Source organism: Methanothrix soehngenii GP6, assembly GCF_000204415.1.
Taxonomy (GTDB): domain Archaea; phylum Halobacteriota; class Methanosarcinia; order Methanotrichales; family Methanotrichaceae; genus Methanothrix; species Methanothrix soehngenii.
The window spans coordinates 1,711,682-1,768,157 of record NC_015416.1 but is presented as its reverse complement, the minus strand read 5'-3'; the positions used below and the strand labels follow the sequence as shown (position 1 = coordinate 1,768,157).

Annotated in this window: 58 protein-coding genes, 3 tRNA genes and 1 pseudogene (2 of these 62 cut by a window edge); 37 read left to right on the top strand and 25 right to left on the bottom strand. The window is 52.6% G+C overall.

All coding sequences use genetic code 11. The annotated features are described in order from the left end of the window. The 4 genes from MCON_RS08915 to MCON_RS08900 all read left to right on the top strand — a co-directional run. Positions 1-364, top strand: partial view of a methyltransferase family protein gene (locus tag MCON_RS08915; RefSeq protein ID WP_013719663.1) — the 3' portion only. 233 nt of this gene lie to the left of the window's left edge; the window shows 364 of its 597 coding nt (coding positions 234-597); the start codon falls outside the window, past its left edge; the stop codon is at positions 362-364. Between the two features lie 99 nt (positions 365-463). Continuing rightward, the gene (locus MCON_RS08910) at positions 464-1,579 is read left to right on the top strand and encodes a COG1361 S-layer family protein (RefSeq protein WP_013719662.1); all 1,116 of its coding nucleotides are present in this window, start codon (positions 464-466) and stop codon (positions 1,577-1,579) included. Positions 1,580-1,584: 5 nt separating this feature from the next. Beyond that, positions 1,585-2,493 carry an ABC transporter ATP-binding protein gene (locus tag MCON_RS08905; RefSeq protein ID WP_013719661.1) on the top strand — a complete coding sequence of 303 codons (909 nt, stop codon included), beginning with the start codon at positions 1,585-1,587 and terminating at the stop codon, positions 2,491-2,493. Continuing rightward, positions 2,490-3,548 (top strand): ABC transporter permease, encoded by a 1,059-nt coding sequence (locus MCON_RS08900; protein WP_013719660.1) that lies wholly within the window; start codon positions 2,490-2,492, stop codon positions 3,546-3,548. The genes MCON_RS08905 and MCON_RS08900 overlap by 4 nt, the downstream gene beginning before the upstream one ends. 58 nt (positions 3,549-3,606) lie before the next feature. Here MCON_RS08900 and MCON_RS08895 read toward each other — a convergent pair whose 3' ends face one another. From MCON_RS08895 to MCON_RS08880, 4 genes are all read right to left on the bottom strand, one after another. Continuing rightward, a complete protein-coding gene (locus MCON_RS08895; RefSeq protein ID WP_013719659.1) occupies positions 3,607-4,440 on the bottom strand; it encodes an NAD(+)/NADH kinase in 834 nt (277 codons plus the stop codon). Continuing rightward, positions 4,427-5,245, bottom strand: a complete 819-nt coding sequence (locus MCON_RS08890; RefSeq protein WP_013719658.1) for a bifunctional fructose-bisphosphatase/inositol-phosphate phosphatase — start codon at positions 5,243-5,245, stop codon at positions 4,427-4,429. The genes MCON_RS08895 and MCON_RS08890 overlap by 14 nt, the downstream gene beginning before the upstream one ends. A 73-nt stretch (positions 5,246-5,318) precedes the next feature. Continuing rightward, complete coding sequence (locus MCON_RS08885) at positions 5,319-6,506, bottom strand: RNA-guided endonuclease InsQ/TnpB family protein (protein ID WP_013719657.1); 1,188 nt, start codon at positions 6,504-6,506, stop codon at positions 5,319-5,321. Between the two features lie 40 nt (positions 6,507-6,546). Then, positions 6,547-7,764, bottom strand: coding sequence for an IS110 family RNA-guided transposase (locus MCON_RS08880; RefSeq protein WP_232844383.1), 1,218 nt, complete (start codon positions 7,762-7,764; stop codon positions 6,547-6,549). 549 nt (positions 7,765-8,313) lie between these two features. On the opposite strand from MCON_RS08880, the gene MCON_RS08875 reads away from it, so the two are divergent. Further along, a complete protein-coding gene (locus MCON_RS08875; RefSeq protein ID WP_048133104.1) occupies positions 8,314-9,864 on the top strand; it encodes a sodium:solute symporter family protein in 1,551 nt (516 codons plus the stop codon). Positions 9,865-9,986: 122 nt separating this feature from the next. Continuing rightward, a tRNA-Val gene (locus tag MCON_RS08870) sits at positions 9,987-10,060 on the top strand. Between the two features lie 34 nt (positions 10,061-10,094). Here the strand turns inward: MCON_RS08870 and MCON_RS08865 are convergent. Beyond that, positions 10,095-11,339 carry an MgtC/SapB family protein gene (locus MCON_RS08865; RefSeq protein WP_013719655.1) on the bottom strand — a complete coding sequence of 415 codons (1,245 nt, stop codon included), beginning with the start codon at positions 11,337-11,339 and terminating at the stop codon, positions 10,095-10,097. A gap of 91 nt (positions 11,340-11,430) precedes the next feature. On the opposite strand from MCON_RS08865, the gene MCON_RS08860 reads away from it, so the two are divergent. The 3 genes from MCON_RS08860 (at position 11,431) to MCON_RS08850 (ending at position 14,105) form a co-directional block, all read left to right on the top strand. After that, positions 11,431-12,105, top strand: a complete 675-nt coding sequence (locus tag MCON_RS08860; protein ID WP_013719654.1) for an endonuclease III domain-containing protein — start codon at positions 11,431-11,433, stop codon at positions 12,103-12,105. Positions 12,106-12,133: 28 nt separating this feature from the next. Beyond that, a tRNA-Glu gene (locus MCON_RS08855) sits at positions 12,134-12,208 on the top strand. 298 nt (positions 12,209-12,506) lie between these two features. Next, positions 12,507-14,105 (top strand): IS1634 family transposase, encoded by a 1,599-nt coding sequence (locus MCON_RS08850; RefSeq protein ID WP_083804763.1) that lies wholly within the window; start codon positions 12,507-12,509, stop codon positions 14,103-14,105. Here the strand turns inward: MCON_RS08850 and MCON_RS08845 are convergent. Then, positions 14,076-14,330 (bottom strand): type II toxin-antitoxin system HicB family antitoxin, encoded by a 255-nt coding sequence (locus tag MCON_RS08845; protein ID WP_013719653.1) that lies wholly within the window; start codon positions 14,328-14,330, stop codon positions 14,076-14,078. The two genes, MCON_RS08850 and MCON_RS08845, sit on opposite strands and share 30 nt — an antisense overlap. A gap of 110 nt (positions 14,331-14,440) precedes the next feature. Between MCON_RS08845 and MCON_RS16205 the strand changes: the two genes are divergently transcribed. Further along, complete coding sequence (locus tag MCON_RS16205) at positions 14,441-14,584, top strand: hypothetical protein (RefSeq protein ID WP_157863752.1); 144 nt, start codon at positions 14,441-14,443, stop codon at positions 14,582-14,584. Here the strand turns inward: MCON_RS16205 and MCON_RS08840 are convergent. Beyond that, positions 14,570-14,956 carry a type II toxin-antitoxin system death-on-curing family toxin gene (locus MCON_RS08840; protein WP_052297555.1) on the bottom strand — a complete coding sequence of 129 codons (387 nt, stop codon included), beginning with the start codon at positions 14,954-14,956 and terminating at the stop codon, positions 14,570-14,572. The genes MCON_RS16205 and MCON_RS08840 overlap by 15 nt on opposite strands. Beyond that, the gene (locus MCON_RS16200; protein ID WP_157863751.1) at positions 14,956-15,105 is read right to left on the bottom strand and encodes a hypothetical protein; all 150 of its coding nucleotides are present in this window, start codon (positions 15,103-15,105) and stop codon (positions 14,956-14,958) included. Before MCON_RS16200 ends, MCON_RS08840 begins: the two co-directional genes overlap by 1 nt. 26 nt (positions 15,106-15,131) lie before the next feature. Between MCON_RS16200 and MCON_RS08835 the strand changes: the two genes are divergently transcribed. The 10 genes and pseudogenes from MCON_RS08835 to MCON_RS08790 all read left to right on the top strand — a co-directional run bounded on the left by MCON_RS08835 (position 15,132) and on the right by MCON_RS08790 (position 26,838). Further along, positions 15,132-15,374: a hypothetical protein gene (locus MCON_RS08835; RefSeq protein ID WP_013719651.1), complete on the top strand. Its 243-nt coding sequence runs from the start codon at positions 15,132-15,134 to the stop codon at positions 15,372-15,374. 81 nt (positions 15,375-15,455) lie between these two features. Beyond that, entirely contained in the window at positions 15,456-16,082 is a 627-nt protein-coding gene (locus MCON_RS08830) for a DUF3800 domain-containing protein (protein WP_013719650.1), read from the top strand. Between the two features lie 239 nt (positions 16,083-16,321). Continuing rightward, positions 16,322-18,385, top strand: a complete 2,064-nt coding sequence (locus tag MCON_RS08825; RefSeq protein ID WP_013719649.1) for a site-specific DNA-methyltransferase — start codon at positions 16,322-16,324, stop codon at positions 18,383-18,385. Continuing rightward, a complete protein-coding gene (locus tag MCON_RS08820) occupies positions 18,378-21,812 on the top strand; it encodes a DEAD/DEAH box helicase family protein (protein WP_013719648.1) in 3,435 nt (1,144 codons plus the stop codon). The genes MCON_RS08825 and MCON_RS08820 overlap by 8 nt, the downstream gene beginning before the upstream one ends. Positions 21,813-21,846: 34 nt before the next feature. After that, entirely contained in the window at positions 21,847-22,536 is a 690-nt protein-coding gene (locus MCON_RS08815; protein WP_013719647.1) for an EVE domain-containing protein, read from the top strand. Continuing rightward, entirely contained in the window at positions 22,533-23,642 is a 1,110-nt protein-coding gene (locus MCON_RS08810) for a tetratricopeptide repeat protein (RefSeq protein WP_157863750.1), read from the top strand. Before MCON_RS08815 ends, MCON_RS08810 begins: the two co-directional genes overlap by 4 nt. Before the next feature lie 112 nt (positions 23,643-23,754). After that, the gene (locus MCON_RS08805; protein WP_013719645.1) at positions 23,755-24,387 is read left to right on the top strand and encodes a hypothetical protein; all 633 of its coding nucleotides are present in this window, start codon (positions 23,755-23,757) and stop codon (positions 24,385-24,387) included. Positions 24,388-24,664: 277 nt separating this feature from the next. After that, on the top strand, positions 24,665-25,390 hold the full coding sequence (locus MCON_RS08800) for an SAM-dependent methyltransferase (protein WP_083804699.1): 726 nt from the start codon (positions 24,665-24,667) through the stop codon (positions 25,388-25,390). 9 nt (positions 25,391-25,399) lie between these two features. Continuing rightward, positions 25,400-25,618 carry a hypothetical protein gene (locus tag MCON_RS08795; protein WP_013719643.1) on the top strand — a complete coding sequence of 73 codons (219 nt, stop codon included), beginning with the start codon at positions 25,400-25,402 and terminating at the stop codon, positions 25,616-25,618. Positions 25,619-25,666: 48 nt separating this feature from the next. Further along, a pseudogene (locus MCON_RS08790) lies at positions 25,667-26,838 on the top strand (RNA-guided endonuclease InsQ/TnpB family protein). 1 nt (position 26,839) lies between these two features. Here the strand turns inward: MCON_RS08790 and MCON_RS08785 are convergent. Continuing rightward, positions 26,840-27,199, bottom strand: coding sequence for a winged helix-turn-helix transcriptional regulator (locus tag MCON_RS08785; protein WP_013719641.1), 360 nt, complete (start codon positions 27,197-27,199; stop codon positions 26,840-26,842). Between the two features lie 72 nt (positions 27,200-27,271). Here MCON_RS08785 and hcp point away from each other — a divergent pair, with 72 nt between their 5' ends. From hcp to MCON_RS08770, 3 genes are read left to right on the top strand one after another with little or no spacing between them, the layout of a single operon-like run. After that, entirely contained in the window at positions 27,272-28,582 is a 1,311-nt protein-coding gene (gene hcp, locus MCON_RS08780; protein WP_013719640.1) for a hydroxylamine reductase, read from the top strand. A gap of 16 nt (positions 28,583-28,598) precedes the next feature. Then, positions 28,599-29,381 (top strand): 4Fe-4S binding protein, encoded by a 783-nt coding sequence (locus MCON_RS08775; RefSeq protein ID WP_013719639.1) that lies wholly within the window; start codon positions 28,599-28,601, stop codon positions 29,379-29,381. Further along, positions 29,378-30,202, top strand: a complete 825-nt coding sequence (locus MCON_RS08770) for a DUF166 domain-containing protein (protein ID WP_013719638.1) — start codon at positions 29,378-29,380, stop codon at positions 30,200-30,202. Before MCON_RS08775 ends, MCON_RS08770 begins: the two co-directional genes overlap by 4 nt. Here MCON_RS08770 and MCON_RS08765 read toward each other — a convergent pair. The 10 genes from MCON_RS08765 to MCON_RS08720 all read right to left on the bottom strand — a co-directional run bounded on the left by MCON_RS08765 (position 30,199) and on the right by MCON_RS08720 (position 39,184). Next, on the bottom strand, positions 30,199-30,522 hold the full coding sequence (locus MCON_RS08765; protein WP_013719637.1) for a hypothetical protein: 324 nt from the start codon (positions 30,520-30,522) through the stop codon (positions 30,199-30,201). The two genes, MCON_RS08770 and MCON_RS08765, sit on opposite strands and share 4 nt — an antisense overlap. A gap of 35 nt (positions 30,523-30,557) precedes the next feature. Then, positions 30,558-31,787 (bottom strand): ABC transporter permease, encoded by a 1,230-nt coding sequence (locus MCON_RS08760; protein ID WP_048132234.1) that lies wholly within the window; start codon positions 31,785-31,787, stop codon positions 30,558-30,560. Between the two features lie 39 nt (positions 31,788-31,826). Next, on the bottom strand, positions 31,827-32,744 hold the full coding sequence (locus MCON_RS08755) for an LPXTG cell wall anchor domain-containing protein (RefSeq protein ID WP_013719635.1): 918 nt from the start codon (positions 32,742-32,744) through the stop codon (positions 31,827-31,829). Further along, on the bottom strand, positions 32,745-33,353 hold the full coding sequence (locus tag MCON_RS08750; RefSeq protein ID WP_013719634.1) for an ABC transporter ATP-binding protein: 609 nt from the start codon (positions 33,351-33,353) through the stop codon (positions 32,745-32,747). It abuts the gene before it with no gap. 114 nt (positions 33,354-33,467) lie between these two features. Next, the gene (locus MCON_RS08745) at positions 33,468-33,731 is read right to left on the bottom strand and encodes a hypothetical protein (RefSeq protein WP_048132229.1); all 264 of its coding nucleotides are present in this window, start codon (positions 33,729-33,731) and stop codon (positions 33,468-33,470) included. 816 nt (positions 33,732-34,547) lie between these two features. Continuing rightward, positions 34,548-34,907 (bottom strand): DUF5615 family PIN-like protein, encoded by a 360-nt coding sequence (locus tag MCON_RS08740; protein WP_013719633.1) that lies wholly within the window; start codon positions 34,905-34,907, stop codon positions 34,548-34,550. Then, positions 34,908-35,156, bottom strand: coding sequence for a DUF433 domain-containing protein (locus MCON_RS08735; RefSeq protein WP_048133096.1), 249 nt, complete (start codon positions 35,154-35,156; stop codon positions 34,908-34,910). Positions 35,157-35,281: 125 nt separating this feature from the next. After that, on the bottom strand, positions 35,282-38,011 hold the full coding sequence (gene alaS / locus MCON_RS08730; RefSeq protein WP_013719631.1) for an alanine--tRNA ligase: 2,730 nt from the start codon (positions 38,009-38,011) through the stop codon (positions 35,282-35,284). Between the two features lie 100 nt (positions 38,012-38,111). Continuing rightward, entirely contained in the window at positions 38,112-38,729 is a 618-nt protein-coding gene (locus tag MCON_RS08725; RefSeq protein WP_013719630.1) for an orotate phosphoribosyltransferase-like protein, read from the bottom strand. Then, positions 38,726-39,184, bottom strand: a complete 459-nt coding sequence (locus tag MCON_RS08720; RefSeq protein WP_048132226.1) for an NOB1 family endonuclease — start codon at positions 39,182-39,184, stop codon at positions 38,726-38,728. The genes MCON_RS08725 and MCON_RS08720 overlap by 4 nt, the downstream gene beginning before the upstream one ends. A gap of 81 nt (positions 39,185-39,265) precedes the next feature. On the opposite strand from MCON_RS08720, the gene MCON_RS08715 reads away from it, so the two are divergent. The 3 genes from MCON_RS08715 to MCON_RS15240 are packed head-to-tail and all read left to right on the top strand — an operon-like array spanning position 39,266 to position 42,552. Then, positions 39,266-39,700, top strand: a complete 435-nt coding sequence (locus tag MCON_RS08715; protein WP_013719628.1) for an EMC6-like membrane protein — start codon at positions 39,266-39,268, stop codon at positions 39,698-39,700. 8 nt (positions 39,701-39,708) lie between these two features. Continuing rightward, positions 39,709-41,469, top strand: coding sequence for a ribosome biogenesis/translation initiation ATPase RLI (locus tag MCON_RS08710; RefSeq protein ID WP_013719627.1), 1,761 nt, complete (start codon positions 39,709-39,711; stop codon positions 41,467-41,469). A gap of 12 nt (positions 41,470-41,481) precedes the next feature. After that, entirely contained in the window at positions 41,482-42,552 is a 1,071-nt protein-coding gene (locus MCON_RS15240; protein WP_013719626.1) for a hypothetical protein, read from the top strand. Between the two features lie 16 nt (positions 42,553-42,568). Here MCON_RS15240 and MCON_RS08700 read toward each other — a convergent pair whose 3' ends face one another. From MCON_RS08700 to MCON_RS08675, 6 genes are all read right to left on the bottom strand, one after another. Next, on the bottom strand, positions 42,569-43,489 hold the full coding sequence (locus MCON_RS08700) for a hypothetical protein (protein ID WP_013719625.1): 921 nt from the start codon (positions 43,487-43,489) through the stop codon (positions 42,569-42,571). A 160-nt stretch (positions 43,490-43,649) separates the two neighbouring features. Further along, the gene (locus MCON_RS08695) at positions 43,650-44,135 is read right to left on the bottom strand and encodes an HIT family protein (protein WP_048132224.1); all 486 of its coding nucleotides are present in this window, start codon (positions 44,133-44,135) and stop codon (positions 43,650-43,652) included. 1 nt (position 44,136) lies between these two features. Next, positions 44,137-44,751 carry a phosphoribosylglycinamide formyltransferase gene (gene purN / locus MCON_RS08690; protein WP_013719623.1) on the bottom strand — a complete coding sequence of 205 codons (615 nt, stop codon included), beginning with the start codon at positions 44,749-44,751 and terminating at the stop codon, positions 44,137-44,139. A 9-nt stretch (positions 44,752-44,760) separates the two neighbouring features. After that, on the bottom strand, positions 44,761-45,030 hold the full coding sequence (albA, locus tag MCON_RS08685; RefSeq protein WP_013719622.1) for a DNA-binding protein Alba: 270 nt from the start codon (positions 45,028-45,030) through the stop codon (positions 44,761-44,763). Positions 45,031-45,098: 68 nt separating this feature from the next. Further along, on the bottom strand, positions 45,099-45,671 hold the full coding sequence (locus MCON_RS08680; protein ID WP_013719621.1) for a Kae1-associated kinase Bud32: 573 nt from the start codon (positions 45,669-45,671) through the stop codon (positions 45,099-45,101). A gap of 111 nt (positions 45,672-45,782) precedes the next feature. After that, the gene (locus MCON_RS08675; protein WP_013719620.1) at positions 45,783-46,820 is read right to left on the bottom strand and encodes a DUF1786 domain-containing protein; all 1,038 of its coding nucleotides are present in this window, start codon (positions 46,818-46,820) and stop codon (positions 45,783-45,785) included. 83 nt (positions 46,821-46,903) lie between these two features. On the opposite strand from MCON_RS08675, the gene MCON_RS08670 reads away from it, so the two are divergent. From MCON_RS08670 to MCON_RS08620, 11 genes are all read left to right on the top strand, one after another. Beyond that, a complete protein-coding gene (locus MCON_RS08670) occupies positions 46,904-47,386 on the top strand; it encodes a MogA/MoaB family molybdenum cofactor biosynthesis protein (RefSeq protein ID WP_232844268.1) in 483 nt (160 codons plus the stop codon). Between the two features lie 104 nt (positions 47,387-47,490). Then, positions 47,491-48,045 carry a CBS domain-containing protein gene (locus MCON_RS08665; RefSeq protein ID WP_013719618.1) on the top strand — a complete coding sequence of 185 codons (555 nt, stop codon included), beginning with the start codon at positions 47,491-47,493 and terminating at the stop codon, positions 48,043-48,045. 64 nt (positions 48,046-48,109) lie between these two features. After that, positions 48,110-48,889, top strand: a complete 780-nt coding sequence (locus MCON_RS08660) for a CBS domain-containing protein (RefSeq protein WP_013719617.1) — start codon at positions 48,110-48,112, stop codon at positions 48,887-48,889. A 2-nt stretch (positions 48,890-48,891) separates the two neighbouring features. Then, positions 48,892-49,869 (top strand): CBS domain-containing protein, encoded by a 978-nt coding sequence (locus MCON_RS08655; RefSeq protein WP_157863748.1) that lies wholly within the window; start codon positions 48,892-48,894, stop codon positions 49,867-49,869. Continuing rightward, positions 49,866-50,726 (top strand): CBS domain-containing protein, encoded by an 861-nt coding sequence (locus tag MCON_RS08650; RefSeq protein ID WP_013719615.1) that lies wholly within the window; start codon positions 49,866-49,868, stop codon positions 50,724-50,726. The genes MCON_RS08655 and MCON_RS08650 overlap by 4 nt, the downstream gene beginning before the upstream one ends. Continuing rightward, entirely contained in the window at positions 50,726-51,505 is a 780-nt protein-coding gene (locus MCON_RS08645) for a CBS domain-containing protein (protein WP_013719614.1), read from the top strand. The genes MCON_RS08650 and MCON_RS08645 overlap by 1 nt, the downstream gene beginning before the upstream one ends. Further along, positions 51,502-52,623, top strand: a complete 1,122-nt coding sequence (locus MCON_RS08640; RefSeq protein WP_013719613.1) for an RNA ligase — start codon at positions 51,502-51,504, stop codon at positions 52,621-52,623. Before MCON_RS08645 ends, MCON_RS08640 begins: the two co-directional genes overlap by 4 nt. 11 nt (positions 52,624-52,634) lie before the next feature. Further along, a complete protein-coding gene (locus MCON_RS08635; protein ID WP_048133091.1) occupies positions 52,635-53,870 on the top strand; it encodes an ornithine cyclodeaminase, nickel-pincer nucleotide-dependent in 1,236 nt (411 codons plus the stop codon). A gap of 53 nt (positions 53,871-53,923) precedes the next feature. Beyond that, positions 53,924-54,012: transfer RNA gene (locus MCON_RS08630), tRNA-Thr, on the top strand. Between the two features lie 142 nt (positions 54,013-54,154). Further along, the gene (locus MCON_RS08625; RefSeq protein ID WP_013719611.1) at positions 54,155-54,706 is read left to right on the top strand and encodes a TATA-box-binding protein; all 552 of its coding nucleotides are present in this window, start codon (positions 54,155-54,157) and stop codon (positions 54,704-54,706) included. A gap of 145 nt (positions 54,707-54,851) precedes the next feature. Continuing rightward, on the top strand, positions 54,852-56,476 hold the 5' portion of the coding sequence (locus tag MCON_RS08620) for a DNA-directed DNA polymerase (protein WP_013719610.1). The gene runs 1,051 nt beyond the window's last position; 1,625 of the gene's 2,676 nt are visible here — the first part of the coding sequence; it begins with the start codon at positions 54,852-54,854; its stop codon lies off the right edge, out of view.

The following is a 56,476-nucleotide window of genomic DNA, read 5'->3' as shown; positions in this document are numbered from 1 at the left end:
TGGGCTGATGGCCGCCGCCCAGCTCCTGGCGGCTGCCATGCTGCTGATCACCCTTTTCCAGACAGGCGTTCTGGACTTCCTGGGGCTAGAGGGGCGGCCCCGTCCGGGCCGGGAGCGAGCTCTAGTGACCGGCGGCCTTTACTGCCACCTGAGAAACCCACTCTTCCTGTTTGCCATTCTCTTCCTCTGGACCAGCCCGATCATGACCATGAATCTTCTGACCTTCAATATCATGGCCACATTCTACTTTTATCTCGGTGCCCTCCATGAGGAGCGATCCCTGAAAGAGGAGTTCGGAAAGGCATACGAGGAGTATCGGCTGAGGGTGCCCATGTTCCTGCCACGACTTGGCTGCAAGGATTGAGGGGCCAGTAGAAATGGGAATCTCTAAATAGCAAAAGCACCATATTCTTATTCGGATTTTTGTCATGCCCGGTCACGCCGGCTGAAGGAGGATTGGTCCATGATTGACAAATGGTCAAAAAACAAAAGATCAATTGACGACTCAGAGAAGTACGCCGCCCTGCACCTTGCCAGGTTCGTATTCGTTGCATCTCTGATTCTATCCTTATCCTCGGTCCTCCTCGGGCTGGCCGCCGAGAGCGGAGCCCCCATCCCGCCGGAGAGGTTCTCAGCCGACTACTACAAGGTCTACGGCACCCCCAATCTGACCGCATCCCTGGACAGGTCTCGCATCTATCAGGGGGAGGAGACCGCCCTCACCATGACCCTGACCAACCGGGGGCGCATAACCTCCTTTCAGATAAACGAGGAGCCGGCAGCCAACAAAAGAGAGGAGATCCTGGCAGCCCAAAGGGAACTGGAGTTGGAAAAGCAGAGGACTGTGGCCCAGGATGTCTCCGTCCTCCTCCGGGCGGAGAACCAGAGCGCAATAGATATCAAGCGCTCGGTGGCCTTTCCCGGCAACATCCGCGAGGGCCAGACCTCATCCCGGCTGGAGTTCCCCCTGGAGGCCTATGAGAACGCCCTCCCCGGCAGCTACCGCTTGCTGGCCCAGGTCAACTACACCTATCAGAAGGACGTGGCGGCGAAAGAGGATGAAGACCGGCCGGAGAACCCGGATGTCTATTACTGGTACGATTCCCTCAGCCAGACCATTCCCATCGAACTGATTGTGGAGAGGAGAAGCGGGGCTCAGTTTCAGGTCCTCAATGTCACACCCACCTCTCTCCGTCCGGGCTCGGAGGGGAATGTGATCCGGATAAGGGTGAAGAATGTGGGGGACGACCGGGCGTCCGACCTCGTCGCCCGTCTCCGTCCGGAAAGCGGCCTGTATGTGAGCGTTGACGAGTCTCCCATCCCCACCCTTGCACCCCAGGAGGAGGCAGAGCTTCTCTATAAGCTGGATGTCTCCAAGGACGCCCTTCCCGGCAAGAACTACCAGCTAAAAATCCTCTTCCAGTTCTCCGACAGCCGCAGGGAGGGCCTGACCGACTGGGAGAACGCCTATGTGAGAATCGAGGAGGAGGGCAGGGAATGGGCGCTGGCTATTCTACTTTTTCTCGCCCTGCTGGCTGCGGTGCTGATAATATTCATCCGCAGAAAAAAGAGGGTCTGAGGTTCATGGCAGTCGATAAAAGCCCGGCCGTCTCGGCCCGCGGCGCGACCAAGAGCTTCGGACAGTTGAGGGTATTGGACGGGCTGGATGTGGACATTCCCCGCGGGGTGACCTACTGCCTCCTGGGGCCCAACGGCTCGGGCAAGACCACATTCATCCGGGCGATAGTCCGGTTGCTCCGCCTGGACTCTGGAGAGCTGAGGGTTCTGGATCGGCCAGTCTCTGATGTGGAGGAGATCTACTCCCGGATCGGCTATATGACCCAGCATAAGGCCCTCTATCCCGACCTGACGGTGGAGGAGAACATGCAGTTTTATTCCGGGCTCTATGGCATAAAGGGCCAGGATCGAGAGGACAGGATTGAAGAGCTGCTGAGAATGGTCGACCTCTCCGAACACCGCAAACGCCTGGCAGGAGCCCTCTCCGGCGGGATGTACCAGAGGCTCTCACTGGCCTGTACCCTCGTCCACCGGCCTGAGCTGCTCTTGCTTGACGAGCCCACTGTAGGGATAGACCCCCGCCTGAGGAAGACCTTCTGGGAGTATTTCCAGAGCATGGCCGAGGCGGGAAAGACGGTGATCATCACCACCCACCTCATGGATGAGGCGGAACGGTGCCAGATGGTGGGCTACATGCGGGCGGGAAGGATGGCCGCCCAGGGCAGCCCGGAGGAGATTTTGAACCAGGCAGGCCTGGGGCCCAGGCTCCGTCTCTGGCTGGCCCAGCCGGAGGATGATGCTATTCTGCTGCAGTCGCTGGGATTTGAGGCAGAGATCGATGGTGGGGTGGTGACGGTCACCCTCAAGAGCCATGCTCAGATCAAAGATGTCTTGGCCCAGATATCTCCCCGGGATATCAGGCTTTCTGAGCCCAGGCTGGAGGAGGCTTTCTTGCGCCTCTCGGAGGGGGCATGAAAAGGCCAAAACCGGAGCGTGTGGGCGTTGTTGCCCTGAGGGTCGTCCGTCAGCTTAAAAGAGACCGGCGCACCATCGGCCTGATCCTGTTCGCTCCTGTCGTCCTGATGATACTCTTCGGCTATGCCCTCTCCGGAGAGATGACAGGGGTTCAGCTGGGTCTGGTGGACGGCGGAGGCCATGAACCGTTGCGTGACTACATCGCATCCTTAGACGACTTCGATATCCTCTATCTTGGCTCGCAGTCGGACGCAGAGAAGCTCATCTCTGAGGGCAGGCTGGATGGTGCGGTAGTCATCCAGCCAGAAGAGGTGGGGGTTTTGCTTGACTCCAGCAGCCTGCAGATCTCGGAGAGGGTTATGGCTGCGGTGCAGACCGGAGTGAGCAGGGAGGTGTCGATCCGGACCGATTCATATCCGCCCATCATCACTCGCTACATCTTCGGCTACGACCTGGAGATGATCGATACCATCGGCCCGGCGATTTTAGGCCTGGTGGCATTCTTCTTCGCATTCATCATCGCCGCCATATCCTTTCTCCGGGAGAGGACCTTGGGGACGCTGGAGAAGTTCATGGTCTCGCCCCTGAGCCGGGTGGAGATCGTCTCCGGCTACATCCTGGGCTTCAGCCTGGTGGCCATTATCCAGTCGGCAACCACTCTTTTGATCGTGATCTATTTATTCGGCGTGCCAATGAAGGGAAGCCCTCTGGATGCTTTCGCCATAATCCTCTTGCTGGGCGCAGGCGCACTTGCTCTGGGCTCGTTCGTATCCAACTTCGCTAGAAGCGAGTTTCAGGTGGTGCAGTTCATCCCCATTGTAATCATTCCTCAGATAGTGCTGTGCGGGGTGTTCTGGCCGGTTCAGTCCGTTCCGGGTTTCCTCCGCCCCATCTCCAACATTCTGCCCCTGACCTATGCCAGCGACGCCCTGAGGGCGATAATGCTCAAGGGAGCATCGTTGTATCAGATCTTGCCGGATCTCATCTTTTTGGGAGCCTTCTTCATGCTGATGTTCATCGCTGCCACGCTGATGCTTAAAAGAGAGGTGGGCTGAAGGCTGGCGGCATTAGCATGATATGGCGAATTGAGAGCCAGCTCGATTGCCTGATTGCCTAGGCCAGCTTGCTTTTCACCTTGGCGTAAAAGCCGTCCTTTGCAGCCTTCACAAACCTGGCCGGGGTCTTGGCTTTGCTTATCACTATTGAATCCTTAGTGGATATGTTCGTCGAGCTCTGGCCGTCAACCACCACCAGCGCCTCCTTCTCAGGCAGCTTGAGCCGGACCTCGATGACGCTGTTCCCGGGCATCACCCAGGGGCGGCTGGAGAGCTTGAAGGGGGCCATGGGAACCAGGACGATGGCATCCACCCGGGGGTCGACGATGGGCCCTCCGGCGGACATGGCATAAGCGGTGGAGCCGGTGGCAGTGGCTATGATCACCCCATCCGCCCGGAAGTCCTCCATCAGGGAGCCGTCAACCAGGATCTCGAACTCGATCATCTTGGCCGGGCTGGCGGTTAAAAAGGCGATCTCATTGGTGGCACGGGGCATGCAGACCCCGTTCAAAAGCAGCTTCAGCCGGGAACGCTCGTCCACCACGAATCCCGAAAGCAGGCGCTTTATAGTCTCCAGAGCATCCGCAGGCTCCACATCCACTAGAAAGCCCAGGGTGCCCATGTTTATCCCCAGTATTGGCACCGGATCTGCCATCTTATGAATAGTCCTGAGTATGGTGCCGTCTCCTCCTATGGAGACAATAAAATCCACTTTCAGCCGTTCCATCTCCTGAACGGATGAGGGCGGCCTTCCAATCGTTAGGGCGAGATCCCCGTCTGCCAGGATCTGTACACCGCTATTCCAGGACTCGATCTCATCCATGAGCCTCTCTGCCAGCAAGACAGACTCCTCCTCCCTGCGGGAGACAAATCCGATCCTAATCGCAACCACCGTCTATTAGCTTAAGCAGATCCTCATGCCGCAGGCCATTGGAGCCGACGAGACACCTCTTCTGCCACATGTCTCCTGCCATATGGAGCTGGTTTCCATCTGAATCGGATACCCTTCCACCCGCCTCCTCGATGATCAGGATACCAGCAGCCACATCCACCACCCTCATCATCCCCCGCAAATCGACAAATGCATCCAGCATTCCCCTGGCGACCAGCGCCATCTCCAGGGAAGCGCTCCCCAAGGTTCGAATCCTCCTAACCCTGTTTCCTATTCCAGTTATGCGGCCGGTGTTAGGCCTGATGGTATAGGCAGAGATGCTGAAATTCTTGAAGTCCTCATTCCGGGATACGCATATCCTCTCTCCCGATCCGGCATAAGCCCCTCTGCCCGCTTCAGCATAGAATCTCTGCCCTCGGGCGAGATCATAAATGTATCCCAGCCGGCAATCATCCCCGCTGATGTAGATTGACAGGGCGTAGAATGGTATGCCAGAAATGGCGTTGAATGTCCCATCCAGGGGATCGAGATGAAGGAAATGGTCGGGATTTTCGCCTATCCTCACCTCTCCCCTCTCCTCGCTCAGCACCAAAAAGCCCATGCCCGACGACTGCAACACATCCAGGACCGCATTCTCTGCTGCGCGGTCGATCACCTTGGTGGGAGTGCCGTCTGCACCCATGTTCACCATCTGCCCGCCGGACGCGGTGCCGATCATATCCCGGATAGAGGAGGCCACAGCTCTAGAGGCGTCATCGCAAAGCCCCAGAAGTCTGTTGCCGGAGGTGGAAAGTAGCTCGCTCATCCCTCAAGATGTGGCGAGATCACTATAAAAGCTCTCAGGTCAACTACCGCGTCCTGAAGGGCGCGGCTTGCGACTACGCAAAAAGTCGTGTCGCGTCTGGTGGGCTGACTAAACCACCCTGAGACTCAAGGATATACCTCAAATCTCGTGTTCGGTGCTCGATGTTCATAGCACCAACTCTATCGGCATGGGTCTCGTAACCGCATTTTTCGCATCGGAAGGCTACACCACGGCGGTTATTTCGGCTGATGTGGTTACATCTGGGGCAGGTTTGGGAAGTATATTCAGGATTTATGTAAATTACAGCTATCCCGGCTTCTTTGGCTTTATATTCCACAAAAGCCTGTAGTTGCCTGAATGCCCAACTGCTATGCTCGTACCTGAATTCTGTAGAGACCTTGTTTTCCGTTCTCTTTCTGATATCCGTCAGATCTTCCATACCGATTGCCGAAACACCGTTATCTGTAGCGAATTTCACCAGGTCCTTGGATACCTTATGATTAACGGCGGTCATGAACCGTGTCTCTCGGCCCGCTATTTTTTTGAGAGTTCTCATAGAGGACCGAGTGCCCAAATAACGACCACCTGCCTTCTGTAATCTCCGGCGTTCCTTGGATCGGATGTTCCTGTGGTTCTTGATCTCACCACCTGCGAAGAACTTGCATTGCTTGTCTGTGGTAGATGCAACCGCCAGGCAATTAATGCCAACATCTACCCCCATGAAAGTGGATGCATCGACTATATTCCTGTCTGGAATATCCTTCGCACAGGCCAAATGGAAAAAGTAAGCTCCGTTTTTGTGTAAACAAAGCTTGGATGCTAGATATTTCCAGGACCCGTCGAAGTATCTCTGAGCATATCGATAGTTCAGGAGTTTGTATCTCCTGCGCCCTGCCAGTGTGGTTATGCTCAATGTATCTCCAGATATGCCGAAATCGCGTTCAAACGAGAATGTTGCGGATGTTGGATCGAAATCCAGGAGTTGCCATTCAGACTCCTTTTTGTCGATCTGACTCTGAAGTGTCTTGTAAGCTCCTGATACCTGGCGGGCCACGTTGCAAGCCATTTGCGATTTCAGGTTAAGATTGTTCCGTAGATGCTTGTAAGTCGCTTTTTGGAGCTGTCCACTTCCAATGGGCTTACCGATGTCGAACGCAATTTGTGAGGCATAATTCATGCCGCGAGAGAAAGTTGCTAGCAGCTCGGCTAGATCATTATCTGGCACATCTAGCTTCAGGACAATGGTCTTTATGAGCTGCATTATCAGGTATGTTTGATATGAAAATGGGCCTTACGCATACCTATGCAGCCGCTATTTCTGAGGTGCATGTCCTTACGACCTCGTATCCTGCCTTTTCAAGTAATCTGATCATCGACCGTTCTTTTCTCTTCGTCGCTCGTTCATTAGCTTCCTCGGCGCCTGTATCTTGATAAGGTGCTCCAGTTTTGAGAACACGGTAGATGTCCATGAGCATGCGATGCGCTAGAGCCACAAGAGCTCTTTTCTTGCCTCTCCGTCTGACAATATTTTGATAGAAAGCGTTATAGGTGGAGCGTTTGACCTTTGAGGCAGCCCATGCGGCCTCAGCCAACGTTCCTTTCAAAAAAGAATTTCCTTTTTGGGTTTTTCCGCTCTTTTTCTTGCCAGCACTTTCATTATTGCCTGGACAAACTCCCGCCCAAGAAGAAAGATGTGCTTCGTCAGGGAACTGAGACATGTCTGTCCCGATTTCTGCCAGGATGGCAGATGCGCTGACCTTACTGATTCCTGGAATCGATTGGATCAGGTTAGACTCCTTTTGAAAAGGGATCATTTTTCTCTCGATCTGTTCATCGATTTTTGCGATTTGCCTGGCAAGATGATCGAGATTCTCCATATGCATTTTTAGGAGGAACCTGTGATGATCAGTTAATTTTCCATCAAGGGCTTTCTCCAGCAGATCAACTTTCTTCTTGAGTGAGCCTTTAGCCAACTGAGAGATTTCCTCTTTGGAAAGCCTATCCTTTTCCAGAAGAGATCGAATCATAGCCATTGATGAAACGCCAGAGATCTTGGATACAACCGAGCTGAGCTTGATATTCGATGATTCTAACACTTTTGTCAGTCGATTCTTCTCTGAGGTCATCATTCCAACCAGCTTTCTTCGAGTGCGATTGAGATCACGCAACTCTCTGATTTCTCTTGGCGGAATGAAGCTGTTGGGAAGCAGTCCATATCTCAGCAATTTGGCGATTCTCTTGCAATCCATGATGTCGGTTTTCTTTCGAGGAATGGCCTTGAGGCGCTGAGCATTGGCAAGAACTATTGTGAACTCTCCTTCCATTATATTGAAGATCGGTTTCCAATAGACGCCGGTGCTTTCCATGCCGATTGTTGTGACATTATATTTCTTCAGCCAGGATTTCAGGTCTTCGAGATCTGAGGTCATGGTTGAGAAGGTCCTGATCTCGAACTTCGGAGATTTCTCAAGAGGGCCATGAGCAATGCATACGTCTACTTTCTTCTCGTGAACATCCATTCCAGCGCAACTATCCAGAACCGGCTCCATGCTAAATCTCCTTGAGATGGGCAGAGCAACATGTTATTTCTTTAAATTTGATACGCGTGCCTGTATGGCGACATTCATGGGTACTAACTGTTGCTCAAGGCAGTTTCACTCACGGGGACTTATGAATCCTCCAGAAACGCTTCGCCTTTGATTACCTGTCTCATAATTTAGGCTGATGATCATTCCTGGATATAAACCTAAACCCACATTTTCATGCCTCATGGGTGCCTGGCCAGGCATGACGGTTTCACTCAATGCCATATAAAGTTATTGTAGGTGAGGATATTCGCACGCGCTCCTCCCCACCGTGAACGATGGGGACTCCGCGCTGCTATGAAGTTGAACACCCTCAGTTCAGAACGGTTAGCTTTATTAGATCCTCAATCTGAACCATGCTCACACGTAACACTATGGAGGGATTAATCTGATCTTAGGACTACCGACAGAGACGTTCATAGGAATCATCATTGTACCAGTATTCATCTCGATTCTGCTCCTGATATGGGCTTTGAGGTGGTGATGGATATGGATATTACCACGTTGGTTGTTGTTGCTGTCTATTTCATAGGGCTCATCGCCATTGGAGCTTTCGCTTCCAAGAAGATTAAAAACTCCGAGGACTTCTTGGTGGCGGGAAGGAACCTGGGATTCTGGACCTTCACTCTTCTCGTGGTATCCAGCATCTGCAGCGGCATGACCATCCTGGGGGTGGCGGGTCTGGGATATGCCACCGGCTGGCCGAGCATCTGGGAGCAGATATTCGTCCCCCTCTGCGCTGCGGTGTGCATACTGTTCTTCGGCTCGAAGCTTCACGCGGTCGCCGCCAAGACCGGTTATGTGACCATGCAGGATTATTTTGCCCACCGCTTCTACAGCCCCCGGGGGATCAGAGGAACATCCGCCATAATCGGGGTTTTCATCTCCATCATCTATCTGGTGGGCCAGTACATCTCCATCAGCATGGTCTTGTCATGGCTTTTCAAGATACCCTATCAGTGGGCTCTGGTGATCGGTGCGGTCATCGTCATGGGCTACACCATCCTGGGAGGGCTGTATGCCATCGGCATGGCCTCATTGATCCAGGGGATGATGATTCTCTTGGGGGTGCTGCTCGTCGGTCCGGCGGTGATCGATGCTGCCGGCGGATTGACCCATGTTAATACCGTCTTAGCGGAGATGGATGTCAATATGACCCACCTGTGGTATCCCCAGGTCCACCCGCCCTATGCCGGCTATGCCTTCATGACCCCCATGTACCTGGTCTCCTTCTTCTTCCTGCTCACCTTCGGCCTGGCAGCAGCTCCTCATGTGGTAAACAATGTGCTGGCCGCAAGAGAGGACCGGTACTTCAAGTGGGCCCCCCTTGCCGCTTTCGTCATCTATGCGGTGATCATGTACATTTGCAAGATCACCGGGTTTGCTGCCCGATCGATGGCCGAGGAGGGGATGATTGCCATGCCTACCGGGGTCTCCAATCCTGCAGACTACTCTTTCATTGTGGCCTCGGAGTATGTCTTTCCGGGGATATTCGCCCCTCTGGTGGCGGTGATAGTCCTATCCGCTGTGATGTCCACAACCGACCGCTTGATGCTGACCATAGGAAGCTATGTCAGCTGGGACATATACCGGCAGTTCATCAACAAGGAGGCCTCGGAGAAGTCGATCACCCTGCTCAGCCGGGCGGCGATAGTCGCCTCTACGGTTATCACTCTGTACCTGGCCTGGTCCAATCCCCCGGAGCTATTGGCCTGGCTGATCTGGATGGCCATCGGAGTGATGCTGGCCTGCTTTGTAACACCGCTGTTCGCCGGGCTGTACTGGCGGCGGGCCACTCGGGAGGGGGCTCTGGCCTCGATGATCCTGGGACTGGTGGGGACGTTCGCCTTCAGCTATTATGCCAAGTTCATCGCCCCCATGCCCATGCACCCCAGCATGTACGGATTTGTCATCTCAGTGGCAGCGATGATCGTGGTCAGCCTGGCCACGGCCAAGCCCTCGAAAAAGCTGCTGGATGAGACCCGGACGGGAATGTTCATCCGCGGAGAGGAGGAGCGAAAAACCAGGTCCTGAATTATGCAGTTGAGAAAACTCAGAATAGCCCAAAAGGTCGCGAGCTGCCCGGCAGCCGGCCGGGCTTGTTCGCCCGGGCTAAGCGATAAGATCTAATATGACGAGCAGATAGTAAAGGGGCAGGGCCCGTGGTCTAGCTGGTTATGACATCGCCCTTACACGGCGGGGATCACGCGTTCGAACCGCGTCGGGCCCATCTTTTCTTTTTCCTATATTATATCAAGATCTCTTTAGATCAGGAGCATTGAGAGGATTCCAGCCAGGGCCATGGGCAGAAGGATTGCCGCTGTCCGGTTGCCGAATTCTCTGCTCCCCAGGAGATAAGCCATTCCCAGTTTCACCAGGGTGTTGGCGATCACCGCCAGGGTGATGGAGGTGGCAGCCATGCTGGGAGTAAGGGTCGACCGGGCTAAGGTGGCCATGCTCAGGGTGATGGCATCGACATCCACGAGACCTGAGAGTATGCTGGCTGCATAGATTCCCGTATCCCCAAAGTACAGGCCGGCAAGGCGGGAGATGATCAGGACCAGGGCGAAGAGCGAGCCCAGCTTGAGGGCGGGGAGGATGCGGAAGGGATCGGAGACCTTCACCTCGCCCCCCTGGGGCGGGCTTTTGCGGTGAGATATGTAGGCAAGGGCAACGCCTACAGCGGTCATGGTCAGGAGGGGTATGAAAAGGTCTGGCAAAACTTCCTTGTTTACTATTGCGGCGATGAAAAAGACTCGGGGAAAGACAGTGCTGCTGGCGATGGCCGTGGCGAAGACGGCGGAGGATAGTAGCTGGGGATTGATCTTCGACTCCTCCGCCAGGGAGGTGGTGACGGCGATGCTCGAGGCCAGGCCTCCCAGGATGCCGGTCAGTGTAAGGCCTCTCTCCGCCCCCAGGATGCGGATGAGGATGTAGCCGGTGTAGCCTATCAGGCTGACCAGGATCACGAAGAGCCAGATCTGGCGGAGGTTGATCACCCTCCAGGGGTCGACGGCCTCCAGGGGCAGTATGGGATAGATCACCAGGGCGATTATTCCCATCTTGAGGGTGTCGAGCAGGTCCGCCTCGTTCAAGGCCTCGACGTAGCGGTGTGTGACCGTCCGGGTGGCCAGGATCCAGGTGGTGATGATTGCCAGGGAGACGGCCAGGGCGATCTTATCAGGATCATTGGCCAGCATTCCCAGGACGAATGCAACCACTGCGGCCACGGCGGCTGTGAGATCTATCCTTCCCAGGGAGCTGACGGCGGAGGCGTAGCCCACCGCCACCAGAATGATAAATGAGGAGAGAGCGCCGACGGCAAAGAGGGATCCATAGTGGGCGGCCAGGGTGGCGGACAGGGCGCCTAACAGGGAGATCAGGATGAAGGTCCTCAGGCCTGCTACGCCCCGGACCTTCTCCTCCGCCAGACGGCGCTGGCGCTCAGTGCCGATGAGAGCTCCAATTAGCATGGCCACTAGAAAGGGGTAGATGTCCACAAAATCCATTTGCTCTCTATTTAATTCACAGGTTGATAAATTTTTGCTGACTGGTTGTTCGCAATAAGCTTTAAGGCAAAAGGAGCCAGTCTCCGCAGGGATGGCAAAGCAGAAGGTCGGCGATAAGGTTCTAGCTTGCATTCGTATTCTGGAGGAGGAGTATGGCGTTCCCCTGCAGGATCATATCGATCCTCTGGACCTTTTGGTGATGACCATACTCTCACAGAATACCAGCGATATCAACAGCCTGCGGGCGTTCGCCAATCTGAAGAGGGACTACGGGAATTATGAGTCGCTCCTTTTGGCCCCAACGGAAGAGGTGGCGGACTGCATCCGGGAGGGGGGTCTGGCGAATATCAAGGCCCTGCGGATACAGGAGGTCCTCCTCAGTATAAAGAGGGACCGGGGGGCGATGGATATCGGCTTTCTGGAGGGGATGGATAAGGACGAGGCCATGAGCTACCTCCTGGACTTGCCAGGCGTTGGGCCGAAGACGGCGTCTATTGTCCTGCTCTTTGCCTTTGGCATGCCGTTCATGCCCGTGGACACCCACGTATTCCGGGTCTCGCAGCGGCTGGGCCTTGTTCCTGAAAACCTATCGCCGGAGAAGGCGCAAAAAGCCCTGGAGAGGATAGTCCCCCCCGAATGCTACCACTCCTTTCACCTGAACCTGATCCGCCACGGGAGGCAGATCTGCCGAGCCCGTGGGCCGAAGCATGAGGAGTGCGCACTGAAGGAGTGTTGCGACTGCTTTCTACAGGGCCAAAAGCCTTAAATGATAGTAACAACTACCCCCCATCCGCGCTCCGGTAGTGTAGCTCGGCCAATCATGTAGGACTCTCACTCCTTCGACTTGGGTTCAAATCCCAACCGGAGCATGAATTTCCAATTTTTTGATACTATTTTGTCCGTTAATATTTGATTTAATGAATGAAAGGTGCAAGTTTACAGAGACTCAGATTGATGAAAGCCATTCATCGCGGCTTATCTCGGCCTGCTTCAGGATCTTCTTGAGCAGGCCAACACCAATATCCTGTTTATGCGGATTCGGCAAATCAACAGTTAAATCCCCTGCCCGTTAATAGGACCCACATCCCGCAGGTGGCATTTCTTTTATGAAACATTTTTATGTTGACATGATCTTTTAAGTGGAAAAGGGATATGAAGGGGCTTGAAATGAAATTATCAACGCTATCGCTTGACCACTTAGGTTTAGTTGCCGCGATATTCGATGCTTTGGGAATTTCAGAGGTGATTGATGAATCGATTCCTAAGACTCGTAACTGCAAACTGAGCCATTCTGCGATAATAAAAGCAATGGTGATCAACGGATTGGGTTTCGCGGAACGCAGACTGTATATATTTCCCAGCTACTTTGAAAATTTAGCGCTAGAACGTCTTTTTAATCCTGGTGTTGTCCCAGAAGATTTTAACGAGGATGTTGTCGGCAGAACCCTCGACCGGATCAATAAATTTGGCTCGACGGCTCTTTTCAATAATATAGCCATGAAATGCATGCAACAGCTCGCTTTTGGCACTAATATCTACCATGTTGATACCACGAGTTTTGGTGTTCATGGCGATTACGAAGGACTGGACTGCAATCCTGCTATGGAGATAACTCTTGGTCATCCTAAAGACGGTCGCTGGGATCTAAAACAGTTCATTGTGAGCATGGTGACCAATCAATGCGGTATTCCTCTCTTTGTCCAGGCCCATTCAGGAAATAAATCGGATAAGAAAACTCTTATTGAGACGATTCAGATGTTCAAGTCTAATCTGGACTTCTCCGGAAAGAACTACTTTGCGGCAGATAGCGCCCTCTTCAGTTCCGAGAATATTCGTCTTCTTGGCGATAGCACTCTATGGATAACTCGCGTTCCAACAACCGTTCGTGAGGTTAAAGATCTTCAGAGACTAGATCTAGAGATGAAAACATGCTCTGATGATCGATATAGTATCTTTGAGACGGAAATTAACTATGGAGGAATAGATCAGAAGTGGGTTGTGGTCGATTCCAGAGAAATGCATGCTAGTAAGGCAAAGACTTTCGATAGACGGATCGGCAAAGAGTTCACTGAAGCGCGAAAATCGCTTAAGAAACTGGGATATATAGTTTTTGCGTGTGAAGCTGATGCCAGAAAGGCTGCAGATCGATGGATATCGGAAAATCCTCATTTCACACTAACTGGCTTAAGTATATGTGAAATCTCCAAACGCATCGACTCAAAGAGAGGCCGTCCAAAGAAGGATGAGCAGCTTGAGAAAGGCTATCTCATTGAAGGAGAAGTTCAGCGAAATGAGGCAACGATCGCTAACGAGAGATCTAGACTTGGCAGATTCGTCCTGGCGAGTAACGATAAGACTCTCGAGGGGGAATTGATGCTTCAATATTACAAAGGCCAAAACGCTGTCGAGAAAGGCTTTCGATTCCTAAAAGACAAAAGCTTCCGAGTGGCAGAAGTCTATCTCAAGAAAGAGGAAAGGATCGAAGCTCTATCCATGATAATGGTTCTATCTCTGTTGATCTATTCGATTGCAGAATGGATGATTCGGAAGAGGCTGAAAGAATCAGGAGAAACTGTGTTAAACCAGCTAGGGAAACCCACGCAATGTCCTACGTTGAAATGGATATTCCAAAAGTTCAGGAATATAAATGAGGCAATTATTGAACTGAAGGGATCGGTTCATCGAGAGGTCATTAATCTAAATGAAGAACAAATTAAAATTATCAAGTTGTTCGGCCTAGGATGTGAAAAATGCTATATCGGATGAGAGACATGCGGGATGTGGGATAGGAGGTATGGCTAAACCCAATCGCAGTCTTAAGGCTATCCAGCCTTCGATGACGCCCTTCAAGTTCTCACCACATTCTTCCAGGGTTTTTCCTGTAGCCCACACTCCTCGAAGTTCGGTGATCTCGCCGTAGAAAAGCTCTTGGTCTTCGATGATCTCATGAGTTGCCTTTGATAAAGCCGCTTGGATATACTCAGCGAACATAGCACTATTCCTCATGCGCCCTTAAGGGATTTGAAGTTTGATCATATCCCTGGCGGTGTGATGCAGGCCACATCGAAACCTATATCTCTCCTACGAGATGAGTGGATATTATGGCCATGATGATGAGACATCGACAAGCCGACCGGGATTTAGTGGACGAAAGGCTTAAGTCATTTTCTCCTGAGCAGCGTGAGCACTTTAAAGAGAGCACGTACCACAATCGCCGGGTACTAAAGAAGCTATCCAAGATGTAGCTGCCTGCCGCCTTCCAGCCGGCGGGCCTTCCTGCGAACCCATCTTGCTATCTTCTCAACATCGCATTTATATTCCGCTATTTTGATTAAGGCTTGAATTATCTCTTCATCTTCTGCATGGATATGATAGCCAGCATCCCTTAATATGAAATCCGAAAGCTGGAAAGCTGTCCTCTTCTGCCCGTCCCAAAAAGGATGACGATCTGCTAGATATAGCGCCCATGCAGCTTTTCTGAAAAGCTCCGCCTCAAGATTAATACTATCGACTAAATATTCTAGTGTTCCTATATCACGGATGCCAGGTTCTCCGCCGTCGGTCTCTATGAGATAATCATGCATCTCGATAACCATCATTGCGGTTAGCTTGGCCATCATATACCTAACTGTGGGATGCAGGCTAAATAAGCTTCCAATGCAAAAGCTTTTTCGTCTGCCAGGACAAAGCCGTCGCCAGGAGGATTATAATAATTGACGATCTGCCCCACGCATGCAAAGCCTGCTGCACAGTTATCTCCCGTCATCGCTCCCCTCCGGGAGGCCTTCTGCCTTGACTGAGCCCGTCCGCTTGGGGCCTGACAACCCCCATCCGCTCTGTGGGAGGAAGACCGAGCTGGTCTGGGACGGCAAGTATGATGAGTACGGTCTTCGCCGCCCGGTGGACGTTGCAGGCAGCGCCATGCCCATGCAGAAGATCGAGACCGTGAATATCCCCAGGAGCGAGGCCCTGGCCGGAGGCCAGACCACCTGGGGGAGCTGCAAAGCATCATGCAGAACGATATTCAGGATATAGATGCAGATTTATCCTCCAGGCTTTCTCCAGTTTGAGCGGATGCCTATTTAGCCTGCATTCATAATTGGGGGCAAAAGGCGCATGCTACACATTTTTATTGATGAAGCTGGTGTTGCTGGCACTACCCAAAACTTCATTATCGGCTTTGCATTTTTCTCAAACAAAAATTATAAACTTTGTGTAGATAATATGAAGTCTGAGATAAAAGGGCTTAAAGGAAAAGAACCTAGAGAGTTGCATTTTCATGATATGAGTCCTGAAATAAAAATGGAGTTCTTAACTTGCCTGGCTGAGCTGAAAGGAAGGTTTGGATATATCCATGTTCAGAAGGAAAAAATCGATAAGGAATTCCAAAACCATCCCGATAATAACTTAATATATAACTTAATGTTATTTTATTTGATCGAAAATCTTGTTAAGAGCGGATACTCAGCGGAGCATATCACTGTTTATGTTGATCAGCGCTCAACTGATAGGGCAATAAAGCGGGATTTGGCCAGGTACCTTCCCATGAAAGTCAATCCGTTGCTCAAGGACAGAAGGCTTTACGTTAAATGGGAGCGGTCGCATAACAGCAGAGGCATACAGTGTGCAGATTCCATCTGTGGCAGCGTATATAGGAAATTCGAGAAGAACGATAGCAGGTATTATGACGTAATCAAGCCCAATTTCATCATCGCTAGAGATTATCTCTTCGGAAAAGTATAAAGATCACTCCCATCGGTCATCTATGCGCAAAGCGCACATCCCAATGGGTAACTAATTAAATAATACCCTTCGGGCATAAATGCTTTTCGTACAGAATATCGTTCATGCAAAAGCTTTTTCGTCCGCCAGGGCAAAGCCGTCGCCAGGAGGATTATAATAATTGACGATCTGCCCCACGTCTGCAAAGCCTGCTGCACAGTTATTTCCCGTCATCGCTCCCCTCCGGGAGGCCTTCTGCCTTGACTGAGCCCGTCCGCCGGGGGCCTGACAACCTCCATCCGCTCTGTGGGAGGAAGACCGAGCTGGTCTGGGACGGCAAGTATGATGAGTACGGTCTTCGCCGCCCGGTGGACGTTGCAGGCAGTGCCATGCCCATGCAGAAGATTGAGACCGTGGACATGCCCAGGAGCGAGGCCCTGGCCGGGGGTCAGACCACCCTGGGAGAGCTGAAGACCACCCGGCAGTATGACTTTCGAAACATGCTCATCTGGGGCGATAACAAGCTGGTGATGGCCTCGCTCCTGAAGGACTTCCGGGGCAAGATCGACCTGATCTACATCGATCCGCCCTTCGATGTGGGGGCGGACTTTACGATGCAGGTGCCTTTGGGTGATTTTGATGATGTTGCAGAAAAAGACCAATCACTCCTAGAAATGGTGGCCTATCGAGATATGTGGGGAAATGGCACTGATTCATATCTCAATATGATATACGAGCGATTGGTATTGATGCATGATTTATTGGCTGAAAGTGGTCACATCCTCGTTCACTGTGACCAGAGAGTCAATGTCTATATACGGTTATTGCTGCATGAAGTTTTTGGAGAAGAACATTTTCTAAATGAAATAGTATGGCAGCGAACTTCTGCTGGAAAAACCGTTTCGGGTAATTTGCCCAAGAATTCTGACTATATTATTTGGTGCACTAAGTCAGATACCTATCAGTTCTTTGGTTTTCGTGGTGAATTGTCAGATGAAATGAGAAAATTATATAATAAAGATGATGGAGATGGACGTGGTGCATATACGACACAACCCATAATCAAAACTTCGAATCCAGGCCCCCAAACAACTTATGATTACACAGATAATCGTGGAAGAGTATGGCCATGCCCAAAAAAGGGCTGGCGTTTTAATGAAAGCCGTATGCACAAATTAGAAAATGACAACCGACTCGTATTCACAGATGTTATTCGAGAAAAATATTATTTGCAGGAACGGGAAGAATTAGGTTCACAATTACCCAATATTTGGACGGATATTAGTGGCAATGCATTGGGGTACTCCAAAGAGGCACAAGGCTATCCAACTCAAAAGCCAGAAAAGCTGGTCTCAAGAATTATTGAGGCTCTAACAAAAGAGGGCGACCTGGTCGCCGACTTCTTCTGCGGCTCTGGCACCACCGGTGCCGTTGCGGAGCGGCTGGGCCGGCGCTGGATCATGTGCGACCTGGGCCGCTTCGCCATCCACACCAGCAGAAAGCGGCTGATCGACCTTCAGCGCAGGCTCCAGGCGGATGGCCAGCCCTACCGGGCCTTCGACGTCTACAACCTGGGCCGATATGAACGGCAGTGGTGGCAGAGAGAGCGCCTGCAGGGCTTCGACCGTGATCACCGTCGGGTTGTCTTGGGATTCTACCGCGCCGATCCACTGGCGAATCCGACAGCATGGCTGCACGGCAGAAAGGGCGGGGCCTTCGTCTATGTGGACAGCATCGACTCTCTCCTGACCAGGGAAGAGGTCAGGGCCGTAGCTCGCGCCGCCCGCGAGGCAGGTGGCAAGGAGGTCCACTGCCTGGCCTGGGAGTTCGAGATGGATCTGAGGATGGTCTGCCAGGAGATCGAGGCCTCCGAAGAGGTCCGGATCAGGCTGATCACCATCCCCAGAGAGATCATGGAGAAGAACCGGACCGCTCCACCACCCTTCTTTGAGGTGGCAGTGCTGGAGGCCGAGCCGGTAATCAAAAAGGTCTCCGGGAAGAAGAAGGTGGATATCATTCTCAAGAAGTTCATTCCCTCCCTGGCGGAGGTCCCCAGCAAGGAGCTGGCTGCTCTCAAGGATCGGGCGGCAAAGGACGGCTTCGACTTCATCGACTTCTGGGCGGTGGACTTCAACTGGCAGGAGGGCAAGCCCTTCGAGCACCAGTGGCAGGATTACCGCACCCGCAGGGACCGCAGCCTCAAGACCACAAGCGATGCCTTCTTTGATGGCTATCCGGGCAAAGGTGTCTACAAAGCCTGCATCAAGGTGGTCGACATCTTCGGCTGCGATACCAGCACCGTAGTGGAGGTCCGCTATGACTGAAGCCGATGAGAGCAGAGGCACCGCCCGGAGCAACGGTGCCAGCCCGGTGGTCAATCTGGCCGCCCTGGAACCTCTCTACCAGACATTTGAAGAGCCCTGCAGATATCGCGCCCCAGGCGAAGGGAAGGGCGATCCCGCCCAGATCATATCAGGCCGCCGTCCCTCATATATCCCCATAGCTCAGAACCTGCGCCGCTTCGTTAAAGACTGGCGAGATAGCGACTATCCCGGCGCATCCCAGACCACCAGAGACCTGCTCCATTTCTGGTTTGGCGAAGAGCACCTAAAAGAGAATGATGGGCAGCAGATCCCATTCCGCTACTACTTCTGCCAAAGAGAAGCCATAGAGACATTCATCTACCTCTACGAAGTGCGGGGCATTCGCACCCTCTCCACCATCACCGCCGAATTTCTGGGGGAAGACTCCTACGACACCGCCCTGGGTGTGAATCCCGACGACGACCGCTGGCCCAAATACGCCTTCAAGATGGCCACCGGCTCGGGCAAGACCAAAGTGATGAGCCTGGCCATAGTCTGGAGCTACTTTCACTCCCTGCGAGAGGAGGACTCTATTCTGGCCAGGGACTTTCTCATCATCGCCCCCAATATCACCGTCTTCGAGCGACTCAAGGAGGACTTCGGGGACGGCAAGGTCTTCGAAGCAGACCCACTCATCCCCGAAGCCTGGAGAGGGGACTGGAACATCTCCGTTGTCCTCCAGGACGAGGCCAGCGGAGCTGCCACCGGGGGCAGGATCTACCTGACCAACATTCACCGCCTCTATGACACCTCAAAACGCAGGTCAAAGAGCCTGATGGAAAGCCACGACTGGCTAGGCCCTGCCGTCTCCAGGTCCAGAGCCCTTGATACCGGAGAGGCATTGAGGGAGCGGGTGACCTCCCACCGTAAAATTATGGTCCTGAACGATGAGGCCCATCATCTCTGGGACCCGGACAGTGCCTGGAATGATGCCATTGAATATGTCCACCAGACCATCCATGATCGAACCGGAGGAGAGATCGTCTCCCAGCTGGACTTCTCCGCCACTCCCAAGGACAACCACGGCAGAATCTTCCAGCATGTGATCTGCGATACCCCCCTGGGCGAAGCAGTGGACGCGGGCATAGTCAAGATCCCGGTTATAGGGCGGGGCGAGGGGCTGGTGGAGCGCCCCAGCGAGAATGCGGCAGACCGATTCCAGCAGCACCTGATGATCGGATACAAGCGCTGGCTTCTCTCCAGAGAGGAATGGGAGAAGAGCGGCAAGAAGGCGTTGCTCTTCATCATGGCTGAGAATACCGAGGCCGCAGATCAGATCGCCCGGGAATTGAATAGCTCCTCATTGTATTCAGAGCTTAATGGCCGGACCATAAACCTCCACACCCGCCTCAAAGGCAAGATCAAATGGATGGGCGGAAAGAAGAGCGGTATACCGGTATTCGAGGAAAGCGAGAAGGATATCAAAGACGAGGATCTGAGGGAATTAAGAAAACTCTCCCGCGAACTTGACCAGGGAACCAGCCCCTATCAATGCATCGTATCCGTCCTGATGCTCAGGGAGGGCTGGGACGTCCGAAACGTTACCACCATTGTTCCCCTCCGACCATTTACTTCTGATGCCAACATCCTTCCTGAGCAGACCCTGGGCCGGGGTCTGCGGCGCATGACCTACCCCGGCGGCCCTCATGAGATCTTAACCGTCATAGAACATTGGAAATTCGTTGAATTGTATCAAGACCAGTTGGGCGAAGAAGGCGTTTATCCAACGATTGTAGGTCCTGATAAAATTCCCAAGATCACTGTGAGCATCTTTCCCGATGGTGAGCACAAGGACCTAAATCAACTGGATATGCTCGTCCCTTCCATCTCCCCCGCCTACACCCGCATTCCCAAGCTGGAAGGGCTGACCATTGAGGATGTGAAGAAGCAGTTCTCAGCCCTTAAACATTTAAAGCTCAAAGAGCAGTCCTCCGACGAGATCCACTACGAAGGAAGAACGCTCATCACCAATGAAATCGTGGAGGAGATGAACATCAAGCTCCCCCTGCTGGAGAGCGGAGTGGGAGCCATATCCTTCTACCGCAGCGAGCTGGAGCATATCACCGGCCTGCATGGTCTTCACTCCTCTCTCGCCCCCCTGCTGGAGATATTCCTGACTGACATGCTCTTTGGGGAGAGAGTGTCCCTCTTCGACCAGCGCCTGATCAACCGCCTGGCGGATCACGATGTCAGGGAGCATATTCGGGGCGTATTCGTGCCACTCATCCTGAGCAAGAGCACCATCAAACTGGAGGAGAGAGCAATTGGCAGCGGCAGATCGGTGGTTCAATGGAAGCCCTACCAGGCCAACCACTCCGAGCGCCATCCCACCATTGAGGCCACCAAGACCGTCTTCAACCTGGTTCCATGTACCAACGCCTTCGAGAGGGATATGGCCCTGTTCTTAGACCGGGCTCCCGATGTCAAGGCCTTCTTCAGAAATGCCGGGCCGGAGGCGATCAGGATCGATTATCAGACCCATACCGGCAGGCTGGCTCATTATACTCCTGATTTCATAATCCTGAACGATAGAGGCAGCTATGTCATGCTTGAGACCAAGGGAAGGGTGGACATAGACGTTCCCCTCAAGATCCGGGCGGCGATGGCCTGGTGTCAGGCCGCCTCAGATAGCGGAATCAAATGGGAGTACCTCTATGTTCCCCAGGAGACCTTCTCCCAGATCGATGATAATAAGGTTGAGATACTGTTTTCCTTATGCGAACCAGCCAAGCAGAACCTCATCCGGGAGAAGATAGAAGCTCCCTTGAGCCTGGAGAAGGGCAACCTGGAGAAGATAGCACTGGATGAATTCATTAGCGATGAGGATTTCGATCGCCTGCCCTTGAAAGCGAGAAAGGGCGTTCAGGAGGCGATAGCCCTCTTCAAATTCTTGGAGAACAAGACAGGAGTCTCCTATTCTCCGGTCTTCGCTCCGCTTCTGGGAGCAGTGGATGAAGCCGCCAAAGGATACATTATCTCAACTCTAAAAGGTGCCATTCCCGATGATCCCAATAAGAGGCAGAGGTTCTTTGAGCCTGATTTGAGCGTCCTGCATCCAAGAGACGAGAGCTTTCATAAGAGGCAAGCGTTCAACTTGCGCCGGACTCTTCTGGAGAACGATGGGATAATGCCCATAGGGCTATTGAAATGGTGTCTGGAGTATGCAAAAAGCCCTCGGGTTCCGCCCGGTGGGATCTTCTCTGCGATCAAAAGCAAATTTGCGGGTGCAGAGAAGAAGGATATATTGGATACTATCGATAAAATTTATTCCTTCAGAAATGAGTATATTGCCCATCAGGAAAAAGAGCTGGATGACATGAATACCGCAAAAGAGGCCATTGATGATTGGATAAAGGGACTAATACAGATATCAGGGTCGATCGAATGAAGCAACTTCCAATCAGGAAATTCGGATCTTAGGGGTGTTAGACATTTCAGAATCTAACGAGCGCCAATACTGGCTTTGGGTGACTCGTCCTGATTACTATCTGGATGAAGATGGTTGCGATCGGGAAGATCTTGATCCCACATTGGGGGCTGACTCAGATGGCTGGTGGACCTGCAATAAAGCAACCAAAGAGGGTGACCTTGTTCTTTTATGGAGAACATCACCCAAAAAAGACATCCGCTATTTGATTCAAGCAGAGAGCGATGCATATTCTATTGCAGATGACAATGATAAGGGATGGGATTATGGCTGCGATTACGAAGTCCTCTATAAGTTCGAGCAATCCCTTCATGCAAAGGACCTGCGACAGAATCCGTATTTTGATGAGTGGGGGCCTCTCCGATGCAGTTTTCAAGGAAGCAATTTTAAAATATCGCTAGAATACTGGAACAAGCTTAATAATTTGCTTGCTTTAAATAATCCAGGATATAAAGATTTCATCGAGAATACTCAACGACTGCCTATAGCGGAAAGTATAGGATTGGAAAAAGATCTGGAAGATGCATTGGTAGCTAATTTGGATATTCTAAAAAGGTTTGAATATAATCTAGAATTATATAATGACCCGATCTCAAATCAAACCGTAAGGCAATTTATATGCAAAGGGAATGGCGGGCGAATTGATCTTCTCTGTTATAACCGGATAAAAAACGATTTACAGTGATAGAGCTAAAAAATGTCAGAGCTAGCCAAAATACATTCGGGCAAATCTCGAATTATATGGGGTGGGTGCAAGAAAGGATTGCCAAGAGTGTTCCCGTCAAAGGGCTTGTGATAAGCAGAGGCTATGATACTCGATTTGAGTCTGCTCTCAAGATAACGGATAGAATAAGCCACATTAATGTAGAGGAGCTTGGATTCTCAGTTGCCCCTTCAGAGAAAGCGCAGAGTGTTGTTGATTTCAAGGATTCCGATGAACCAAGAATGAGAATCCCGAAATCTCGCGAAGCAAGTAAATGGCTCAAGAAAGGGGATGATCTATATGATCAAGGAAAATTTGATGAAGCCATTTCATGCTATGATAATGCCATAGGAAAAGATCCCAAGAACAAATTGGCATGGGTGAATAAAGGAGCTGCCTTATTAGAGCTGATGAAGTCTGATGAGGCCATCTCCTGCTTTGATAAAGCCACAGAGCTATATCCCAAATCCGCTGAAGCATGGAATGAAAAAGGATATGCTCTAAATAGATTGGATAGGTTTGATGAAGCCATAATCGCTTTTAATAATGCCATCGATATAAATCCCAGATCCGCTGATGCTTGGAATGGCAAGGGAATAGCTCTAGACAATTCGGGAAAGCATGATGAAGCCATTCAAGCCTATGATCGGGCCATAGCAATAAGACCTAAGTTCGCTATTGCATGGAATAATAAGGGATGGGCTTTATCTGGCCTAGGCAAGAAAGAGGAAGCTATCCAGGCTTATAATAAAGCAATATCGATAAATTCTAAAGATCCAAGCTCCTGGAATTGCAAAGGAAATGCACTGGCGGATCTTGGAAAGCATGACGAAGCGGTCAAGGCATATGGAAGAGCCATTGAGCTAGATCCAAAAGATGCGATACTCTGGAATAACAAGGGCGCTGCCTTTTATGGCCTTAGCAGGTACGAAGAGGCCCTTGAAGCCTTCAACAAGGCTATTGAAATTGATCCGCAAGAGGCACTTATTTGGCATTTCAAAGGTGAAACCCTGAAGGCACTTAATCGAACAGAAGAGTCAGATTCCGCCTTTGCCAAGGCAAAAGAGCTGGGATATAGGGAAGAATGAAGTCATGAATTGCGGCCACCTCGCACAGCTCATCTGCCAGCTATCCCTGAAGCCCGGAGAAGAGGAGATCAAGAAGAAAGGCTGGTGGAAATTCTGGAGGAGGGGATAGATAATGTCCCTCAATCTGACAATAGTAAACTCGTCAACTCCATCCGGAATGAGCGATTTTCAAGTAATATCAGCTATCATTGCCCTCTGTGCTTTGGTTCTCGGTATAGCTAACGCATATTTTCATTGGAAGGATAAACAGCCAAATATAAAATTAGATGCATACGAATTTGTAGACTCTGCGCATTCTCTAACAAGCGACCCCGAGAGGGTAATTACCATCAGAGGCTATAACAGTGGCCAAATTCCTATAACCATTAGCTCATATTCATTTTTTATACCAAGTAAAAAAATCGGTCATTCTATCGGAAAACCATATTCAACGAGAGTTTTGCCAGGCGCTTATTGCGAAAGATGGGAGTACTCGGATAAGATAGCAAAAGTCTTACAACCGAGGTCTGGAACCATAAAAATAATTGCTTGTCTAATAGATGAAAGTGGGAGATGGTATAAATCTGACCCATTCGAATTTGACATAGATCAAGCGCTAAAAGGCACGAAGGGTAAAAAAATATGGACTCGTGAGGAACTAGGGATGAAAACACCGATGGGCCGATTAGATAAGATTAAAGAGACAGTCCGACGGTGGCACAGGAGGAAGTATGATCCTCCAGATTTATGGAAGCTATGGAAATGACACGACCCAAAGGGCTCCGAGACGGTCCGTCACAGTCTCCGAGAGATCGCGTCTTGTGGATACTTGCCAACAGAGGCGGCAAGATGGATAGGAGCAGACTGAGGAATCACCGCACTCGTATATGCCGTTCCATATACTGCAGCATGAAGTGCCAGGTAGCTCGCAGTAGTCTCTGATAGGACGTCATCAACGAGATTCGTATTAGGTCTCCCAACACCTTTATTAATCAAGCCGCAATTTCCAGAAGGAGGCATAAATTATTGAATTCCTTGACATTATGAGCATCTCACACCGCTATATGGAGATACTAAACCCTTCCACGCCTGAAAAGATCATCAAACTTGGCAAATTGCTCAAATTGGAAGAAGGAAAACGGGTCATTGACTTCGGTTGTGGTTGTGCCGAACCCCTTACTCTCTGGGCTGAGGAATTCGGTATTACTGGTATTGGAATAGATATATCCGAGGATTTCTGCGACAGGGCCAGGCAAAAACTGGCATCGAGTGGTTTGTCGGACCGAATCGAAATCGTTTGCTCCAATGGGGCTGATTACATATTCGAAGAAGGGGCTTTCGATGCCGCAACATGTATAGGGTCAACGTTTATTTTTGGCGGCTGGCAGCAGACACTCCAAGTACTGAAACGAGCAATTCGGCAGAATGGACGCCTTGGTATCGGTGAAACCCACTGGCTTAGCAATCAGGTACATCCGGAATACGCCCAAAAGCAGACCACTACCCATACAGAAACGGAACTAACTCAATTTGCCCGGGATGAAGGCCTTGAACTCGAATACATCATTCGTGCCAGCTACGACGACTGGGACAGGTACATTTCAGATGGTTGGTATGGACTTGTACGGTGGCTGGAAGATAATCCCACCCACGCGGACTATGAACAGGTATTCAAGCATTTCCGTGCTGACCAGGATGACTATTTACAGTTCCAGCGCCAATATATGGGTTGGGCCATGTACTGTCTCGCTCCCAGGAAATCTCGTTGACATGCAGTCATGCTGGAAGGTGTCAATGGCGGTCTAAAAGTATCCAATAGTGGCGAGATAAAATTGTCCACCTGCCAATCCCTGGAATTGAAACCCAGGGTCATGCAGATGATAGATGTGGAGGAGTTCCTCATGTCAAGATCGACAGAGCCCGCCCAGGACAGCCCAGCAACTCACATAAACACAGGCTGGAAGCCCCGCTCTTCAGGGCAGGGAGGAAAGCCGTAAGTAGCCCACCAAAACCTTTATATCACTTAGTGACTATACTGCCTACTGATGACTGAGCAGGTGTTAACCGTCCGATGCAAGTTAAGTCCAACAGACTCCCAGGCCGAAGAGATGGAGGATACTCTGAAAGCCTTTGCGGATGCCTGCAATTGGATAAACCAGAATACGCCTGCTAAGCTCAGAAATAAGGTCCGTATTCAGGGCATTGTATACCAAGATGTTCGAGCTAAGTTTGGTCTTTCTGCCAATCTGGCAATCAGGGCTATCAATCGCGTTGCATCTAACCGTAAGACTGCCATGAAGGATCATTCATCAGTTAAGAACTTTGAACCAACCAGTATAGATTATGATACTAGGATCTTTGCTTTCAGAGAGAAAGACGAAGAAATCAGCGTGACTCTTCTTAGATCGAGACAACGAATCAAGTTGGTTCTAGGCGACTATCAGCGAACCAGACTCAAGGATTCTAAACCGACAAGCGCAACGCTTTGTAAGAAAGGATCTGAATACTATATCAACATCCAGGTTAAAAGCGAAGCACCGGAGCAGATACATGTTGATACAGTTCTAGGTGTCGATCTTGGTATAACTGATATAGCTGTGACCTCCGAAGGCCAGAAGTTTGGCGGAAAGACTATCAAGCTAATCAAGAATCATTATGCGTCTATGCGTGCTGTTCTTCAACAGAAAGCCGTGAAAGGTACAAGGAGTTCAAGGCGAAGATGCCGAGAGCTTCAGCAACGACTATCAGGCAAAGAAGCACGCTACCAACGGCAGATCAACCACGAAATCAGCAAAGCCATTGTGACCAGAGCCCAGGAGATTCCTGCCAAAATTGCTCTGGAAGACTTAACTGGAATCAGAGAAGGCATCAACCAGAAAGCAGGAAAAAACCATAGACGAAGAGTCAATGGTTGGGCCTTCTGCCAGCTTAAGGAGTTCCTTAGCTATAAGGCTCTCGCGGCTGGTGTTCCTCTGGTTCTGGTGGACCCCGCATACACCAGCCGACGTGCCATCAGTGCGGTGAGCATGGAATCAGGAATAGCAAGAGCTTCAAGTGTCCTGTGTGTGGTTGGTCTGGCGATGCTGATTTCAATGGTGCTAAGAATATAGCTTTCTTGGGCCGCTATGTAGACCGGCCTGGAGGCTCGGAAGGACTTCCAAGTATCAAGGCAGTCCTTTCAGGGCTACTGAAAGCTCCGGTCTTTAGGCCGGAGTAGTTTACAGAACGCACTGCCCGCAATCCTGGCTGCCGCACTCGATGTTCTTTATCTTCCAGCGCAAGGCCCACAGCTTTATGCTCTTGATGACCTCGATCATCTCTAAGCCGCTCTCGGTGAGGGTGTACTCGCTCTTCAGGGGAAAGGCCTCGCTGTCCATCTTCTTCTCCACCAGCCCCTCCCGCTCCAATTCCTTGAGCCGAACGGATAGAACCTTCTGGGTGATCCCTGCCAGACAGCCCTTCAACTCAGAGAACCGCCTGGTGTGCCCCACTCCCTTGTAGAGCTCCAAGAGTATTAGCATGGTCCATTTTCTGGCAATATACTTCACAGTCAGGTTTACTGTGCATCCTTCATACATGGTATACTCAGGGAAACTTTCGAGGTTATATACTTTGGTATCAATAGTATACTAGTTGTGAGGCAATAAAAAATGGCAGCTACTGAAAAATTGGACATGTTCTGCTACCAGTGCTCCCAGACCGCCCGGGGCACCGGCTGCACAGTGAAAGGAGTATGTGGAAAGGAACCGATCGTCGCCCGGCTGCAGGATAACCTGCTCTTCGCCATCAAGGGCATCAGCGCCTATCTCTATCATGCCCGGGAACTGGGCTACAGCGACCCGGAGGTGGACGCATTCATCGAGAGGGGCTTTTTCTCCACCCTGACCAATGTGAACTTCGACCCCGAGGAGTTCCTCAACCTGGCAGTGAAAGCGGGGGAGATGAATATCAGGACCATGAAGCTGCTCAAGCAGGCGCACATCGAGAGGTTCGGCGAGCCCACGCCCACCAAGGTGAGGACGGGAACGGTAAAGGGCCACGGCATCATTATCACCGGCCACGACATGAACGCCCTGGATAAGCTCTTGCAGCAGGTGGAGGGCACAGATGTATTCGTCTACACCCACTCCGAGATGCTCCCCGCCCACGGCTATCCGGGCTTGAGAAAGTACAAGAACCTGGCAGGCAATCTGGGCAAAGCCTGGTTTGACCAAAAGAAGCTCTTCGCCCAGTATCCCATGGCCCTCCTGGGCACCTCCAACTGCTTCCTTCCTCCGCGTGAGGAGTACATCGACCGCATGTTCTCCACCGGGCCGGTCTACCTGCCAGGGGTCAAGCACATCGATGGATACGACTACTCCGAGGTTATCGCTCGAGCTCGAGAGCTGCCGGAGCTCCCAGACGCTCCGGGAGAGTATGAGCTGACCACCGGCTTTTCCACCTCCGTTCTCCTCTCCCATGCCGCCAAGATCAAGGAGCTGGTAGAGAAAGGCAAGATCAAGAGGTTCTTCTTAGTGGGCGGCTGTGATGCCCCTCTGAAGAAGTCCGACTACTACCGGGAGTTCGTGCAAAAGCTGCCCCAGGACGTAGTGGTCCTCACCTTAGCCTGCGGCAAGTTCCGCTTCAATGACCTGGATTTAGGGGACATCGAGGGCATCCCCCGCCTGATCGACCTGGGTCAGTGCAACGATGCCATCGTCGCCCTGGAGGTGGCCGGAGCTCTGGCCGACCTGTTCGGGGTGGGAGTTAATGATCTGCCCTTGACACTGGTGATAAGCTGGATGGAGCAGAAGGCTGTGGCCATTCTCTGGTCCTTGCTGGCATTGGGAATCAAAGGGATCTGGTTGGGCCCCATCGTCCCCGGATGGATCAATGATGATATGCTCAAGATCCTGGTGGACCAGTACGACATCCGGCTGATCAGCACTCCGGATGAGGACATTAAGAAGATGATGGGGTAGATGATCGGGAGTCGCAATGGTAAAGAGAAATATCATCAAGATCGATGAGTCCCTCTGCAATGGCTGCGGCAGCTGCGTTATCGCCTGCTCAGAGGGAGCGATAGAAATGGTGGATGGCAAAGCGCGGGTGGTAAGAGAATCGTTTTGCGACGGCCTGGGGGCATGCATTGGCGAGTGTCCAACCGGGGCTTTGACCATTGAGCGAAGAGATGCAGAAGCATTCGATGAGAAGGCAGCCGTGGAGCATCTGCAGCAATCCAAAGCTGCTGGCAGCGCTCTCGCCGAAAATAGGGCAAAACAAGAGGGCGAATCGGGTCCAGTAGCCCCCTGCGTCCTCCCAATTCATCAACCACAGAGATCGAGTATGGGGGCAGGAGAGGGACCAGGACAGCATTCAAACAAGCTCGGCCCCTCCTCCCAGCTCTCCAGCTGGCCTATCCAGATGCGTCTGGCCCACACCGATGCCCCCTACTTCAAGGACGCCAGTCTGCTGATAGCCGCGGACTGCTCGGCATTTGCCTGTCCCGTCATCTCCGAGTTCATCCGAAAAAGGGTGGTTCTCATCGGCTGCCCGAAGCTGGATCAGAGCGAGACCTTCATCTCTAAATTGGCGGAGATCCTCAATTCGAATGAGATCCGGGATATAGCCGTCCTCAGGATGGAGGTTCCCTGCTGCTACCATATCATTAACCTGGTGGAGCAGGCAATGAAGAGGTCAGGAAAGAATATCCCCCTCGATCATTTCATATGCATGATCGACGGGAAGGTAGTAAACGATACAGGAATGGTGAGAAGATGAAGCTGGCGGTATACTACAGTGGCGACTTCGGCAGCCGGGTGGTTGGAAACCTGGTGAACTTCTCAGGGTTCTGCATCTCCTGCGCAGACGCCTGCACCGAATGCCGGAACGTTGCCCCGGACCTGGCAAAAGATATTGTGGCATTGGTGGAGATGCCAGATCCATCGACTTATGGGGATTTCATAGATGATGTAGAGCCCTTGCTCCCTCAAGATATACCCAAGGTGGATCTGGTCATTGTGATCAATGTCCATCCCGATATCCTCTACGGCCTGCTCCCCAAGTTCAAAGAGGCTGGGGTCAAAGCGATCATCGGCGGATCGGAATCTCCGAAGGAGATGCCTTTGGGGCAGAGAAGACAGGTGGAGGAGAAGGCAGCGGAGCTGGGGATGGAGGCGGCCTTTGCCAAGCCGTTTTGCGCTCTCGCCCCCGATCCAAATAAGCCCATCATCGCTCAGTTCCTGAAAGAGGCGAGAATTGGCAATCCGGTGATAGAGTTCACCGTCCAGGGCAGCAGAGAGGGAAAGGAGGTGATCATGGGGGCTAATGTCGTGCGAAGCGCCCCCTGCGGATCCACCTGGTTTGTGGCCAAGAAGATGCTGGGCCTGGAGACCGATCAGCCCGACCTGAGGGAGAGGATATCCGAGGCTCACCATTCCTATCCCTGCACCGGCTCTATGGAGAGGGATGCAGAACTTGGAGACACTGTGCTGCATGTGGGCGGCTATATCATACGCGATGCAGTGGAGGGGGGGCTGAAGAAGGCAAGCAAGCTGCCTAGATCCAAGCTGCCCAAGCCAGGCAGCTCAATTGTAATCTAGAGATCGATCAGCGCTGTGAGCCAGTCCGCTCCGCCAGCAGGAACCGGCTCCAGCTCTCCAGTTGATTTGTTTAAGGCGTAGCCTGAAGGCACGCCGCCCCAGCTCCATAGCCCTCCGTTCTGTCCTCTAACCTGATCCAGCGATTCATTCTCGCTACTGGTCTGGTCAATGGTTAGATTTGCCACCGTCTGATTCTCTGTCCTGCTGTTCATGCCATCCAGTATCGCTTTGCCCGCGCTTCCATCCAGCTTCATGGGAGCTGCCAGGCAGCCCGCACCTAAAAGCAGGAAAGCCAACAAGTATATCACCAGTTTTTTCATATCAACCACACCTCATCGTTCGGCCTCGGAGGCGCTCATTCTGCTCTGAGCGCCTCGATAGGATCGAGCTTTGCCGCTTTATTCGCCGGATAATAACCGGCAATGGTGGTGGTTAGGACGCCGAACAGAACGCCCAATACTATCGACTCGGGGGTTATGGACGATGGCAGCCCGGCCAGAGAGCCTATGAGAAGAGAGGTTCCCACCCCTAGTATTATGCCTATCAGGCTTGAGACCATTCCTAAGACCCCTGCCTCCAGCAGATACTGCCTGCGAATGTCCTCTACCGTCGCCCCCAGGGCGAGCATGGTCCCAATCTCCCTGATCCTCTCCTTTACGGTGAGCATCATCACATTGGCGATGCCGATTCCCCCCACCAGCAGTGATATGGCCCCGATTCCCGCCAGGGCGTACTTGATCATGGAGAGGGTGCTCATCAGGGTGCTGAGCATATCCCGGGCGGTGGTGGCATCATAGGCCTCGTCCTTATGGTAGCGACGAAGGTCGTTTATGATCCTCTCGATTATATAATCCACCTGATCGGGATCGGAGACTGTGACCTGAAAGGTCTGATAGTAGTAGTTCTCCTCATCCAAGAGCTCTTCCATGGCTTTATGAGTGACATACATGGCATTGTCAGCGCTATCTCCCATACCGCCGCCAAAGCCCGACTCCTCCTCTTCCTCCAGCACCCCTACCACAGTGAAGTCCATGGGCTGGTCACGATAGTACAGTCGGATCTTGTTTCCCGGAGTGACCTTCATGCGAAACGTCTCCTGGGATATGCCATTGCCTATCACTATCGACCTGTAATCCGAGCCCGAGAGCCACCTGCCCTGTGCCACCTTTTCCTTCAGATCCTGCTCTTTGTCCGGGTCCACCCCGGTGAGGCTGCCGGAGCTATTGGTATTTCTGAAGGAGATCACCACGCTGGCCCCGGTCTGTGGTGCGACGTTCTTGACCCCCACAACGTTCTCTAAAACCTTGGTGTCCTTATCAGTGAACTTAGCGGGCTCAGCAGCATTTCGGCTTCCTGGCTCCCCGTCCGGCCCGCCAAAGCGAGCGCTGCCTGGAATTACATGGATCACATCCAGGTCCAAGGTGGAGAACTGGCTGGAGACACCAGAGTATAGCCCCTCCCCCACGGAGAGCATCACCACAATCGCCAAGACGCCGATGATTATTCCCAGGGAGGACATGAGCGTCTTGAAGCGATCGCTCTTGAATCCCAGGGAGATGAACTCCAGCATATCCTGCAATCTCATTCTCGCCACCCAACAAGGCTCAGGCTCATTTCAGATCCTTCAAGATGACCCCTTTCCCCCATCGCCATTCTTCGAGAGCCTCTTTTTTCGGTAGAGGTAGCCCCCAGCAGCCAAAAGGACCAGGGCGCCAATGGCCATGAGCAGGAGATTGTTGTTCGGCCGGTCAGCTTGCAGAGGCGGGGTGTAAGTGGCGATGTAAGGCTCTGACTCATGCCAGGTATCGCCGTTCTTGAACTCAGCCACAAAGCTGACATTGGAGGGATTTCGGGCAGTCTTCCCCAGATCGGTGTACTCCACACCAAAACTGATGGTGAAGACCTCATCCGGGTCCATCGTGCCGATATAGTACCTCTCCGGGGAGAACCTCATCCCCTGGGCTGAGGGCACTATGGTCACGGCGTTGAGGGTGTTCTCCCTGGGGTTGGCCACATTCAGGTTAACGGTGGCCTTGGAAGGGGTCGTGGATGGGGAGGAAGAGGTTGAGTCGATGATGGCCATGCTCACCGCAGATGGATCGACCTTGATCGGAATATTGCGGTTGATGGTGATCATATCGTAGCCCCCCAGAACTGTAAAATCAAGAAGGGTAGTGCCGGCGCTCACGTTCTCCCCTGCCCTGACCTTATAGAATACGGTGATTTGATCGTTCGGACCGACCATTCCCAGGTCATAGCGATAGGGATCGACGACCTCCAGCTCAGAGGTGCCCTGGAGCAGTGTACGATTGATGGGAGTGGATAATAGGACATTTGAGGAGAGGCTTGAGACCCCTGCATCCTTTCCTACGCCGTAGGCTGCTGCTCCGTTCTGCATCTGAATGGCTAAAATCGCCTCATCCCCGGGCATGAGCACTGCGGGAGTGGTACTGCTCTGGATATTCACTGGCATGCGATACTCATATCCTCCTGCCAGGCCCGTTATCAGAAGCGCCAAAATGATGATTAGTATTCTCTTCATCTAGCAATTCTCCAAAATTCGTCCGTCTCTGAGCCGGATGACCCGGCTGCAGTTCTCTGTTATCTCCGGATTGTGGGTGACCATGATGATCGTTCTGCCCTCCTCATGCAACTGGTTGAGGATTTTCATGACCTCATCGCTATTCTTTAGGTCCAGGTTGCCCGTGGGCTCATCGGCTATTATGATCTGGGGATCGTTGGCAAGAGCTCTGGCTATCGCCACCCTTTGCCGCTCCCCGCCAGAGATGTTCTGGGGGCCGAAGTCCGCCCGGTGGGCGACATTTATGCTCTCCAAGAGCTTCATGGCCCTCTCTCGTCTCACCCCGCGGGGGACTCCGCGCAGCATCATGGGAATTTCCACATTCTGCAGGACCGATATCCGGGCGATGAGGTTGAAGGTCTGGAAGATGAAACCCATCTCCTCCCGCCGGATCCTGGCCAGCTCCTCGTTCGGCGTCCGGCTGATATCCTTGCCCAGCAGTAAAAAGCGGCCGCTAGTGGGCCGGTCCAGGCAGCCGATGATGTTCAGCAGGGTGGACTTGCCGCTGCCAGATGGCCCCATCAACGCCACGAACTCCCCATTCTCTATCTCCAGATCTATGCCTTTCAAAACAGGATATTCGCTCCTGCCGATGAGATAGGTCTTACGGATGTCCTTCAGCTCTATAAGTACAGGAATGGCACTCAGCTCTCTCTTATCTTTTTTATCTTCATATATTTTCCGTTAGCCTGTCAGGCTGCCCCTTTTAGAAGCCCGGTTGAGCATTTCATTGCTGGCCATGCCCTCCGACCGATCGGCTTTAGGAATCGTCCAGACGGGCAGGCCGTGATTGTTCCGGGTCAGGATGAAACCCAAGCGTCTCAGCTCCATTCTGGCCTCCTGAGGGCTCAATCCGCAGGCCTGGGCCACGCGCTTCAGTTCGCCCCGATCGAGGATCTGGCCCCTCAGACATGGTTTATGCTTTAAGTATTCTCTGATCGCTCTCATTATCTGGCTCCTTTATCAATCAGGTGCTCTGCCTAGACAGTGGATCAAACCGGGATGGAACGATATTTAAAAAGCGAGGCGAACGAACTTGCTCATCCTGAGAGAGTCTGGCGGTAAATCCCTTGGAGAATGTTCTGTTTGGAGATTTGATGGCTTAGATGGTTCGGTTCAAGCAATCTTGCCAGATCGAGAATACGCAGTTTTTGGGAGAGGTCGATGGATTTTTTGAATGGAAACGAAATCTATCCAGCACACAAAGGACTCAAAGACCGCACCAAAGGATTATTGGGCTATCAAGAACTGGATTAACCTTTGCGAGGCCTTTGTGCTCTTTGTGGCTAAAATCCGTTATCTGTAATCCAATCAAACCGATCTACGACGAGTATGAACCAGGCTCCTCGCTATGTAGCACGGGTGAACTTTGAATCGCAAATTCTCTGTATCTTTTCGCCTCTGTGGTGAACCGCGATGCTCTGACCCAACCAGAGAGACGCAAAGGAACAAAGGCCATAATCTCTGCCGGATCTCACCCATATAATTCAACAAAGAGCCGATTTAAGAAACGGAGAAGATTCAGGCCCCTGCCCGGATCGCCTCCCTCCCCGCCGCCAGGGCTTCCTCCAGCCTCTCTGTATCCGGCCCGCCGCCCTGGGCCAGCCCCCGGCCTGCCACCGACGAGCAGAGCCGCTACTTTAAGCAGAAAGTTCTAACCTGTCCGGACGCCTTTATCCCATCAACTCACAATTGTCCATGCTTTTGCAATTTTAATACTAATATTTTTAAACCTCTTCTCCAGCGCTTTAATCCCATAATCGTTTAATCAGTGATAGCTCCTGAGATCCTTATCGCGGTCTCAGTTACCACTACGAAGCGACCGGATAGATCCGATTCATCCAGGGAAAGGACCTTTTTCATCATCGATATCTTATCGGATGGACCACAATAAGCGCTGCGAAGCAATATAATCCCGCGATGAGGCAATTTCATTCGAAAGATCATATCTCCAAAATCCTTATCCATGGTTACTACTATGCGCCCTTCTGTGCAGGCTTTTTCAAGGATGCGTTCGTCTTCCCACCCCCGGCAATCCTCGAAAGCAGAAGATGCATCATGATTATTATCACGCAGCCAGCGCACGACAGAAGGTCCCACACACTCATCCACCAGGAATCGCATCTAAACGGCCTCAGCGCCGAGGGGAACAAAGGAGGCATCCTGCAGGCTCTTAGAGGCAAAGAGGAGACTGGCATATATGTCGTCCTTTGCCAGGCCGGGATATTCTTCCAGAATCGCCTCCATACTGATGCCATGAGCCAGGAGTCCAAGGATGTACTCCACTGTAAGTCTTGTACCTCTGATGACAGGTTTGCCCACCATTATCTTGGGGTTTATAGTTATCCTTTCCAACAGCTCTTCGTTGTTCACAATGATGCTATTTGATGCTCTTTTGATATAAATGTAAGGACCGCCAAAAATATGCTGATCGCTCGCCATAAAATCTGATCATCAGCGAGCATTCAGAGAGGGAAAATATTAATAAACGGAGAAAATCAGGCCCCAGCCCGGATCGCCTCCTTCCCCGCGGCCAGGGCTTCCTCCAGCCTCTCTGTATCCGGCCCGCCGCCCTGGGCCAGCTGGGGCCTGCCGCCGCCCCCGCCGCCCAGTACTTTGGCTGCTGCCTTGATTATGCTCCCCGCCTTGACGCCCTTTGAGAGGCCAGACTGGCCCACAGCTGCTACCAGCTTTCCGGTCTTCGAGCCCAGCAGGGCCACGCAGTCCTCTTCCGCCAGAAGGGCAGCGGCCTTGAGCAGCTCATCGATATCCGCATTGCCCATCTTCTGCACAATGACCCGTAGGCCGTCTATGGTCTCCGCCTCGGAGACCAGGGTCTTCAGCCTGGCAGCAGCCAAATCCTCTTTCAGCCGCTCGATCTCCTTTTGCTGCTCCTTCCACTCCTCAAAGAACCTCTCCGCAGTCCGGGGGAGCTGCTCGTTTGGCACCCGCAGGATGCCTGCCGCACCGGCCAGCAGGTCGTCCCTGGCCTGAGACGCTCGCACAGCCGCCTCTCCGGCAGCAAACTCTACCCTCTCCACCCCGTCCTGGACTCTCTCCGCCCTCAGGATCTTGATCATTCCTATCATGCCGGTATTGGTGACATGAGTCCCTGCGCAGGCCTCAATGTCGCTTCCCACCCGCACCACCCGGATGAGCTTCCCCGGCGGCACACCGCCCTGGTAGAGCTCGAAGCCGAAGAGCTTCTCCGCCTCGGTGCGGGGGAGAAACTGGGTGTCCACCGGGACCAGCTCCATCACCCTGCGGTTGGCCTCCAGCTCTATCGCCTTCAGCTCAGCATCGGTGATCCTCTTGAAGTGAGATATATCCAGCCGGGCCCGGTCCTCGCTCTTCTGGGCCCCCGCCTGCCATATGTGCTTGCCCAATACCCTTTTGGCCGAGTCGTGTACCAGGTGCGTGGCGGTATGATGCCGGGCATGGGCCAGACGGCGAAGCATGTCCACCTTTCCCTTAACGCGATCCCCTTTGGCCAGGCAGCCGGGCTCGGCCAGCTTATGCAAGACCACATCCCCTGACTTCTGGACGTCTGTTACCTGGAACAGCTGCCCATCCTTCTCCAGGGTGCCATGATCAGCAGGCTGGCCTCCACCCTCCGGGTAGAGAAGCGTCCGGTCCAGGATGGCCGCCCCCTCCACCACATCCAGAACTTCTGCCTCGAACTCCTGCTCGAATGGATTCTCATAGAAGAGCAGCTCCGTCTTGCCCGGTATGGGAGGCTTTTTCTCCTCCTCCGGCTCCGCTCGGATGTGCTTTTTCGCAACCAGTGAATAGAAGTTGTCCGGCAGCTCCACCTGAGCTCCCATCTGCACCGCTGCCTCGCGGGCGATCTCCGGAGGGATGCCGTGCGTATCATAGAGGGCGATCATCTCCGAGAGGGGCACAGGCTCATTCTTCTTCAGATAGCTCTCCGCCGTCTTTCGAACCAGGCGCATGCCCTTCTCCAGGGTCTCGGCATACTTCTGCTCCTCCTGGTCCAGGATATCCCTGATGGTAGCGAAAGACTCCTCCCAGTCTGGATAATCCAGGCGTGAGATCTGAAGCTGGACCAGGTCGGCCAGGGGCAGTCGCAGGCCCAGCTCTTTCATCAGCCGCAGAGTGCGGCGAATTACCAGCCGGGAGAGGTAGCCGCCCTTAACATTGGAGGGGATGATACCGTCTCCCAGCATATAGGCCAGGCAACGGGTGTGGTCGACCACCGCATAGACCCGCTCCATGGGAAGAATGGCCTTCTCCAGCCGCCCGGGATCAATGCCTATGCTGCCTGCGATCTTCGCCCGCAGGTCAGACATACTGTACTCGTCCAGGTCCACCATTCCAGCCAGGCGGGCGTTCTGGGCGAAGATCTCCGCATACTCCGGGTCATCCAGGTTGTGCTCTACGCCAGCCAGGTCTGCCACCTGCCTTACCAGGTCAGGGAATATGGCGTCATAGATGGTGGGAGCACCATTAGAGGCCCAGACAAACCTCTCCAGGCCGTAGCCGGTGTCAACGATATAGTTTTTCATCTTTTCATAGCGCTCGCCCTTGATCTCTACAGCGCCCGCAGGCGCGGCCACCAGATCCATGAACACCAGAGTGGCCAGCTCCAGGCCGCCCACCATAACCTCCACGCTCGGCCCGGCATTGCCCCCACCGGCCCAGGGATTCTCCTTGTAGGTCACCGCCAGAGGATCCATCCCCAGGCCAACGAGCAGCTCGTCACAAAGCCGCACAGTCCGGTCCTTCCAGTAGATCTCCCTATCCGGGGTGTTGAATACGTGGTGGGCCATCATCTCAAAGGTAGTGAGATGCCGCCCGCTCCGCCCCACTGAATCCAGGTCGTCTAAACGGATGCAGGGCTGGCTGATGGTCAGGGGGTTGGCTGGCGGCGGTACCTGCCCTGAGGTAACAAAAGGCTGAAAATCGGCGATGGAAGCAATGGTCAGATAGATGTCATCTCGCCACCTGGCCGCCACCGGATACCTCTTGATCCGGGTATGCCCCCGGGCCTCGAAGAAGCCCAGATAATGCTCGCGCATTTCATCCAGGCTATGCTGGCGCTTGAATATGGGAGAGCCAATGAAGGTATAGGGATCACAGGGCGGATCACCGCAGGTCTTCCTGCTCCCGTCCCTGGTCCAGAAGAATTTGCCGCATTTCTCGCACTTCTTATGATGGAATCCTTCCTCAATGAAGAAGTCCAATCGATATTCGTCCTCGGTGAACATGGCACATCAGCTTTTGCCGGGAGAAGGGCGAGGATTGCTAAAAGGTTTTCCAAATGGCCAGACATTGCTGACCATCAGAATAATCTCTCGAATCTCGCCTCTAGTTCACCCTCATGACCTTCAGCAGGGAGACCACTGGCACTCCGGCGATCTCTTCAGTGCCTTTCTTGTCGATCAGGACGGCGATGGCATTGATCCTTGCCCCGTGCTCATCCAGATATTCCACTGCTTCCTCCAGGGTCTGACCGGATGTCACCACGTCATCGACGATGATGCAGTCCTTGTCCTGGACATCGGAGAAGTTGGAGCTCAGGTTGCCCTTGGCCCTCTTGTTCTCCTGGGCGATCATCTGTTTGCTGGGGGTGTAAACGGCCAGCTCCGCTGCCAGGTCGTTTGCCACCATGCTGGCAATTGGCAGGCCGCTCAAAGCGATTCCCACCACCACATCCACGCTGCTCTCATTGGCATCCAGGGTCTCATAAATGATGTCGGTCATGGCCTCAGATATGTGGTTGAGCCTGAAGGCGCTTCGGCCTATGGCCGACCAGTCCACCGATATATCCTTGGGGCCGGGGGAGGTGCTCGTCTTCTCGGCATGGGTTAAAAGCCAGGTCACCGTCTCTCCGGATACATTCAGCTCCTCAGAGATCTGACCCTCTACCAGTCCTTCTGCCTTAAGTTCCGTTGCCTTCTTCATCAAATTTTCAATATTTTTCATCTCATACACCTTTTCTTCTTTCGGGCGGGAGTTCCGCAATCAGGACATGCTTCCCCCTCGAATCTCTGGCCGCAGCCCTGGCACCTCTGGACATATTTACGCTCTTTCTTTATCCGGGGCTGGCCGATGGGCTCGATCTTCAGGCCGAGGTGAAGAGCGACGTTTTGCAGAGCATAGTCGTCGGTAGCGAGAGTAGCATTATACTCCAGTGCCTTGGCCAGGACCTCCAGATCGGCCGCAGAGAGAGAACGAATGTCCCCCGTCTGTTCAGCCGCATCTCTGGCCGCTTTCAGGGCAATAGTGGTGGGGCTCTCCACCCGGGTCTCATATATATGGAGCCGGGACCTTGCTCTTATATCCTTTAGCTCCGCCTCCACCGCCGGGACGGTGATCAGCTCCCCTTCTGGCCTCTTGCCCCAGATGAACACCGAAGCGTCCGCTACGGTCATACACATGCAATTGCTCTTCTTGTTTATAGTACTTGGACTTTTCCCGGACCAAAACGCTATTATCATATAATGAGGTCTGGAAATCCGATGGCCAAGAAAGAGAAAAAGTCTGGCAGAAAGGATGAGCGAGGGCTGGCAGCGGAACAGAATAAGATGACGGCGCCAAAGGAAACGGAGACGAAAACGAAAAAAGAACCGCCCAGGCCTAAGACAGCTGCCGACAGGAAGAAAGACCGCCGGGATGGGATAGTGAAGACAGTGTTCGCCGCCGCTCTGGGAGTCCTGGCAGGCTTTGCCTGCTACTATATTGCCAGCACCACGGGCGAGAATCCATGGGAGATAGGCGAATTCCCCTGGCATTTCATATTGCTATCAGTAATCCTGGTCACCTCTCTATTCCAGAGGGTCGCCTATCCCCTGCTGAAGATAGATGCAGCCAGCTTCAAGACCAAAGACTGGCTATACGTGGAGTTCATTGTAGTTGACCTCTGGCTGGTCACATGGACAATACTGCTCAATTGAGGTAGAACATGAGGATAGCTATCATCAATCGCGACCGATGCCAGCCGAGAAAATGCTCTAAAGAATGCGAATACTTCTGCCCGCCGGTCCGCACGGGCGACGAGACCATCGTGTTTGCAGATGGCAAGCCCCTCATTACTGAGAACCTCTGTGTTGGCTGTGGAATATGCGTACGCAAATGCCCCTTTGGAGCCATCACCATCACCAATCTGCCCGAGGAGATGGAGGATCCAGTTCATAGATACGGCCAGAACGGCTTTGCCCTTTATGGCTTGCCTGTGCCGATCGAGGGAAGGGTCACGGGTCTTTTGGGCCCCAACGGCATAGGAAAGAGCACGGCGATATCCATTCTCTCCGGTATTCTCCGGCCGAACCTGGGCAAAGACGCATCCTGGGAGGAGGCGCTACAGCGCTTCTCCGGCTCCATCCTGGGAGACTATCTGAAGAAGGTGGTGGATAAGGGGATCAAGACCTCTTATAAGCCTCAGTATGTTGATCGCATCCCAAAGAGCTATTCAGGCATGGTTTCGGGCCTCTTGGAAAAGACTGATGAGAGGGGCGCCCTGGCCGAACTGACGGGGACTTTGGGCATATCAAAGCTCATGGACAGAGACATCTCCAGCCTCAGCGGCGGCGAGCTGCAGAGGGTGGCCATCGCAGCTGCGGCGGCAAAAGACGCTGATTTCTACTTCTTCGATGAGATCAGCCCGTACCTTGATATCCACCAGCGCATCAACTCCGCCCGCATACTGCAGAGCCTGGCTAAAGATAAGGCGGTGATGGTGGTTGAGCACGACCTGGCCCTGCTCGACCTCCTGGCGGAAAACGTTCATCTCATCTATGGCGTTCCCGGTGCTTATGGCGTGATAACCAGGCCCAAAGGGGTGCGGGTGGGCATCAACCAGTACCTTCGCGGCAACCTGCCCGAGGAGAATGTTCGCTTTCGCGACACCGCCATCAACTTCGAGGTACATGCCCCCCGAATAGAGAAGGAGATCCCATCCCTCATTGCCTATGACGCTTTTGCCATGAAGTATTCTTCCTTCCGGCTGGAGGCCGAGGCGGGGATCATCCGCCGGGGCGAGGTGGTGGGGATCTTGGGGCCCAATGGAATTGGGAAGAGCACTTACATCAAGATCCTGGCAGGAGTGGAAAAGCCAACAACTGGCAGCTTTGAAAGCCAGCTGAAGATATCCTATAAGCCCCAGTACCTCAAAGCAGACACTGAATTGACCGTAGAGGGCATGCTGAGGGGATTGACGCACGGATTTGACAGCAGTTACTATCAGGCAGAGATCCTCAGGCCCATGGGCATCGAGCCCCTCTTAGATAAGATCCTCTCTGAGCTCTCAGGCGGGGAGCTGCAGAGAGTGGCCATAACTGCCTGCCTCAGCCGGGAGGCGGACCTCTATCTACTGGACGAGCCTTCCGCCCATCTGGACGTGGAGCAGAGGATGCTGGCCGCCAAGGTCATGAGAAGGTTCGCCGAGTCCACTGAGAAGACTGTACTGGTGGTGGATCATGACATCTATCTGATCGATCTGCTCAGCGAGCGCCTGATGGTCTTCGATGGCGTTCCTGGAATCCTCGGTGTGGCCCATACCCCGCTGGAGATGCGCGAGGGGATGAACGCCTTCCTCAAAGGGATCGGCATAACCTTCCGGCGCGATGAAGAGACCCGCAGGCCCAGAGTCAACAAGCCGGAATCCAGGCTGGACAGAATGCAAAAAGAGCAGGGAGAATATTATTATCAGATTGAAGAAGCATGAAGTGAATGGAGAATGAGAGAATTCATCCGCAGGAATAATCCATTCAACCGCCATTTCGTGCGCAACCTGGAAGCGGGAACACTGCTGGAGATATTCCTGGTAACAGCGGTATGCTCCGTCCTGGGAATACGCTTCTTTCTCGCCCTAACAGGATATCCGAGCCTTAGCCCGGGGCATTTGCATATCGCCCATGTCCTCTTGGGCGGCGTGCTGATGATGATTGCTCTGGTCATCAATCTGGGCTACATCAACAAATCAGCCAACTATCTGGTGGCGGTGATTGGAGGCCTGGGATTTGGCGCATTCATCGATGAGCTGGGCAAGTTCATCACCGGGGATAATGATTACTTTTTTCAGCCCACAGTGGCCCTGATCTACATAATATTCGCCCTTTTGTACCTGGCAATTCAGACCTTCATCCATAAGCCAAAGCTCACCGAGCAGGAGAGGCTGGTAAATGTACTGGAGCTGGCAAAGGAAGCGGTCTTGGAGGATCTGGATCATCTGGAGAGGAGAAAAGCCCTGGCTCTGCTAAAGGAGAGCTCCCAGAATAATCCAATGACTCGAGCCCTGCAGGATCTTCTCCATAGCACCGATAGCGTGCCCATGCCCAAGATCGACATCTACACCGCCACGAAGTATCGTATGCGCAGGTACTACCGGAAGCTGATCAAAAAGAGCTGGTTTATAAGAGTGGTTATGGCCTTCTTCATCCTCCAGTCCATCTTCACCCTGGGCCTTGACTTCATGCTCATTTACCTCAGGCTTAACTCGGAGAAAGGTTTTGAAGCCATATTTCCCAGCCTATCGTTCTTCGATCTGGCCGGACTGGCTGCAGCCACCCTATCCTCCATCCTGGTCATCTATGCCATTATAAAGATGAAAAGCTCCCGCCTGGAGGCCTACAGGATATTCAAGAACGCCATTCTTGTGCAGATATTCATAGTGCAGGTCATCCTCTTTTATCTGACACAATTTATTGCCCTGCTGGGCCTGGCCGGCAATATCTGCATACTTTTAGTGCTCAACTACATGATCATTCAGGAGACCAATGCCAGCAGAGGCCCGGAGAATTCCGTCTGAAGGTATCAGCCGGGGATCATTTCTTCCACTTGATCTTATCTCCTTTGGACTTCAGCACGTCTCCCCTTTCCAGGATCCGGATCAATTCCATAAAGACATCCCTTCCGTCAACCATCAGGTTTACATCATGCTCATCCTTGCGCAGCATGCAGCTCTCGATGAACTCATCCAAGCTCATCTTCTTGTCAGACGGTGGCGTCGCTAGCTTCTCTATCAACAATCCCAGGGCAGATATCTGCTGATATTCATCAGGATACATGTCGATGAACTCTTCATCCATATCGCTTACCAGCGGAGCGGTGAACTCGTCCACATAAAGGCCGATGGATCTGGATAAGTAGTAATCCGCATTTAGCACGAGCTCATCGGGCTCTGTATCGAAGTCACCCGGATCGGCAGGAATCTCCAGCAGCGGATCGTCCAATTTGTCGCCAATGGGCTCTCCCACAATTATGCCATTTAGGGATAGAACGGAATGAGCGAAGCTCTGGGCCTTTCCTGAGCGCAGCAAATAGTTCAGCCATGCATCTACGTTGAAATCCAAAGGTTCGCTCTCTTCTGAAGTATCCTCCGAATTCTCCTCTGAGGATTCTTCCGAAAGCTCTTCCGGAGACTCGATCTCATCGCCCTCGCATTGGGCTAAAATCTCATCCCTTATCTTCATCATCGTCGGGTCCAGCTCTTTTAAGAAGAGCTCATCGAACTCCTCAGGGGTGCTGCTCTGGGAAAGCGCGCTCTTTATCAACGACAGATCGTGCTCATAATCGCTGATATCCTCTGCCATCTCCTTGAGCCGGCTGTACCTGCCGCGAAGGCAGAATTGCTCATCTGAATCCATAACCAGGTAGGGCTTTAATTCAACTCTAATTCCCGCATCGCTGAGGAAAGTGCGAATATTAGCGGCCTCATCCTCATCATACTCTCCAAGGAAGAACATGGATTGCTGTAGTATTCAACTGGTTAAAAACTTCACGGAAAAATAGGAGGGAGGGAAAGTCGAGAAGGGTAATGAGGTAGGAGGAAAACGCCTATCGACTTTCACCGTATTCTATATAGTAATTTAACGAGATATATAGCTTTCGACGTAGACGATTCGCCTAAACCATCTCATCAAGCTCTTTCTTCAGCTTGGCATATGTCACCCGCAGATGCTCAGATATCACCCTGGTATCAGATAAGACGGGCATGAAGTTGGTGTCTCCATTCCAGCGTGGGACGATATGCATGTGAATGTGGTCGGCGATCCCTGCACCGCCCACAATTCCCATGTTAATTCCCAGGTTGAATCCATCAGGACGCATGGTCCTTCTCAAGAGCTCCACTGCCAGATCAGCAAGCTCCATCATCTCCCGACGCTCATCATCCGTCCATCCGGCGAGAGTCGAGGTATGCTTAAACGGAACCACCATCATATGACCATTGTTGTATGGATAGGCATTCAGGATGATGAAGTGATTTTTGCCGCGGTGCAATATGAGGTTCTCTTCGTCCCTGTTCTCCCCAGGTTTACTGCAGAATATGCAGCCCTCCGGCTTCTTGCCGAGGATGTAGTCGATCCTCCAGGGTGCCCATAAATCTTCCATATCATTTCGCCCCATTCTCAAAGACGATCTTCCTTCCCACCACTTCAGGATTCCCCTCGATGAACATCTTTATCGCCCTGGGATAGGCCCTGTACTCTGCCCTCTGGATCCTGGCCTTTAGACTCTCATGGGTATCGTTCCTCTTCACCGGCACCGGCATCTGATAGATGATCGGTCCGTGATCGACATCCTCATCGACGAGATGAATGGTGGTGCCAGTCCACATCACTCCATGCTCCAGGGCCTGGCTGAAGGCATCCAATCCCCGGAACGAGGGCAAGAGAGCAGGATGTATATTTAAAATTCTATTTTTATAATGGCGAACGAATCGAGGTGACAGGATCCTCATATAGCCGGTGAGAACCACCAGGTCCACCCCTGCCCCCTCCAGATGCGACACGAGCTGTTGGTCATACTCCTCTCGACTCCTTCCCGCTGGATCCAGATACATATGACGAACACCAAACTCTTGAGCGATCCGGAGGGCTCCAGCGTCCGGCTGATCGGCCAGGACTATTTTGACCTGGGCAGGAAGATAACCATCCCGCTCCGCCAGCAGAATGTAGCGAAGGTTCTCTCCTCTTCCGGAGGATATGATGCCAATGGTGGCGGTCAAATCGATGGCTCACTTCCCAAGGGTGATCTCAATCGCGGATACATTGGTTGCCCCCCGGTCGGTGTCGAGGGTCTCGGTGGAGATATAAATTCCCATCACCCTAACATCAGGCAGAAATCTAGACCTTGAGACCTCTGCCACATCCACCGCCCTGGAGATCGCCCGCCCTCTAGCCATGATTCGGACATCCTTGGCGCCGCTGTTGAACTGGGTTACCACTGCCAGCACATAGTTCATCACAGGCTTATTGCCGACGAATACGACCTCATCTTCCGCCATTGGCTCATCACCTTAAAAATTAAATTGCACTATTCTATGATATCATAGATAAACCTGCTGATTAGAGATTACAGATATCTGCCTCGCGCTTTTATCTCCTTCACCCTCTTTAAAACTGCTTCTCCGGGGGGATAAACCTCCAAGTAGCCGGCCTTGAAGGCCTCTATCAGCTCTTCAGGTCGATCGTGGGTGCTCTCCAGAGTCTGGAAATAGACGTGCACATCCACCCCCTGGGCCTCAGTGGACCTCTCAATAAAGGAGAGGCCAAAGTCGATCAAGCAGATATCCCCCTCAACTAGAATCATATTGGAGGTGGTCAGGTCCCCGTGAATGATTCCCCCTTGGTGCAGCCTTCCCACCATCTCCCCCACCTTGCGGGAGAGATCCGGATTTATCACATCCTTGAGCTTATCTCCCCGGATATGCTCCATCTTCAGCTCAAAGCGGGATATATCGCAGATGATGGGTGTGAGAACGCCATGCCTCCGGGCATCAGAGGTGATCCTCGCCTCCCTGATAGTCCTCTCCTGGCGGATTCGCTCGTCCAAGGCAGGCAGGCGGTAGCTCTTGGGAAGCCGCCACTTCCTGACCACTCCGTCCTCCAAGGTTATGACCGCCTCTGCACCTCTTCCAATCTCCATGCTCATTTTATCTCCATGCAGTCTCCGTCTTCTTGCCCATTCCATCTGTATGCACCGATCAATTCTATTTGCATCCAGTCAGCTCCAATTGTCATCTGCGCCGATCGATTTCTATCCGGTCAGGTCATCCCTTTTCTTCCAGGCCTTGATCAGCCCCAAGCAGCCGGTGATCATCATATCTCCCGCCGGAGCTGCCGCCACCGCCCCTTTTAAAGCCTCGCAGGAGAGGAAGCTCTCCCTTCGGGGTCCAGTGATCAGAATCGACCGGACCCCATCCGGCAGGCTGCCTATATAAGAACCATGACCTCCATCGTCGAACACCTCACCCTCCTCCAGCGTTCCCCGGCAGAGCTTCTGGGTAAACTCCCTCACCTTTTCCCCTTTCATGCTCGAGGTATGATGCTCGAAGACGGCACAGATCCTTCCCTCTGACAGGATGGCAGCTATAGTATGGCTGTTTCCAAAGTTGATGATCAATGCCGGGTCCTCAATCCGCGGGTCGAGGGCGGCACCGAAGATAGCTGCAGGACCGGTGTCCATTATAAAGGGCTCAAATCCCTCTTTTATCAAGGTATCCCGCACTGCCACCATCCTGGTCATCTCCTGCGGGCACTCTTTAAAAGTGAAATCATCCAGGCTTCCGCCCGAACGGATGGCTGCGACCATATGCTCGAACCGGACCTGGCGGTTTGGCTTGCCGGGAGAGTAGCCGTGGTCCTGTACCGCCACGGCAATATCCTTAGGCAGAGATATGTCGAATAGCTGGAAAGCCCGCTGAAGAGAGGGAATGTCGATGTCTCCCGTCTCTACGATTTCTGCTGATGCCGGTGCATCCTCCTGGATGATAACTCCCAAGGCCTCAACCTGGCCCAGGTCATTATTAATGGTGGCTGCGGCTGAGGGGGTGGCAAAAACCCTCAGTCCCGCTGCCAGGTGCCACCTCACTGCCATGGTGGAGGCTCCGCCCCCCATGATGGGGCCATGCAAAAAAATGTCCCGTCCCGCCATCCTGGCCCGGCTAATCCTGTTTCCAACAATCATGGTCTGACTGGGCAGAACCATCTTGGTCGAGCCCTCGATGGGCACCCCCTCCTGGTAAAGCAGGATGTCTTGAGTCCCTGCCCCAACGTCAACCGCTAAGAGCGTCATAGATCATTCCTTCCCCTAGAGAGCTTTTGTCTGGTCCCAATTGGATGGGCTACGGGAAAAATTTTATCCTCGTCCAGAGAGGAATGGACATGATCTTAGATGTGGTGGTCGCGAGCACGTCTCGCTATACTAAGTTCGGCTCGGTTCGGGATCCGGATAGGGCAGAGGACCTGTCCGGGAAGGTGATACTGGAGAAGATAAGGACGGCAGGGTATACAGGCAACTACCTGCTCATCCCGGACGGCGTAGAGCCCATCCAGCGTGCAATTAAGACGAGCAGCGCTGATGCCATGGTGATCTGCGGCGGCACAGGACTCACCGCTTTGGACCTAACCATAGAGGCTGCAGAGCCGCTCTTTGAAAAGACGCTCCCGGGGTTTGGGGAGATCTTTCGTTGGCAGAGCATGAAGGAGGTTGGAACCCGGGCCATGCTAACCCGGGCAACAGCCGGAGTCTTTATGAAAAAACCAATATTCTGCTTGCCAGGCTCTCCCGGGGCGGCTCGCTTGGGAATGGACCTCATATTAGCAGAGATCGAGCATATCCTGAAACATGTGATGGAGTAGGGGAAAAATAATATTAATCGAATCAAAAACTATTGCTCCGGAGTAGCCTTTTATATCATTAGTACACTAATAAGCACATAGAGCTAATCACGGAGACTTGGCCAATGGAGACAGAGATTCCAGTGCGAGATATCATGACCCGACCGGTGATCACCGCTGACGCCGATCTAGATGTATTGAGCGCTGCCAAAAGGATGGGCTCGGCCAATGTGGGAAGTCTGATAATTGTATCCCGAGACAAAACCACAGGCATTTTAACGGAAAGGGACCTGGTCAGGAAGGTCATAGCCCAGGGGGTTGATCCCAGAAATCTGAAGGTGAGGGAGATCATGAGCTCACCTGTAACTGCAATCGAACCCGATGCAAGCATAAGAGATGCAGCCAACCTCATGCTCCGGGCAGGAGTAAAACGGCTGCCTGTTATCCTCAAGGGCAAGCTGATGGGCATAATCACAGATACCGACCTGGTCTCTGGCTGTTCCGTCGGATTGAATGATATCTTAAGCGATCTGTTGGAGATGCACCGGGAGAACATTCATTTCGAGCAGCCCCGAGGAACTGTGAGCGGAATCTGCGAAGTCTGCGGCCAGCTATCAGATAATCTGGAAAACGTGAATGGCGAGTTGCTCTGCTGGAGCTGCAGGGACGGAAATCGATAGCCTTAGAATGACTGCGATATGGCAAATTGCAATATGGCAATCGCGGGACAGCAGGGGAGTCGGAATGCTAGTCGAAGACATTTTCTCTAGAGATCCTCTTTATGTGGAGGACTCCACCTATCTGACCAAAGCGCGTCAGTTGATCAGAGACAACCATGTGCGGGGACTGCCGGTTGTGGATAGCAGAGTCCAGGTTTTAGGGGTTATAACCTCACAGGATGTGCTTCGGATTACCTCGACCAAATCAAATGTTACAGTCTCAGGATTTAAAGTTCAGGTACCTGCAGTGACGGGTGATACTGATGTGCTTGATGCGGCAAGGATCATGCTCAAAGAGAAGAGCAACCTGCTTCCAGTGGTCGAATCCCAGGAAGATAAAACTCTAAGAGGTGTTGTAACAATAATTGATATATTCAAGCATTTAGATATCTCTAAAGTTCCAAAAAAACCGATTGGCGAGATCATGAGCACCAAGGTGGTAACCGCCCGCCTGGACGAGCCGGTGACCAAGGTCTGGGACCGGATGGTGGAACGAGATTTTACCGGTCTGCCAATGGTGAGGGATGAGAAACCCATGGGAATTATCACGAGATTCGATATCCTGAAGAGAGGCTGGGCCAGGATCAGCAAAGAGAGCGAGACCAGACCGGTGGAAAGAATGCAATTGCCGGCTGAGAAGCTGATGAGCTCTCCTCTCTACAGCCTCGGGCCGACGGCCAGCGTTGCCGAGGCCATAGAGCTGATGCTCAAGCACGATGTGGGCAGGGTATCGGTGGTAGACGAGGGAAGGATTATGGGGATAGTGGATAGAAGCGATCTGATCAAATGTTACCTGGGGGAGTGAAAATGAGCAATGGTCCAACTAGTGGAAAGGAGATAACGAGGATACCGCAGAGGAACGATAGAATGCCAAGAGCTCCGGGCTCAGGAGAGAGGGGACCGCTGCAGTTCGACTCCAGGCATGCCAAACACATCAGCGAGGTGCTGAGCGCAGCATCGCCGGACGTGGTCACAGTCCCGCCTACTACCACCATCATGGGGGCCATAAAGACCATGACCTTCTACGGCTTCTCCAGGCTTCCCATCGCAGATGCAGGCACAAAAAGGCTGCTTGGCTTTGTGACATCGGTGGATGTAGTGGACTTCCTTGGCGGAGGGCTTCGGCACAACCTTCTGCAGGAGAAGTATCAGGGGAATATCTTCACCGCCATTAATGCAGATATAAGGGAGATAATGAGCAGCAAGCTCATCTATGCCAGCGAAAACACCTCATTGCATGATGTCTTGAAGCTGATGTATGAGAAGAACGTGGGCGGCCTTCCGATAGTGGATGAGGATTCCCGCATCAAGGGAATAATCACCGAGGAGGACTTCGTGCGCTCTTGTCGAGGGGTGGATACGGGCCTTGTGGTTGAATCCTTCATGAGCCCCAATGTTGTAACTGCACCCGCTCAGACCACCATCGAAAAGATGACCAGGATGATCATCCAGAAGGGCTTCCGAAGGATGCCTGTGGTGCAGGATGGCGTTCTCATGGGCATGGTGACCGCATCGGACATAATGAAATACCTGGGCAGCGGTGATGCATTCGAAAAGGTGGTTACGGGCGACATCGGCGAGGTGATGAACCAGCCCATAAAGAGCCTGATCAAGAGAAGCTTAATCACCATCGAGAAGAAGATGGACCTGGGCCATGCGGCCAGAAAGATGATGGACAACGAGATTGGATCGATGCCCGTAATGGACAGGGGTTCATTAGCAGGCATTCTGACAGAAAGAGATTTCGTGAGGGCCTTAGCTGAGAACAGAGGAATACTGCCATGATCATAAAGAAAGTCAAAGACTACATGAGCACCCCCGTAAATGTCATCGAGCGGAACGAGCCCATTCAGAGAGCAAGGAACCTGATGTTCAAGTACTCCATCGGCAGGCTTCCGGTTATGGATAACGGCAAGCTGGTGGGCATAGTCACCAAATACGATATCACCAACCGGATCAGCCAGGCAGCCCCAGAATGGAGGAGGAGGCCCATAGACAAGGTCCCAATCCAGGTGGTCATGACCGAGAAGCCGATAACCATATTCCCTGATGCCACCATGCCCCAGGCAGCGGAACTGATGATCGAGAACGATATAAGCGGCCTGCCGGTGGAAAAGGACGGAGAGATCGTGGGCGTGATCACCTCCAGGGATATGGTGAGACACTTCTCCGAGCAGGATATATCCTCAACTGTGCAGGAGCTGATGAGCAAGAACATCCTCAATGTTCACCGCCACCATACCATAGGCCATGTTCTGGAGGAGATGAATGTGCAGGGGATCAGCCGGGCCCTGGTCTATGAGGATAACAGGACTCCTGTAGGCATAGTGACCCGCTCAGGCCTTACGTTCTCTGATATCATGGGGCCGAAGGATGATATGGAGACCAAGAACATCAAGATGACCCGGAAGGAGAGCACTGCGGGCAGAAAACAGAATCGATATGTAAGGCAGATGCCCTTCGTGGCCGAGGATGTCATGACCTCGCCCATACTCAGCCTGACCCCGGAGACCAATGCGGTCGAGGCCAGCAAGACTCTTGCAGAAAAGCATATCATCGGCATGCCGGTGGTAAAGGACAATGATGTGGTGGGCTATTTCTCAGCCGATGAGATCATAGCGGAGATTGGCAGGTGGAAGTGATGCAGGTTAAAGACATTATGACAGAGCCCGTTACTATCGATAAATCGGAACGGTTGGGCCATGCGCTGGATATAATGGAGAAGAACGATCTGCGCAGGCTTCTGGTGACCAATAAAGGCAAGATAGGCGGAATAATCACTACCAGACAGATTGCCCGCGTTCTTGGTGCCCGAAAATCCCTGGGCATGCCGGCCTCCTCTCTGCATGTGGCATCAGCCACTCAGGATAGCGTTATCAAGGTCCTGGCGGACATGGACATGTTAGATGCCATGCTCCTCTTGCAGAAGACATCGGTGCTGGTGGCAGTGGACGGCGAGAAAATCCTGGGCTGGGTCAGGCCGAGAGAGATCCTGGAGAAGGCCAATGTGAGCGGCCTGGCCTCCGAGGCCATGAGGTATCCCCTCACCGCGAACCCCAACGATCGTCTGGTTCATGCCCGGCGCACAATTCTGGATAGAGACGTGGGAAGGCTTCCCGTGGTCGAAGCAGGACGTCTGGTGGGGATATTAACAGAGGGAGATGTGGCCAAAGCCCTGCGAGCCTTCAGGGATCTCAATGACACCGCCAGCAAGCAGCATACTCGCATCTACAACATACTGGTCTCTGATGTGATGACCCATGATGTCAAGTACGTCTACACCGATACCCCTCTGGAGGAGGTAAAGAGCATAATTCTCTCGGATAACATAGGCGGCCTGCCCGTGCTCAACCACAGAGAAGAGGTAGCGGGCATGATCACCAGGAGGTCCATACTGGATTATCTGGTGAGGACTGGATGAATCTGCAAAGGATTGCAGATAAACTGGGAATAACTGTAGATCGGCTGCAAAGCCTGCAAGATACGAAGATATCTGAATCAAGCTGGCCTGAGCCTCAACTGCTGAGATTTGATAAGGAGATCTCAGGGGTTGAGGCCGGGACGGTGATTTTTAAAAACGGAGAAATTGTCTGGGGCTACCCCAGCATCCGCCGTCCTCTGATGCTTGAAGCGGGGATAAAACGTCATTTTATCGATTCTGTGGCAGTGGAGGAGAAGATGAATGGCCACAATGTCCGCATAACATCCATAGACGGGGATATCGTGGCCCTGACCAGAGGTGGTTTTGTCTGCCCTTACTCCACAGAGGTGGCGACAAGGCTCCTGCCGGAGGATATTTTCGAAGAGAAGCCCAATCTGGTCCTTTGCGCGGAGATGGTGGGCCCGGAGAACCCCTATGTATCTTTAGATGTCTATCCCACTGACAGCATCGATTTATACCTCTTCGATGTTGCCCAAAAGAACCAGCGAGGGACCCATGGGGTGCATAAGACCCACGAGATAGCAGAGGATTTCGGCCTGAAAGGGACCGCTTTTTTTGGAGAATTTCCCCGGGAGACGGCGCACAAAAGGATCAAAGAGATAGTGATCAAGCTGGGCCGGCAAGGAAGGGAGGGGGTGGTCTTGAAGGACCCGGAAAACAGGGTAGCCCCTCTGAAATATACCAGCTCCGAATCGAACTGCAATGACCTGGCAATAGCTTTTAGCCACTATAACGACTATGCTCTTGACTTCTTTTTATCCCGCGCGGTCCGGGAGGGCTTTCAATCAGTGGAATGGCAGGAGTCGGTGGAGGAGAGAAGGGAGAGGGCCCGGCGCATTGGTGAGAGCATTCTCTTGCCCCTGACAGAGACCATCAAGAATAAGCAGCAGGGGGAGACTATTATGCAGAGAATTAAGATCCGGGTGAAAAGCCTGGCCACAGCCCGGGGATTTGAGTATCACCTGCGCAGATGCGGGATCCGGGCAATATTCGACCAGCCGCTGCCTGATGATGACGGCTATACCATAGGAATCACCAAAATAATCATGAGCACAAATGATAAGACTGAAGCCCTCTTGAATGGAGAGATGTGGTGAAGGCAGAGCTTATGACAGAGATTGCTGACATTGAGATGGAAGGCCATCTCATAGACTCCCAGATGCTAACACGAGTCCTGGACAAGATCATGGACATGGGTGGAGAGTTTGAGATCAAAACCTTCCGCATAGGCGAGAAGAAGAACGATACCAGCTATGTGCAGATCACGGTGACCGGAGAGGATTCAGCTCACCTGGACAGGATACTCCGGGAACTGAATGCCCTGGGAGCGCGCCTCCTGGAGATGGAGGACGCCAAAACCGAGATCGCTCCTGGAGATATGGTCGTCCCCCGGGGATTCTACTCCACCACCAATCATCCCACCTATGTGCGCTATCATGGGGCCTGGGTGGAGGTTGTGTCAAACCACATGGACTGCCTCATTGTCCTGCATGACGGAAAAGCAGTGTGCACGCCCATCGGCCATATAAAGAAAGGGGACCGTGTGGTGATTGGAACCACAGGGGTCAAGGTGGTACCGCCCGAGCGCCCGAGGGAGAAGAGCTTCTTCGGATTCATGTCCAATGAGGTCTCCTCAGAGAGGCCCAGCGGAGAGCTCGTCCGCCAGCTGGCCTGTGAGATCATCAGGACCAAGAATGGAGGAGGAAAGATTGCTGTGGTCTGCGGACCAGCGCTGGTTCATACCGGTGCCGCCCCCTCCCTGGCCAAGCTCATTCGAGAGGGATATGTGGACGTCCTCCTGGCAGGAAATGCGGTAGCGGTACATGATATCGAGCGCCAGCTCTTTGGCACCAGCCTGGGCATGAACTGCTCGGGAAATGCCATATCAGGAGGACACAGAAACCATCTGTACGCCATAAGCGAGATCATGGCCAGCGGCTCCATCAAGAAGGCCATAGAGGAGGGCAAGCTCAAGGGTGGAATAATGTATGAGGCGATCACCAGAGGGATCGACTTCATCCTGGCGGGCTCCATTCGCGATGATGGACCCCTTCCCGAGGTCATAACCGACACCGTCAAGGCCAAGGATGCCATGGGCAGGGTTCTGCAGGGGGTGGACATGACCATAATGCTGGGCACAATGCTCCATTCCATTGCTGTAGGAAATCTCTTGCCCTCATATGTCAAGACCATCTGTGTTGACATCAATCCCTCCACAGTGACAAAGCTGATGGATAGGGGATCAGCCCAGGCCATAGGCCTTGTGACCGATATTGGCATATTCTTGCCCCAGCTGGCTGAAGAGATCCAGAAGCAGAAAAAAGAGATCATAAGAGCTGCCTGACTGGATCGCAAATCTTTTATTCGCCTATGCCCCTGCTAGTAGAGTCCCAGAGGGCCGCCGTGGCTTAGCCCGGTTAAAGCGGCTGATTCGTAAGATGGTCCGAAAGATCAGCAGTTCATGGGTTCGAATCCCATCGGCGGCTTTTTATTTTTAAATCCTGCCGATCTTGGGATTTGCCGGTGGTTTATAAGCAGTATATAATCAGTTTATAAGCGCTTTATAAATCTTAAATACTCACATATATATACCCCCAGTTTGTAAGTATGAACTGGAGATACTTGAGTATGGAGTCCACAATAAACATAGAGAACGTGGTGGCATCCACCAAGCTGGCTGAGGAGTTCGATCTCCATAAGATCGAGGCTGAGCTGGAGGGCGCAGAATACAATAAAGAGAAGTTTCCCGGCCTGGTATACCGGGTAAAAGCCCCCAGAGCTGCTTTTCTGATATTCACCTCCGGCAAAGTGGTATGCACCGGCGCCAAGAACGTCGAGGACGTTCGCACGGTTATAACCAATATGGCCCAGACTCTCAAGTCCATAGGCTTCGAGAATATCGATCTGGAGCCGGAGATCCACGTTCAGAATATTGTGGCATCTGCAGATTTGAAGACAGACCTGAACCTCAACGCCATAGCCCTCGGCCTGGGACTGGAGAATATCGAATACGAGCCGGAGCAGTTTCCCGGCCTGGTCTACCGGATAAAAACCCCAAAGGTGGTAGTGCTCATATTCAGTTCCGGAAAATTGGTGGTCACTGGTGGCAAGTCGCCAGAGGAGTGCGAAGAGGGAGTCAAGATCGTGAGGGAACAGCTGGAGAATATGGGGCTGCTATAACTGAATTGAGATCTAATGAAAGCAGGGATCGATCCCTTTTTTTGTCTCCAGACTTATGAAAATACTGGGAAATATGGGCATTTTTCCGCCTCTTTTGCCCCTGGCCATGAGTAGTTATATAAACAAAAGTTTCCATTTATAAGCGATGATCTTCCAGATCCTGGACGCTAACTACGCATATGATTCAGGGCGAAAGCCCTTGGTGCAGCTATTTGGCACCACTCCAGAGGGGCAGAGCGTCACAGTCAAGGCAGCAGGATTCAGGCCCTATTTTTATGCCAGCGCAATAGAAGGCTGTCTGGAAAGTGCGGCGGACGACCTGAAGGCCATGGGTCTGGAGGTGGAAGTGCTGGAGCGCTTCGAGCCCATAGGCTATCAGAAGAAGCCCAAAAAGATGCTCCAGATCACCACTAACGATCCCAAAGAGGTAAGAAACCTGAGGGAGAGGGTGCGCTCCCTTCCCGGCATCCGGGCGGTCTACGAGACGGATATCCTCTTCAAGAACAGATTTCTGATCGACAAATCGCTGGGAGGAATGGGATGGGTCGAGGCTCCAATACCGGAATGGACCTTGAGCCAGAATGCCGGATCAGTGCAATCAGGAAGAGACTTGCCTCCGGTGGATGCTGCCTCCATCCGTCCGGTGCAGCATGAGGCCAATGCACCCTTGCGTTTCATGAGCTTTGATATCGAGTGCCTTCCTGATCATGGTGCCATGCCCAAGGCAGAGAAATCCCCGGTGATCCTGATCAGCATGGCCTTCGAGCCGGAGTATCAGGGCAACAAAGACCTGGTACTGGTGGGAAAGGAGATCGACTGCCCCCGTCCGGACACCAGAGCCTGCAGGAACGAGTATGAGCTTCTAAATCAGTTTGCAGCCATAATCAGGGACTACAATCCAGATATCATCGCTGGCTACAACTCCAATGATTTCGATTTTCCTTATCTTCAGGAGAGGGCAAAGCAGCAGCAGCTCGATTTCAGGGTAGGAAGAGATGGCAGCTCCTGGTACATAAAAAAGATAGTGAACCGAAGCGATGTCTCCATCACCGGCCGGGTGGTGGTCGATCTATTGCCCATCATACGCTCCTCGTTCAGCCTGAAGCAGTATACCCTGAGGAATGTTGCTGCGGAGCTTCTTTCGATGGAGAAGTACGATGTGAATCCCCAGGAGATCGAGGAGCTCTGGGCAGAAGAGAGCAATGGAGAAGGTCTGAAGCGGTTTATCAGCTACTCCCGCCGAGACTCTGTCCTCGCCCTTCGTCTGCTATTGGACCTTCGGCTGATGGACAAGTACATCGCTCTCTCCCGGGCCAGCGGCTCGTTATTGCAGGATATAGTCAACGGCGGACAGTCGGGGATGGTTGAGAACCTGCTCTTGCGCCGCTTCCGGGAGATATCCCGGGTGGTGCCCCCCAAGCCAGATTCTGGGCTCTCGGACGAGCGATATGTGGAGAACGAAGAGCTGAAAGGAGGAGCAGTGCTGGTGCCTGAGAAGGGGCTGGTGGAGGATGTGGTCATTTTAGACTACAAGTCGCTATATCCCACCATTATGATGGCTCATAACCTCTGCTACTCGACGGTGGTGCTGGCTGACTCTCCCGAGAAAAAAGATATCATAACCTCACCTTCCGGAGGAAGTTTCGTCTCCCCGAATGTTTCATCGGGGGTAATGCCCCAGGTCTTAAAAGAATTGCTCGATCAGAGGACGGAGACCAAGAGGTTGATGAAGAAGGCCAGCGAAGAGGAGAGGCGATTTTTAGATGCCAA

Bases quoted from the DNA above. Each gene is read 5' to 3' on its own strand.
- MCON_RS08910 (WP_013719662.1), top strand. From the start codon at position 464: ATGATTGACAAATGGTCAAAAAACAAAAGATCAATTGACGACTCAGAG.
- MCON_RS08905 (WP_013719661.1), top strand. From the start codon at position 1,585: ATGGCAGTCGATAAAAGCCCGGCCGTCTCGGCCCGCGGCGCGACCAAG.
- MCON_RS08900 (WP_013719660.1), top strand. From the start codon at position 2,490: ATGAAAAGGCCAAAACCGGAGCGTGTGGGCGTTGTTGCCCTGAGGGTC.
- MCON_RS08890 (WP_013719658.1), bottom strand. From the start codon at position 5,245: ATGAGCGAGCTACTTTCCACCTCCGGCAACAGACTTCTGGGGCTTTGC.
- MCON_RS08885 (WP_013719657.1), bottom strand. From the start codon at position 6,506: ATGCAGCTCATAAAGACCATTGTCCTGAAGCTAGATGTGCCAGATAAT.
- MCON_RS08880 (WP_232844383.1), bottom strand. From the start codon at position 7,764: ATGGATGTTCACGAGAAGAAAGTAGACGTATGCATTGCTCATGGCCCT.
- MCON_RS08875 (WP_048133104.1), top strand. From the start codon at position 8,314: ATGGATATGGATATTACCACGTTGGTTGTTGTTGCTGTCTATTTCATA.
- MCON_RS08865 (WP_013719655.1), bottom strand. From the start codon at position 11,339: ATGGATTTTGTGGACATCTACCCCTTTCTAGTGGCCATGCTAATTGGA.
- MCON_RS08860 (WP_013719654.1), top strand. From the start codon at position 11,431: ATGGCAAAGCAGAAGGTCGGCGATAAGGTTCTAGCTTGCATTCGTATT.
- MCON_RS08850 (WP_083804763.1), top strand. From the start codon at position 12,507: ATGAAATTATCAACGCTATCGCTTGACCACTTAGGTTTAGTTGCCGCG.
- MCON_RS08845 (WP_013719653.1), bottom strand. From the start codon at position 14,330: ATGTTCGCTGAGTATATCCAAGCGGCTTTATCAAAGGCAACTCATGAG.
- MCON_RS16205 (WP_157863752.1), top strand. From the start codon at position 14,441: ATGGCCATGATGATGAGACATCGACAAGCCGACCGGGATTTAGTGGAC.
- MCON_RS08840 (WP_052297555.1), bottom strand. From the start codon at position 14,956: ATGGCCAAGCTAACCGCAATGATGGTTATCGAGATGCATGATTATCTC.
- MCON_RS16200 (WP_157863751.1), bottom strand. From the start codon at position 15,105: ATGACGGGAGATAACTGTGCAGCAGGCTTTGCATGCGTGGGGCAGATC.
- MCON_RS08830 (WP_013719650.1), top strand. From the start codon at position 15,456: ATGCTACACATTTTTATTGATGAAGCTGGTGTTGCTGGCACTACCCAA.
- MCON_RS08820 (WP_013719648.1), top strand. From the start codon at position 18,378: ATGACTGAAGCCGATGAGAGCAGAGGCACCGCCCGGAGCAACGGTGCC.
- MCON_RS08805 (WP_013719645.1), top strand. From the start codon at position 23,755: ATGTCCCTCAATCTGACAATAGTAAACTCGTCAACTCCATCCGGAATG.
- MCON_RS08800 (WP_083804699.1), top strand. From the start codon at position 24,665: ATGAGCATCTCACACCGCTATATGGAGATACTAAACCCTTCCACGCCT.
- MCON_RS08795 (WP_013719643.1), top strand. From the start codon at position 25,400: ATGCTGGAAGGTGTCAATGGCGGTCTAAAAGTATCCAATAGTGGCGAG.
- MCON_RS08785 (WP_013719641.1), bottom strand. From the start codon at position 27,199: ATGTATGAAGGATGCACAGTAAACCTGACTGTGAAGTATATTGCCAGA.
- hcp (WP_013719640.1), top strand. From the start codon at position 27,272: ATGGCAGCTACTGAAAAATTGGACATGTTCTGCTACCAGTGCTCCCAG.
- MCON_RS08775 (WP_013719639.1), top strand. From the start codon at position 28,599: ATGGTAAAGAGAAATATCATCAAGATCGATGAGTCCCTCTGCAATGGC.
- MCON_RS08770 (WP_013719638.1), top strand. From the start codon at position 29,378: ATGAAGCTGGCGGTATACTACAGTGGCGACTTCGGCAGCCGGGTGGTT.
- MCON_RS08765 (WP_013719637.1), bottom strand. From the start codon at position 30,522: ATGAAAAAACTGGTGATATACTTGTTGGCTTTCCTGCTTTTAGGTGCG.
- MCON_RS08760 (WP_048132234.1), bottom strand. From the start codon at position 31,787: ATGAGATTGCAGGATATGCTGGAGTTCATCTCCCTGGGATTCAAGAGC.
- MCON_RS08755 (WP_013719635.1), bottom strand. From the start codon at position 32,744: ATGAAGAGAATACTAATCATCATTTTGGCGCTTCTGATAACGGGCCTG.
- MCON_RS08745 (WP_048132229.1), bottom strand. From the start codon at position 33,731: ATGAGAGCGATCAGAGAATACTTAAAGCATAAACCATGTCTGAGGGGC.
- MCON_RS08740 (WP_013719633.1), bottom strand. From the start codon at position 34,907: ATGCGATTCCTGGTGGATGAGTGTGTGGGACCTTCTGTCGTGCGCTGG.
- alaS (WP_013719631.1), bottom strand. From the start codon at position 38,011: ATGTTCACCGAGGACGAATATCGATTGGACTTCTTCATTGAGGAAGGA.
- MCON_RS08725 (WP_013719630.1), bottom strand. From the start codon at position 38,729: ATGAAAAATATTGAAAATTTGATGAAGAAGGCAACGGAACTTAAGGCA.
- MCON_RS08720 (WP_048132226.1), bottom strand. From the start codon at position 39,184: ATGTGTATGACCGTAGCGGACGCTTCGGTGTTCATCTGGGGCAAGAGG.
- MCON_RS08715 (WP_013719628.1), top strand. From the start codon at position 39,266: ATGGCCAAGAAAGAGAAAAAGTCTGGCAGAAAGGATGAGCGAGGGCTG.
- MCON_RS08710 (WP_013719627.1), top strand. From the start codon at position 39,709: ATGAGGATAGCTATCATCAATCGCGACCGATGCCAGCCGAGAAAATGC.
- MCON_RS15240 (WP_013719626.1), top strand. From the start codon at position 41,482: ATGAGAGAATTCATCCGCAGGAATAATCCATTCAACCGCCATTTCGTG.
- MCON_RS08700 (WP_013719625.1), bottom strand. From the start codon at position 43,489: ATGTTCTTCCTTGGAGAGTATGATGAGGATGAGGCCGCTAATATTCGC.
- MCON_RS08695 (WP_048132224.1), bottom strand. From the start codon at position 44,135: ATGGAAGATTTATGGGCACCCTGGAGGATCGACTACATCCTCGGCAAG.
- albA (WP_013719622.1), bottom strand. From the start codon at position 45,030: ATGGCGGAAGATGAGGTCGTATTCGTCGGCAATAAGCCTGTGATGAAC.
- MCON_RS08680 (WP_013719621.1), bottom strand. From the start codon at position 45,671: ATGGAGATTGGAAGAGGTGCAGAGGCGGTCATAACCTTGGAGGACGGA.
- MCON_RS08675 (WP_013719620.1), bottom strand. From the start codon at position 46,820: ATGACGCTCTTAGCGGTTGACGTTGGGGCAGGGACTCAAGACATCCTG.
- MCON_RS08670 (WP_232844268.1), top strand. From the start codon at position 46,904: ATGGACATGATCTTAGATGTGGTGGTCGCGAGCACGTCTCGCTATACT.
- MCON_RS08665 (WP_013719618.1), top strand. From the start codon at position 47,491: ATGGAGACAGAGATTCCAGTGCGAGATATCATGACCCGACCGGTGATC.
- MCON_RS08660 (WP_013719617.1), top strand. From the start codon at position 48,110: ATGCTAGTCGAAGACATTTTCTCTAGAGATCCTCTTTATGTGGAGGAC.
- MCON_RS08655 (WP_157863748.1), top strand. From the start codon at position 48,892: ATGAGCAATGGTCCAACTAGTGGAAAGGAGATAACGAGGATACCGCAG.
- MCON_RS08650 (WP_013719615.1), top strand. From the start codon at position 49,866: ATGATCATAAAGAAAGTCAAAGACTACATGAGCACCCCCGTAAATGTC.
- MCON_RS08645 (WP_013719614.1), top strand. From the start codon at position 50,726: ATGCAGGTTAAAGACATTATGACAGAGCCCGTTACTATCGATAAATCG.
- MCON_RS08640 (WP_013719613.1), top strand. From the start codon at position 51,502: ATGAATCTGCAAAGGATTGCAGATAAACTGGGAATAACTGTAGATCGG.
- MCON_RS08635 (WP_048133091.1), top strand. From the start codon at position 52,635: ATGACAGAGATTGCTGACATTGAGATGGAAGGCCATCTCATAGACTCC.
- MCON_RS08625 (WP_013719611.1), top strand. From the start codon at position 54,155: ATGGAGTCCACAATAAACATAGAGAACGTGGTGGCATCCACCAAGCTG.